The 56,290-nt window shown below is 70.7% G+C and carries 51 protein-coding genes, 1 tRNA gene and 1 riboswitch (2 of these 53 cut by a window edge); of the genes, 25 read left to right on the forward strand and 27 right to left on the reverse strand.

The annotated features are described in order from the left end of the window. The 8 genes from traB to ACGFW6_RS22150 all read left to right on the forward strand — a co-directional run. On the forward strand, positions 1–1,010 hold the 3' end of the coding sequence (traB, locus tag ACGFW6_RS22115; RefSeq protein WP_393512312.1) for a plasmid transfer protein TraB. 1,042 nt of this gene lie to the left of the window's left edge; the window shows 1,010 of its 2,052 coding nt (coding positions 1,043–2,052); its start codon lies beyond the left edge, outside the window; its stop codon occupies positions 1,008–1,010. Between the two features lie 169 nt (positions 1,011–1,179). Next, positions 1,180–1,488 (forward strand): hypothetical protein, encoded by a 309-nt coding sequence (locus tag ACGFW6_RS22120; protein WP_393512315.1) that lies wholly within the window; start codon positions 1,180–1,182, stop codon positions 1,486–1,488. A gap of 17 nt (positions 1,489–1,505) precedes the next feature. Continuing rightward, the gene (locus ACGFW6_RS22125; RefSeq protein ID WP_393512318.1) at positions 1,506–2,036 is read left to right on the forward strand and encodes a hypothetical protein; all 531 of its coding nucleotides are present in this window, start codon (positions 1,506–1,508) and stop codon (positions 2,034–2,036) included. An 87-nt stretch (positions 2,037–2,123) separates the two neighbouring features. Further along, a complete protein-coding gene (locus ACGFW6_RS22130; protein WP_393512321.1) occupies positions 2,124–3,332 on the forward strand; it encodes a DNA cytosine methyltransferase in 1,209 nt (402 codons plus the stop codon). 41 nt (positions 3,333–3,373) lie between these two features. Further along, positions 3,374–4,168 carry a DNA primase gene (locus ACGFW6_RS22135; protein WP_393512795.1) on the forward strand — a complete coding sequence of 265 codons (795 nt, stop codon included), beginning with the start codon at positions 3,374–3,376 and terminating at the stop codon, positions 4,166–4,168. A 2-nt stretch (positions 4,169–4,170) separates the two neighbouring features. Beyond that, positions 4,171–5,646: an ATP-binding protein gene (locus tag ACGFW6_RS22140; RefSeq protein ID WP_393512324.1), complete on the forward strand. Its 1,476-nt coding sequence runs from the start codon at positions 4,171–4,173 to the stop codon at positions 5,644–5,646. Positions 5,647–6,134: 488 nt separating this feature from the next. Next, positions 6,135–6,323 carry a helix-turn-helix transcriptional regulator gene (locus ACGFW6_RS22145; protein ID WP_393512327.1) on the forward strand — a complete coding sequence of 63 codons (189 nt, stop codon included), beginning with the start codon at positions 6,135–6,137 and terminating at the stop codon, positions 6,321–6,323. Positions 6,324–6,382: 59 nt separating this feature from the next. Next, positions 6,383–7,795, forward strand: coding sequence for a tyrosine-type recombinase/integrase (locus ACGFW6_RS22150; RefSeq protein WP_393512330.1), 1,413 nt, complete (start codon positions 6,383–6,385; stop codon positions 7,793–7,795). A gap of 134 nt (positions 7,796–7,929) precedes the next feature. On the opposite strand, the gene ACGFW6_RS22155 is transcribed toward ACGFW6_RS22150, so the two are convergent. Next, positions 7,930–8,011: transfer RNA gene (locus tag ACGFW6_RS22155), tRNA-Tyr, on the reverse strand. A gap of 225 nt (positions 8,012–8,236) precedes the next feature. Here ACGFW6_RS22155 and ACGFW6_RS22160 point away from each other — a divergent pair. Continuing rightward, positions 8,237–8,725 carry a YajQ family cyclic di-GMP-binding protein gene (locus tag ACGFW6_RS22160; protein ID WP_393512333.1) on the forward strand — a complete coding sequence of 163 codons (489 nt, stop codon included), beginning with the start codon at positions 8,237–8,239 and terminating at the stop codon, positions 8,723–8,725. A 241-nt stretch (positions 8,726–8,966) separates the two neighbouring features. Here ACGFW6_RS22160 and ACGFW6_RS22165 read toward each other — a convergent pair whose 3' ends face one another. Further along, positions 8,967–9,233 carry a GlsB/YeaQ/YmgE family stress response membrane protein gene (locus ACGFW6_RS22165; RefSeq protein WP_393512336.1) on the reverse strand — a complete coding sequence of 89 codons (267 nt, stop codon included), beginning with the start codon at positions 9,231–9,233 and terminating at the stop codon, positions 8,967–8,969. Positions 9,234–9,369: 136 nt separating this feature from the next. Here ACGFW6_RS22165 and ACGFW6_RS22170 point away from each other — a divergent pair, with 136 nt between their 5' ends. Next, on the forward strand, positions 9,370–10,641 hold the full coding sequence (locus tag ACGFW6_RS22170; protein ID WP_393512339.1) for an APC family permease: 1,272 nt from the start codon (positions 9,370–9,372) through the stop codon (positions 10,639–10,641). A 490-nt stretch (positions 10,642–11,131) separates the two neighbouring features. Here ACGFW6_RS22170 and ACGFW6_RS22175 read toward each other — a convergent pair whose 3' ends face one another. The 13 genes from ACGFW6_RS22175 to ACGFW6_RS22235 form a co-directional block, all read right to left on the reverse strand. Continuing rightward, positions 11,132–11,698 carry an SMI1/KNR4 family protein gene (locus tag ACGFW6_RS22175; RefSeq protein ID WP_393512342.1) on the reverse strand — a complete coding sequence of 189 codons (567 nt, stop codon included), beginning with the start codon at positions 11,696–11,698 and terminating at the stop codon, positions 11,132–11,134. Between the two features lie 130 nt (positions 11,699–11,828). Beyond that, positions 11,829–12,224 (reverse strand): YccF domain-containing protein, encoded by a 396-nt coding sequence (locus tag ACGFW6_RS22180; RefSeq protein WP_393512345.1) that lies wholly within the window; start codon positions 12,222–12,224, stop codon positions 11,829–11,831. After that, on the reverse strand, positions 12,221–13,081 hold the full coding sequence (htpX, locus tag ACGFW6_RS22185; RefSeq protein ID WP_393512348.1) for a zinc metalloprotease HtpX: 861 nt from the start codon (positions 13,079–13,081) through the stop codon (positions 12,221–12,223). The genes ACGFW6_RS22180 and htpX overlap by 4 nt, the downstream gene beginning before the upstream one ends. A 264-nt stretch (positions 13,082–13,345) precedes the next feature. After that, a complete protein-coding gene (locus tag ACGFW6_RS22190; protein WP_393512351.1) occupies positions 13,346–14,869 on the reverse strand; it encodes an NADH-quinone oxidoreductase subunit N in 1,524 nt (507 codons plus the stop codon). Further along, complete coding sequence (locus ACGFW6_RS22195) at positions 14,866–16,440, reverse strand: NuoM family protein (protein WP_393512354.1); 1,575 nt, start codon at positions 16,438–16,440, stop codon at positions 14,866–14,868. The genes ACGFW6_RS22190 and ACGFW6_RS22195 overlap by 4 nt, the downstream gene beginning before the upstream one ends. A gap of 6 nt (positions 16,441–16,446) precedes the next feature. Then, entirely contained in the window at positions 16,447–18,441 is a 1,995-nt protein-coding gene (locus ACGFW6_RS22200) for an NADH-quinone oxidoreductase subunit L (protein ID WP_393512357.1), read from the reverse strand. Further along, positions 18,438–18,827 carry an NADH-quinone oxidoreductase subunit NuoK gene (nuoK, locus tag ACGFW6_RS22205; RefSeq protein WP_030947598.1) on the reverse strand — a complete coding sequence of 130 codons (390 nt, stop codon included), beginning with the start codon at positions 18,825–18,827 and terminating at the stop codon, positions 18,438–18,440. Before nuoK ends, ACGFW6_RS22200 begins: the two co-directional genes overlap by 4 nt. After that, a complete protein-coding gene (locus ACGFW6_RS22210; RefSeq protein WP_393512360.1) occupies positions 18,827–19,447 on the reverse strand; it encodes an NADH-quinone oxidoreductase subunit J in 621 nt (206 codons plus the stop codon). The genes nuoK and ACGFW6_RS22210 overlap by 1 nt, the downstream gene beginning before the upstream one ends. Continuing rightward, the gene (locus ACGFW6_RS22215) at positions 19,444–19,995 is read right to left on the reverse strand and encodes a NuoI/complex I 23 kDa subunit family protein (protein WP_393512363.1); all 552 of its coding nucleotides are present in this window, start codon (positions 19,993–19,995) and stop codon (positions 19,444–19,446) included. The genes ACGFW6_RS22210 and ACGFW6_RS22215 overlap by 4 nt, the downstream gene beginning before the upstream one ends. 2 nt (positions 19,996–19,997) lie before the next feature. Next, a complete protein-coding gene (locus ACGFW6_RS22220) occupies positions 19,998–20,966 on the reverse strand; it encodes a complex I subunit 1 family protein (RefSeq protein WP_030947592.1) in 969 nt (322 codons plus the stop codon). Next, positions 20,963–22,501: an NADH-quinone oxidoreductase subunit C gene (locus ACGFW6_RS22225; protein ID WP_393512366.1), complete on the reverse strand. Its 1,539-nt coding sequence runs from the start codon at positions 22,499–22,501 to the stop codon at positions 20,963–20,965. The genes ACGFW6_RS22220 and ACGFW6_RS22225 overlap by 4 nt, the downstream gene beginning before the upstream one ends. After that, positions 22,498–23,223, reverse strand: coding sequence for an NADH-quinone oxidoreductase subunit B (locus ACGFW6_RS22230; RefSeq protein ID WP_393512369.1), 726 nt, complete (start codon positions 23,221–23,223; stop codon positions 22,498–22,500). The genes ACGFW6_RS22225 and ACGFW6_RS22230 overlap by 4 nt, the downstream gene beginning before the upstream one ends. Further along, positions 23,214–23,639, reverse strand: coding sequence for an NADH-quinone oxidoreductase subunit A (locus ACGFW6_RS22235; protein WP_393512372.1), 426 nt, complete (start codon positions 23,637–23,639; stop codon positions 23,214–23,216). The genes ACGFW6_RS22230 and ACGFW6_RS22235 overlap by 10 nt, the downstream gene beginning before the upstream one ends. Before the next feature lie 406 nt (positions 23,640–24,045). Here ACGFW6_RS22235 and ACGFW6_RS22240 point away from each other — a divergent pair, with 406 nt between their 5' ends. The 5 genes from ACGFW6_RS22240 (at position 24,046) to ACGFW6_RS22260 (ending at position 31,148) form a co-directional block, all read left to right on the forward strand. After that, positions 24,046–25,254, forward strand: coding sequence for a sensor histidine kinase (locus ACGFW6_RS22240; protein ID WP_393512375.1), 1,209 nt, complete (start codon positions 24,046–24,048; stop codon positions 25,252–25,254). A 122-nt stretch (positions 25,255–25,376) separates the two neighbouring features. Continuing rightward, entirely contained in the window at positions 25,377–26,747 is a 1,371-nt protein-coding gene (locus tag ACGFW6_RS22245) for a sensor histidine kinase (RefSeq protein ID WP_393512378.1), read from the forward strand. Between the two features lie 428 nt (positions 26,748–27,175). Next, positions 27,176–27,874, forward strand: a complete 699-nt coding sequence (locus ACGFW6_RS22250) for a LuxR C-terminal-related transcriptional regulator (protein WP_383420530.1) — start codon at positions 27,176–27,178, stop codon at positions 27,872–27,874. A gap of 273 nt (positions 27,875–28,147) precedes the next feature. After that, positions 28,148–30,076 carry a 2-oxoacid:acceptor oxidoreductase subunit alpha gene (locus ACGFW6_RS22255; RefSeq protein ID WP_393512383.1) on the forward strand — a complete coding sequence of 643 codons (1,929 nt, stop codon included), beginning with the start codon at positions 28,148–28,150 and terminating at the stop codon, positions 30,074–30,076. Continuing rightward, positions 30,069–31,148 carry a 2-oxoacid:ferredoxin oxidoreductase subunit beta gene (locus tag ACGFW6_RS22260; RefSeq protein ID WP_393512386.1) on the forward strand — a complete coding sequence of 360 codons (1,080 nt, stop codon included), beginning with the start codon at positions 30,069–30,071 and terminating at the stop codon, positions 31,146–31,148. The genes ACGFW6_RS22255 and ACGFW6_RS22260 overlap by 8 nt, the downstream gene beginning before the upstream one ends. Before the next feature lie 72 nt (positions 31,149–31,220). Here ACGFW6_RS22260 and ACGFW6_RS22265 read toward each other — a convergent pair whose 3' ends face one another. From ACGFW6_RS22265 to ACGFW6_RS22275, 3 genes are all read right to left on the reverse strand, one after another. Next, a complete protein-coding gene (locus ACGFW6_RS22265; protein ID WP_393512389.1) occupies positions 31,221–31,481 on the reverse strand; it encodes a hypothetical protein in 261 nt (86 codons plus the stop codon). Between the two features lie 174 nt (positions 31,482–31,655). After that, the gene (locus ACGFW6_RS22270; protein ID WP_393512391.1) at positions 31,656–32,204 is read right to left on the reverse strand and encodes a DUF6082 family protein; all 549 of its coding nucleotides are present in this window, start codon (positions 32,202–32,204) and stop codon (positions 31,656–31,658) included. A gap of 228 nt (positions 32,205–32,432) precedes the next feature. Next, on the reverse strand, positions 32,433–32,840 hold the full coding sequence (locus tag ACGFW6_RS22275) for a winged helix-turn-helix transcriptional regulator (RefSeq protein ID WP_393512394.1): 408 nt from the start codon (positions 32,838–32,840) through the stop codon (positions 32,433–32,435). Between the two features lie 89 nt (positions 32,841–32,929). On the opposite strand from ACGFW6_RS22275, the gene ACGFW6_RS22280 reads away from it, so the two are divergent. From ACGFW6_RS22280 to ACGFW6_RS22295, 4 genes are all read left to right on the forward strand, one after another. Continuing rightward, positions 32,930–33,784, forward strand: a complete 855-nt coding sequence (locus ACGFW6_RS22280; RefSeq protein ID WP_393512397.1) for an SDR family oxidoreductase — start codon at positions 32,930–32,932, stop codon at positions 33,782–33,784. A gap of 194 nt (positions 33,785–33,978) precedes the next feature. Beyond that, positions 33,979–34,956, forward strand: a complete 978-nt coding sequence (gene rarD, locus ACGFW6_RS22285) for an EamA family transporter RarD (RefSeq protein WP_393512400.1) — start codon at positions 33,979–33,981, stop codon at positions 34,954–34,956. Between the two features lie 107 nt (positions 34,957–35,063). Further along, positions 35,064–35,555 carry a VOC family protein gene (locus ACGFW6_RS22290; RefSeq protein ID WP_393512403.1) on the forward strand — a complete coding sequence of 164 codons (492 nt, stop codon included), beginning with the start codon at positions 35,064–35,066 and terminating at the stop codon, positions 35,553–35,555. A 271-nt stretch (positions 35,556–35,826) separates the two neighbouring features. Then, positions 35,827–36,774, forward strand: coding sequence for a M28 family metallopeptidase (locus ACGFW6_RS22295; RefSeq protein WP_393512406.1), 948 nt, complete (start codon positions 35,827–35,829; stop codon positions 36,772–36,774). Between the two features lie 133 nt (positions 36,775–36,907). Here the strand turns inward: ACGFW6_RS22295 and ACGFW6_RS22300 are convergent, their stop codons facing one another. Then, the gene (locus tag ACGFW6_RS22300) at positions 36,908–38,527 is read right to left on the reverse strand and encodes a tetratricopeptide repeat protein (RefSeq protein ID WP_393512409.1); all 1,620 of its coding nucleotides are present in this window, start codon (positions 38,525–38,527) and stop codon (positions 36,908–36,910) included. Between the two features lie 271 nt (positions 38,528–38,798). On the opposite strand from ACGFW6_RS22300, the gene ACGFW6_RS22305 reads away from it, so the two are divergent. The 3 genes from ACGFW6_RS22305 (at position 38,799) to ACGFW6_RS22315 (ending at position 41,535) form a co-directional block, all read left to right on the forward strand. After that, positions 38,799–39,308 (forward strand): DUF6668 family protein, encoded by a 510-nt coding sequence (locus ACGFW6_RS22305; RefSeq protein WP_393512412.1) that lies wholly within the window; start codon positions 38,799–38,801, stop codon positions 39,306–39,308. 294 nt (positions 39,309–39,602) lie between these two features. Next, a complete protein-coding gene (locus ACGFW6_RS22310) occupies positions 39,603–40,784 on the forward strand; it encodes an amidase (RefSeq protein WP_393512797.1) in 1,182 nt (393 codons plus the stop codon). 160 nt (positions 40,785–40,944) lie between these two features. Further along, on the forward strand, positions 40,945–41,535 hold the full coding sequence (locus ACGFW6_RS22315; protein WP_393512415.1) for a flavodoxin family protein: 591 nt from the start codon (positions 40,945–40,947) through the stop codon (positions 41,533–41,535). Between the two features lie 3 nt (positions 41,536–41,538). Here ACGFW6_RS22315 and ACGFW6_RS22320 read toward each other — a convergent pair whose 3' ends face one another. The 5 genes from ACGFW6_RS22320 to ACGFW6_RS22340 form a co-directional block, all read right to left on the reverse strand. Next, complete coding sequence (locus ACGFW6_RS22320) at positions 41,539–42,549, reverse strand: ABC transporter permease (protein ID WP_393512418.1); 1,011 nt, start codon at positions 42,547–42,549, stop codon at positions 41,539–41,541. After that, positions 42,536–43,720 carry an ABC transporter ATP-binding protein gene (locus tag ACGFW6_RS22325; protein ID WP_393512421.1) on the reverse strand — a complete coding sequence of 395 codons (1,185 nt, stop codon included), beginning with the start codon at positions 43,718–43,720 and terminating at the stop codon, positions 42,536–42,538. The genes ACGFW6_RS22320 and ACGFW6_RS22325 overlap by 14 nt, the downstream gene beginning before the upstream one ends. A 52-nt stretch (positions 43,721–43,772) precedes the next feature. Then, positions 43,773–45,041, reverse strand: coding sequence for an outer membrane lipoprotein carrier protein LolA (locus tag ACGFW6_RS22330; RefSeq protein ID WP_393512424.1), 1,269 nt, complete (start codon positions 45,039–45,041; stop codon positions 43,773–43,775). Positions 45,042–45,383: 342 nt separating this feature from the next. Further along, positions 45,384–46,421: a CHRD domain-containing protein gene (locus ACGFW6_RS22335; protein WP_393512426.1), complete on the reverse strand. Its 1,038-nt coding sequence runs from the start codon at positions 46,419–46,421 to the stop codon at positions 45,384–45,386. 191 nt (positions 46,422–46,612) lie between these two features. Continuing rightward, the gene (locus tag ACGFW6_RS22340) at positions 46,613–47,623 is read right to left on the reverse strand and encodes a polyprenyl synthetase family protein (RefSeq protein ID WP_393512429.1); all 1,011 of its coding nucleotides are present in this window, start codon (positions 47,621–47,623) and stop codon (positions 46,613–46,615) included. Positions 47,624–48,771: 1,148 nt separating this feature from the next. Then, a riboswitch (cyclic di-AMP (ydaO/yuaA leader) is annotated at positions 48,772–48,953 on the forward strand. 5 nt (positions 48,954–48,958) lie between these two features. On the opposite strand from ACGFW6_RS22340, the gene ACGFW6_RS22345 reads away from it, so the two are divergent. After that, entirely contained in the window at positions 48,959–49,687 is a 729-nt protein-coding gene (locus ACGFW6_RS22345) for a LysM peptidoglycan-binding domain-containing protein (protein ID WP_393512432.1), read from the forward strand. 34 nt (positions 49,688–49,721) lie between these two features. Here the strand turns inward: ACGFW6_RS22345 and ACGFW6_RS22350 are convergent, their stop codons facing one another. Then, positions 49,722–50,552, reverse strand: a complete 831-nt coding sequence (locus ACGFW6_RS22350) for an HAD family hydrolase (protein ID WP_393512435.1) — start codon at positions 50,550–50,552, stop codon at positions 49,722–49,724. 308 nt (positions 50,553–50,860) lie between these two features. Here ACGFW6_RS22350 and fahA point away from each other — a divergent pair, with 308 nt between their 5' ends. Together fahA and ACGFW6_RS22360 are read left to right on the forward strand one after the other, a co-directional pair. Further along, positions 50,861–52,081 (forward strand): fumarylacetoacetase, encoded by a 1,221-nt coding sequence (fahA, locus tag ACGFW6_RS22355; protein ID WP_393512438.1) that lies wholly within the window; start codon positions 50,861–50,863, stop codon positions 52,079–52,081. A gap of 276 nt (positions 52,082–52,357) precedes the next feature. Continuing rightward, positions 52,358–53,296 carry a M56 family metallopeptidase gene (locus ACGFW6_RS22360; RefSeq protein ID WP_393512441.1) on the forward strand — a complete coding sequence of 313 codons (939 nt, stop codon included), beginning with the start codon at positions 52,358–52,360 and terminating at the stop codon, positions 53,294–53,296. A gap of 87 nt (positions 53,297–53,383) precedes the next feature. Here the strand turns inward: ACGFW6_RS22360 and recQ are convergent, their stop codons facing one another. Further along, positions 53,384–55,393 (reverse strand): DNA helicase RecQ, encoded by a 2,010-nt coding sequence (gene recQ / locus ACGFW6_RS22365; protein ID WP_393512800.1) that lies wholly within the window; start codon positions 55,391–55,393, stop codon positions 53,384–53,386. 159 nt (positions 55,394–55,552) lie between these two features. After that, positions 55,553–56,290 carry the final stretch of an NADH-quinone oxidoreductase subunit NuoN gene (nuoN, locus tag ACGFW6_RS22370; RefSeq protein ID WP_393512444.1) on the reverse strand. Its footprint extends 912 nt past the window's final position, so only the last 738 of its 1,650 coding nucleotides appear in the window; the start codon falls outside the window, past its right edge; it ends in the stop codon at positions 55,553–55,555.

Here is a 56,290-nt window from a genome sequence, read left to right on the forward strand (position 1 = left end):
TCATCCCCGCCCGCACGCGCTGGCTGGGTGCCCACGGCTACCGGCAGTGGGTGCCCGCGGCAGCCGAGCAGCAGAACGACCCCGAGCACTCCTGCCACGCCGACGGCACGGCGTGCGGGTGTGAGGGGATGCCGTTCCTGGTCACCTGGTTCGAGGAGGCCGCCAACACCCTGCGCAACCTGGGCGATGACACGTTCACTGGGATCGCCCAGGAGGCCCGTTCGGCGGGTGTCTCGCTGATCGTGTCGCTTCAGCGGCCCTCCTACGACCAGATGTCCACCTCCACTCGCGCCTCTCTCCCGTCCGTGATCGCGCTGGGCTGCGACGCGCGCGATGAGGGGTTCTCGCTGCCGGATGAGGTGCTGGCACAGGGCGCCCACCCCGGGGCGTGGGGTAACCGGCGGCCCGGCTACTGCTACGTCGTCTCCCCTGGCATCCCCGAGGACCGCTACGCCTCCCCGGGCCGTACGTGGCGCTTCACCGGCCGGGCCGTGCCGGTCATGGAGCTGTTGGCCACGTGGGCACAGCGCAACGGCGCCGCCGCGGACCCGGTCACCGCTGGCGCCGCCTCCGGTGTCGCGGGCAACGCCTACACCGGCCGGACGGACTCCGGCGCCGACCCGCAGGCGACGGTGCTGCGGGCCGTCCCCGAGGAGGACGACATGGAACAGGGCCGTCTGCTCGTGGACCCGGAGGACCAGCACATCGACCCGGAGGCCGAACTGCCCGACGTTGAGGAAGGCGACGACGCCCCGATCTTCGGGCAGGAAGCCGGCCGCAAGCCCTCCCCGGAGGAAGCTCGGGAGCTGTTCGCCCAGGCGCTGGAGGAGTTCGAGGAAGCCGGACAGATGATCGTCGGTCCGAAGGACTTCCTGGACTGGTGCGACCACCACAGCCTCTCCCGCTCCTGGGTGTCCAAGCGGCTGAAGGAAGCGGCCATCGAGGGCCGCTTGGAGCAGACGAACACCACCGGCAGGTGGCGCATCGTCCCCGTCCTCACGGCTGCCTGACGCCCGTCACATGTGACGGGCGCGTCACACCCAAACCCCTAGGCAGGCGCGGGTGTGACGCGCCGGAACAGCGGCCCGTCACACCCCGCACACCTGCCTGACACTCACCCGCGCGGGCCCGCGTCACACCTCCGGCGCGGGCCCGCGCGGCTCACCCGAGGGAGCCCTGATGACCCACCGCGACCCGCCGGGGATCATCGCCCCGCACATCCCCGCCGACGCCTACCGCCGCGCCGAAACCACCGGCACCCCGGTCGTCATCGTCGTCCACACCGCCGAGTCGACCGGACGGCCGCTGAGGCACTACCTCATCCCGCTCGCCGTCGCCGGAGCAGGAGCCATCGGGATCTTCGCCACCGTGGCCGCGTTCCTCGCCCTGCTCGACTTCGCCGCCCACACCGCCATCGCCGTGGCCAGCGCCACGGGGCCGCTCAGTGTCGGCGGGATCAGCCTCAAGCTCTTCGGCTCCAAGCGCTGACAGGAGACCGCCCACCCATGTTCGAAATCCGCGTCATCTGCGACCCCGCTGAAACCGACCGCGTCCTGACCACACTCGGCACCGCCTTCACGGCCGGCATCGCACGCCACTACCCGGGCCGGGAAGGTCAGCACTGCCTCTACGTCCGGGCCGACCACAAGCACACGCCCGAGCCGGACGTCACGGACTGGCCCCATGCCACCCAGGCATACGCGACCGCACCCGAGCCAGGCGGGGAGCTGGTGTGGCTCAGCAACACCGAGGACCGGGGGCGTGAGTGGCTGCTGCGTCGTGCGGCCCTCATGGACCGCATGGCCAGTGGCCTCATCCCCGGCTACACGGCCAGCCGCAGCACCGCCCTCGACCTGGCATCCCGGCTGATGGGCCTGGACGGAGCCGTCGTGGGCTGCAACCCGCGCGCCTACGTCCGCCAGCAGTACGCCGCATGGCGGCACCAGCAGCAGGCCGCACTCAACGCCGACGGGCGTTGCCCGAACTGCCAGTGGCCGGAGCAGGACTGCAACTGCGCTGACCACCCCGACGCCTAGCTACGCCAAGGGCGGCCCCCGCATCTCGCCAAAGAACGGGGCCGCCCTTGTCACCCAGCACCCTCAACAGGACTGGAGACCTCCAGCATGACCGAACCGACCGACATCCGGCGAGCGCAGGTCGTGTCCCGACCCCTCAGGGTTGTGGACGCGTCGGCCAAGAGCCCGACCGGAGCAGGTTGCCGCGTGATCCCCAACGGCATCGTTGAACTGTTCCGCGGACCTGGTGGCTGGGCAGAGGGCCTGCGCATGCTCGGCCTGGCCGACATCGGCCTGGAGTGGGACACAGCGGCGTGCCAGACCGCGCACGCCGCCGGCCACTCGACTATCCAGGCCGACGTAGCCGCCTACCCGACCGCCCCGTTCAAAGACCGCATCACCGCGCTCATCGCGTCGCCGCCGTGCCAGGCCTGGTCCCGCGCCGGGAAACGCGGCGGACTCGCCGACCAGCCGCTCGTGCACCAGGCCGTTCACGACCTCGCCCATGGCCGCGACACCCGCGCCGAACTCCTCGCCCAGTGCAAGGACGAGCGGTCCCTGCTGGCTGCGGAGCCGATGCGCTGGCTGTACGACCTGCGCCCCGAGTGGGTGTGCCTGGAGGAAGTCCCCGACGTCCTCCCGCTGTTCCGGCAGATCGCCGCCGTGCTGCGGGAGTGGGGCTACAGCGTGTGGGCGGGCCTCGTGAACGCCGCCGACTACGGCGTCCCCCAGAGCCGGCGACGCGCGATCCTCATCGCATCCCGGGTCAGGTCCGTCACCGCGCCAACGCCGACGCACAGCGAGCACGGCGCCATCGGCCTGTTCGGCGACGACCTGCCCCGCTGGATCACGATGGCCGAAGCCCTCGGCTGGGGGGCCACCGACCGCCCCGCGCCCACCGTCACCGTCGGCGGCGGCAAGACCGGCGGCCCCGAGCCCTTCCCGACCCAGGCGCGCGCCGCGCTGCGCGCCGCCCAACAGCGCGGCGCCTGGGTCCTCCACACCAACCGCAACCAGCAGCCCGACGGCAGCCGGCAGACCGCCGACCCCTACGCCGGTCCCGCCCCCACCTTCACCGCCAAATCCGGCAGCCAGTGGATACTGCGCAGCGGCTCCCAGGAAGAGCCGGACACCGTCCGTCCTACGGTCTCCGAAGCCGCAGTACTCCAGTCCTTCCCAGCCGACTACCCGTTCCAGGGCACGAAGACGAAGCAGTTCGAGCAGATCGGCAACGCCGTGCCGCCGCTGCTCGCCGCCCACATCGTCTCCGTACCCACCGGCATCCCGGTCCGCCCGGCCCTAGGGGCGGCAGCGTGAGCGAGCATCTGCACACCGCTGTCCACCTCGCAGCCAGCGGCATGCCCGTCCTGCCGCTGCGTCAGGGGAAGGTGCCGTTCGGGAACTGCCCGGCATGCGCACAGAACGTGTGTGGTGGCCGGCAAAATATGAAGACCCCCGGCCCCTGCACCTGCCCGGCGCCCTGCCACGGCTGGGCCGCCGCCACCACCGACCCCCACGTCCTCAACTCGCCGACGTGGGCGCGGGCGTGGCGCAAGGCGGCAGCAGTGGCCTACCACCCCGGCGGCGCCGACCTGACGGTGGTCGACCTCGACAACCCGGCCGCGATCGCCTGGGCACAGCGGGCCCTGCCGTCCACCCGGACCGTGGCCACCACGCGCGGAGAGCATTGGATCTACCAGGGCGCCATGGGCTCCGTGAACGCCGTCCGGAACGGCGTCGACATCAAGTCCACGATGGCCTACGCCCGCTGGGTCGGTCCCGGCACCGGCACCATGACGGCGTTGCCGGACGTCGTGCGTGCGCTGGCCGTGAAGGAGCCCGCCATTGTCCGGGCGGTGCCGCAGGGGCTGAGCATGCCGGCGTTGGCCGGGGGCGGGGAGTGCCGCCATCGCACGCCCGTCTACCTGGACCGTGGCATCGCCATGGCGGAACAGCAGATCACGGAAGCGTCCAGTGCGGTCCACACCACGGTCTACCGGACGTTCCTCGCCGTGCTGTCCACGCATGGCCGGTGCGGCTGCCTGACCGACGCACATGTCGCGCGGCTGTTCGCCGCCGCTCAGGCCAAGGGCGAATCGGCGCGGCACTGCACCGACGCGTGGGCCAACGCCCGTACGAGGTTGGGACTGTAGCCATGTCCGACGACGACAAGACCCCCGCCCGCGAGGTCATCGCCGACTACGCGCAGCAGCACTTCCGGTACTTCCGCACGGCGGACGGGACCGTGTTCGCGCAGAGGAACGGCCACCCCGTGGCCCGCCCGATCCGCTCGCAGGGCACCTCGGGCAGCCACCGCCAGGAACTCATGGTCGGCCTCTTCAACGACGGGCACGGCGTGTTCAACGGGACCGCGCTCAAGGAGGCGTTGGACTTGATCGAAGCACTCGCGATGAGCCAGGACGTACAGCCCGTCCACATCCGCGTCGCGCCGGGATTCGACGGGGCGACGTGGCTGGACCTGGGCCGTAACGACGGACAGTCCGTCCGCATCCACCCCACCGGCTGGGACATCGTCACCCCCGACCCCGGCGAGGTGTGCTGGCGGCGCACTCAGCTCACCGGGGAACTCCCCCTGCCCGCCAAGGACACCGACGGCAAGGGCATCGACCTGCTGCTGAGGCTGTGCAACTTCGCCAACGCGGAGACCGAATGCCTGGCCGTGGCCTGGCTGATCGGCTGCCTCGGGCCGTCCGTGCCCGTCCCCGCCCCCTTCCTCACAGGCCCCCAGGGCGCAGGCAAGTCCACCGGCGGACGCATGCTCGTGCGCATCATCGAGGGCATGAGCGGCGACCTGCGCCGCGCCCCCAAGGACGAAGAGAACCTGATCGCGGCCGTGGCCGCCGGATGGGTCACCGCCCTGGACAACCTCTCCCACCTCGCCCCGGACCTGTCCGACCTCATGTGCTGCATCGTCACCGGAGCCGAAACCATCAAACGCGCCCTGTACACCGACGGCGACGTGGTCCGCGCCCGCTACCGCCGGCCCCTGCTGCTGACGGGTATCGACGTGGGCGTCATCCGTCCCGACCTCGCCGAGCGTCTCCTGCCGCTGCGCCTGGAACGCCCCCGCGTGAGGCGTACCGAGGCCGAACTGTGGGGGGAGTTCGAAGAGGTCCTGCCCGTCGTTCTCGGGTCTCTGCTCGATCTCACGGTCAAGGTCCGCGCGGCCGAGGCGGACATCCCCACCGACCTGCGCATGGCCGACTTCGCCCACCTGTGCGCACAACTCGATGCGGCGACCGGCCTCGGAGCGCTCAACGCCTACCGGACCAGCCTGGACGACCTCAACGACGATGTCATCGAGGGCGATCTCCTGGCACAGACCGTTTTGCAGCATGCCGCCGGCCTGGAAGCGGAGGCAGAGCAGCGGATGACGTCTGCCGAGTGGCTGCACTGCCTCACCCGGCTCTACTCCGGAGACGACTTCCGACCCCTGCCCAAGGGCTGGCCGACCACCGGCAAGGTCCTCTCCGACCGCCTCAAGCGGCTTCAGCCGACCCTCGCCGCCCGAGGCGTCCTCATCGACTGGGGTCGGACCAAAACGGCCCGCTACATCGAGATGACCCGACCGCCCGCCCCGCCCACACAGCAGCAGGAGCCGGCGTTCTGAGCGGCGGCGCCGCAGCCGTCCCGGACAAGCAAGAAGAGCACCACACGCCGGACGTGCTCCTCTTGCTGTCCGGCGCAACGCGCCGCCCAACGGTCGCGCCGCGAAGCGGCTCCTTTTTCACGCCTTAAGGCGCACCACACCACAACAGACACCACCCTTCTCTTGTCCAAAGAGAAGAGACGCTGCGTCACCCGCGTCACCCCGAGGGGCCAAATATCCCGTGACCTGCCGCAACACCGGTGACGCAGACGGACAGCGGCTGCGTCACCCCGCGTCACCCGCGTCACCCGCGTCACCGATGACGGATGGCCTGCGTCACCGATGACGCACCCCGGAGCTACTGCGTCACCCCAAAACGCAGGTCAGAGGCGTAAGTGACGCAGATGACGCGGTGATGCAGAAATCCGCACCTCGGACAGGCCCGGGCTGCCGACAAACCCAAGCCCGCCATTCCCCTCCAATGGTCGAAGCCTCGAAGGAGTCGCACCGTGGCACGCCCCAAGATGCTCAAGCTCCTGGAAGTTCTCGAAGAGATCGACATGAGCCGCGCCGCCTTCTACCGCATGCGCGCCCGGGGTAAGGCCCCGAAGCTCATCAAGCTCCCCAACGGTCAGATTCGCTGCCGCCGCGCCGACCTCGACGCGTGGTGGTCGTCCATCGAAGACACGGCTGCCTGACGCCCCCCCCCATCGAGCCCGCCCCACTTGGGGCGGGCTCTTTCACTGCCCGGAGAGCCATGCCCCTCACCTACGACGTTCGGATCTACAGCATCGAAACCCGCCGCGACCGCCCGAAGCCCTACCGCGTCCGGTGGCTTGTGGGAACCCAGAAGCATTCCAAGAGCTACACCGTCAAAGCCCAGGCTGACGGCCGTCGCTCGGAGCTGATGACCGCCCTACGCAAGGGCGAACAGTTCGACGTGGAGACGGGCCTCCCCGCCTCCGAACTCCGTGCGCTGAACGGCTCCGTGACCTGGTACGAGCACACGCGCGCCTACATCGACCGCAGATGGGACAAGCTCCCTGCCAAGTCGCGCCGCAACGACGCCGACGCCCTGGCCACCATCACCCCCGCACTCGTGAAGACAACCGTCGGGCAGCCCTCGTCCCGCGTACTCCGCACCGCCCTGTACGGCTGGGCGTACAACAAGAGCCGCTGGTCCCAAGAGCACCCCAGCGACGTCACGGACGCACTCCGCTGGCTGGAGAAGAACTCCCTGCCCGTGGCCGCTCTCGAAGACCCCGCCACGCTCCGTCTGGCTCTGGACGCCCTGTCGACACTGCTCAACGGCTCCTCCGCCGGCGCACGAACGGCGCGGCGCAAGAAGGCATGCCTCAGTGACGTCTTGGGGCTCGCGGTCGAGCGGCGCTACTTCAGCGTTCCGGTCAACCCACTGTCCACCGTGAAGTGGTCGGCTCCGAAGTCGACCGAAGAGGTTGACCCGGCGAGCGTCGCCAACCCTCGCCAGGTGCGGGCTCTGCTTGAGGGCGTACGCGTGCAGGGCGAGCGGGGTGCACACCTTGAGGCGTTCTTCGGGTGCCTGTACTACGCCGCCATGCGCCCGGCCGAAGCGGTTGGACTGACCGCGTCCCAGTGCCACTTGCCGAAGAGCGGGTGGGGCAAGCTCACCCTTCGCGGCGGGATCGTCCACGCCGGCCGCGACTGGACGGACGACGGTCGGGCCCACCAAGACCGTCACCTCAAGGCACGAGCACAACGAGACTCGCGCGTGGTGCCCATACCTCCCCACTTCGTCGCGATGCTCCGTTGGCACATCGAGCGCTACGGCACGGCTCCGGACGGCCGCCTGTTCCGCACGAACCGGGGCGGTGTGATTCAGGACACGGGGTACGGCGAGGTGTGGGCAAGCGCCCGAGGCGACGCACTGACGCCAGAGCAGGAGGCATCGCCGCTCGCCCGGCGACCGTACGACCTCCGGTGCGCCGGGGTCTCGTTCTGGCTCTACAGCGGAGTCGACCCGATGGAGGTGGCGCGTCGGGCCGGACACTCGGTCGCCGTGCTGCTGCGCGTCTACGCAAAGGTTCTGGCGCAGGCCCAGGAGCGAGCGAACCACCAAATCGAGGCTGGCCTGCGGGAATGGGACGGAGCTGGCCCCTCCCCCGGGGGACGCCTGGGGGACACGCGCTGATCAGGCTTGGGACTCACCCGAGACTAGGTGAGACAAGCCACCCATTTCGACCCTCGTTCGAATGGTGCTGTTCGAATACGAAAAGACCCCCTCCGCGCTGCGTTTCCGCAGTTCAGAGGGGGTCTTTCTCAGCGTGGCGGCGCCAGGATTCGAACCTGGGAAGGCTGAGCCGGCAGATTTACAGTCTGCTCCCTTTGGCCGCTCGGGCACACCGCCGGGGTTTGCTGCCCTTCGAACCGCTCTTGGGCGGTGCTCCCTGGCAACGACGTAAACAATACCCGATGCGGAGGGGTGCTTCGCCACCCGATTGATCGCCTCCCGGGGGACGTGGGGTGGCTAGGCTTGTCCGGATGCGGTCCGGGGCCTGCCCCGGGCTCGGCGGCCGCCCCCACGCCGCCGAGTCGCACCCCACACGCACCCCGATACAAGGAGCCACAGGACATGGCCGACTCCAGTTTCGACATCGTCTCGAAGGTCGAGCGGCAGGAGGTCGACAACGCCCTCAACCAGGCCGCCAAGGAGATCTCCCAGCGCTACGACTTCAAGGGCGTGGGTGCCTCGATCTCGTGGTCCGGGGAGAAGATCCTGATGGAGGCGAACTCCGAGGACCGGGTGAACGCCGTCCTCGACGTCTTCCAGTCCAAGCTGATCAAGCGGGGCATCTCCCTGAAGGCCCTGGACGCGGGCGAGCCCCAGCTCTCGGGCAAGGAGTACAAGATCTTCGCGACGATCCAGGAGGGCATCTCCCAGGAGAACGCGAAGAAGGTGGCGAAGATCATTCGCGACGAGGGTCCGAAGGGCGTGAAGGCCCAGGTCCAGGGCGACGAACTGCGAGTCAGCTCCAAGAGCCGGGACGACCTCCAGGCCATCATCGCCCTGCTGAAGGGCAAGGACTTCGACTTCGCGCTCCAGTTCGTGAACTACCGGTAGCCGGCCGACTCGGCCCCGTGCCAGCTCCACGAGGTCCAGGGGTCTACCGGTCTACGGGTCCATCGGGTCTGCGGGTCTGCGGGTCTGCGGGTCCACGGGTCCACGGGTCCACGGGTCCACGGGTCCACGGGTCCACGGGTCCGCGGGTCCACGGGAAAGGGTGGGCGCCCCGTTGGGGGATGCCCACCCTTCCTCGCCTGCTGGCTGCGGTCTGGAGGTGTCGCTCTGCGGCTGAGGCCGTTCAGCTGCGGGAATGGCCGAACAGGAGGCGGTAGGCGATCAGGAGCACGAGGGAGCCGCCGATCGCCGAGGCCCATGTCGCGCCGTCGTAGAAGTCCTGGGTGATCGGGTGGTCCAGCCAGCGGGCCGAGATCCAGCCGCCGATGAACGCGCCCGCGACGCCGATGAGCGTCGTGCCGATGAAGCCGCCCGGGTCGCGGCCCGGCAGCAGGAACTTGGCGATGGCCCCGGCCAACAGCCCCAGAATGATCCAGCTGATGATCGTCATGCCTTGAACCTGCCCCTCCGCGCTGTGCCTGCACTTTCACGGCACTGTGATCTCGGGCGCGCTTGTTCGTGCTCTGTTGATGGGCAGGACGCCACGGAGGCACCCCTCGGTTGCAGCGATCAGTAAGGTTCCGGCCATGACACAGCCCAGCTCCGCCTCCCCCGAGCTGCGGCGCACCCTGGGGGTCGGGGACGCCGTCATGATCGGGCTCGGCTCGATGATCGGGGCCGGGATCTTCGCCGCGCTGGGCCCCGCCGCGCACGCGGCCGGTACCGGACTGCTGCTCGGGCTGGCAGTCGCGGCCGTGGTCGCCTACTGCAACGCCACGTCGTCGGCACGCCTCGCAGCCCTGTATCCCGCCTCGGGTGGCACTTACGTCTACGGGCGCGAACGGCTCGGCCCGTTCTGGGGGTACCTCGCGGGCTGGTCCTTCGTCGTCGGCAAGACGGCCTCCTGCGCGGCGATGGCACTCACCGTCGGCGCCTACGTCTGGCCGGAGCAGGCGCACGCGGTGGCGGTCGCGGCCGTGGTGGCGCTGACCGCGGTGAACTACGGCGGTGTCCAGAAGTCCGCCTGGCTGACCCGCGCGATCGTGGCAGTGGTCCTCGCTGTCCTCGCTTGTGTGGTGGTCGTGTGCCTGGGGTCCGGGGAGTCCGATGCCGGACGGCTGGACATCGGGGCGTCGGGCGGCGTCGGCGGAGTGCTTCAGGCGGCCGGTCTGCTGTTCTTCGCGTTCGCCGGGTACGCGCGGATCGCGACCCTGGGCGAGGAGGTGCGGGACCCGGCGAAGACCATTCCCCGGGCGATTCCGCTGGCCCTGGGCATCGCGCTGGTGGTGTACGCGTGTGTGGCGGTGGCTGTCCTCTCCGTTCTGGGGTCCGAGGGTCTCGGTCAGGCGAGCGCGCCGCTGGCCGACGCGGTGCGGGCGGCCGGGGTCCCTGGGCTGACGCCCGTTGTGCGCGTGGGAGCCGCCGTCGCCGCGCTCGGCTCGCTGCTCGCCCTGATCCTGGGCGTCTCACGGACGACGCTGGCCATGGCCCGTGACCGGCATCTGCCCGGCGCCCTGGCGGCCGTGCATCCGCGGTTCCAGGTCCCCCACCGGGCCGAACTCGCCGTGGGCGCGGTGGTCGCGGTCCTGGCCGCCACGGTGGACGTGCGGGGCGCGATCGGGTTCTCCTCCTTCGGTGTGCTGGCGTACTACGCGGTGGCCAACGCGTCGGCCTGGACTCTCAGCTCCGCGCCGGCCGCTCGCGTCGTCCCCGCGGTGGGGCTCCTCGGGTGTGTGGTGCTGGCCTTCTCCCTTCCGGGGGTCTCCGTGGCCGTCGGTGCGGGGGTGCTGGCGGTGGGGGTGGCCGCGTACGGCGTACGGCGGTGGGTGGCGGCTCGGTCGGGTGCGCGGGGGCGTTAGCCGACGGGTGGTTGGGGTTGGGGGCGGACGCGGGTGGGTTGGGGGCGGACGCGGGAACCCGTGGGCGATACTCGGGCTGGCGGGCAGTGGGGTGCGGACGCGGAAACTCGGCCAGGCGGCCTGGAGCGCGGTCCGGCGGGCGATGGGGTGCGCGCGGGTACCGTCGCCGACGCGCCGGGGCCGGGTGCGGCAGGGGGGAAACCCCGGCCGACACGCAAGGCGGGAGCGCGTGCCGACCAGCGGTTGGATCCGGACGCCGGAACCACGGCCGACGCGCGGGGCGCGGTGTGGAAGGGGGGAAACCCCGGCCGACACGCAAGGCGGGAGCGCGGACCGACCGGCGGTTGGATCCGGACGCCGGAACCACGGCTGACGCGCGGGGCGCGGTGTTGGCCGACGAGCAGTGGGCGCAGCGGCGGAAGGGCCCGGGAGATCGGCGGCCGAGCCGGCCCGAATCGCCGGTTGGAGTCGAATCGCCGGGCCGGGTCGATCAGGGTCTGGGTGCCACCGCCGTGCGTATGCGGAAGTCGGCCCAAGGGGCCATTTCCAGTTCCTCGTTCATCTCCTCGTACCAGCCTGTGCCGTCGGCCCAGGCGCGCAGCCAGTGGGCGAGGCTCGGGGCGTCCACGTACCAGGCGTGGTCCGCGTCGTCGGCGTTCGGTTCGAAGAGCAGGACGGTGGATTCAGGGCTGCGGCAGTCGACGCAGGCGTACATCGCGCAGCCCCAGTGGGATATGGGCAGGACGCCTTCGGGCCAGGGCCAGTCGGGATCCTTGCGGGCGCTCTCGCGATTGGCGAGGTACTGCGTGACGGCGGCGGGCTCACCGGACGGAGGGCTGTCGAGCAGGGGCAACAGGCCGTACTCCGGGCCGAATCCGCCGTCCCCTATACGGAGGTAGAGGTCGGCGAGCAGCGGTGGCAGGCTGAAGCCGAGAGCGGCCTCGGCACGGGCCACGGTGGCCGCGTCCACGGGCTCGGGCAGTGAAGTCCAGCCCCACGGCCGGGTGTTGCGGGCCTTGTCCGCCACCCTCGTCAGCAACTGCTCGTTGTCGGTCATGCATTCATGATGCAAGCCGCCACTGACAATCGGGCCGGCCTGTGGACAACCTCCGAGTTGTGGAAAACCCTCGGCTGTCGCCCGGGTCCGGCGCGGCCCCTTCCCCGCTCGGTCAACGGCTCTGTCGGCTCTACCAGGTCGACGCGAACGGCCTGTCGGTCGAGACGATTTCGCGGCCCAGGGGGAACAGCGACACCGGGATCAGCTTGAAGTTGGCGATGCCGAACGGGATGCCGATGATCGTGACGCACAGCAGCAGGCCGGTGACGATGTGGCCGATGGCGAGCCACCAGCCCGCCAGGACCAGCCACAGGACGTTGCCCACGCACGAGGGGGCTCCGGCGTCGTGGCGCTCGATCGTCGTGTAACCGAAGGGCCACAGGGCGTAGACGCCGATGCGGAAGGCGGCGATACCGAACGGAATGCCGATGATGGTGATGCACAGCAGCAGGCCGGCGGCCAGGTAGGCGAGGAACAGCCAGAAGCCGCTGAGGACGAGCCAGATGACGTTCAGGATGGTTTTCACCGGGGACCAGCCATCCTCTCGAGCCGGGCGATGCGCTCCGCCATCGGCGGGTGGGTTGAGAACATCTTGGAGAACCCCTGACCTGGGCGGAATGGGTTGGCGATCATCATGTGGCTGGCGGTCTCGATGCGCGGCTCGGGCGGCAGCGGGAGCTGCTTGGTGCCGGCGTCGAGCTTGCGCAGCGCGCTGGCGAGGGCGAGGGGATCGCCGGTGAGCTGGGCGCCGGACGCGTCGGCCTCGTACTCTCTGGAGCGGCTGATCGCCAGCTGGATGAGCGAGGCGGCGAGCGGCCCGAGGATCATGATCAGCAGCAGGCCGAGGATGCCGGGGCCGTCGTCGTCATCTGAGCGGCCGATCGGGATCAGCCACGCGAAATTGACCAGGAACATGATCACCGAGGCCAGGGCCCCGGCGACCGATGAGATCAGGATGTCGCGGTTGTAGACGTGGCTCAACTCGTGGCCGATGACGCCGCGCAGTTCGCGCTCGTCGAGGATGCGCAGGATTCCCTCGGTGCAGCACACTGCGGCGTTGCGCGGGTTGCGGCCGGTCGCGAACGCGTTCGGGGCCTCCGTCGGCGAGATGTACAGGCGCGGCATGGGCTGGCGGGCCTGGGTGGAGAGATCGCGGACCATGCGGTAGAGCTGTGGGGCCTCGAATTCGCTGACCGGTCGGGCGCGCATCGCGCGTAGCGCCAGCTTGTCGCTGTTCCAGTACGCGTACGCGTTCGTGCCCAGCGCGATGACCACCGCGATGACGAGCCCCATGCGGCCGAAGAAACTGCCGATGACGATGATGAGTGCGGACAGTCCCCCGAGGAGGACTGCGGTCCTGAGCCCGTTGTGCCGGCGGTGCACGGTACGCCCTCCAAGTGGTGCGGCAGGGGAACCCTTTGCTGGTCGATCTGCGATGCCACTGGTGCCGTGGTGTCACGTCCAGTGGACCCTTCTGTACTGGTCAACGCCAGGCGAGGGCCACGGGTTCCCTTGTGCGTGTGGCGGCGGGCGTGCGCCGTACGGGTGAACGCGCCCGCGCGCGTGGGAGGGAGGGTCGGTCCCACGCGCGCGTACGGAACGGTCTTGGGTCTTCGGGCCTTCGCCCGGGTTTCCTTCGCCCCGGTTTCAGAAGAGTCCGGTGTCGGCGAACCGCAGGATCAGCTGGGGCGCTCCGGACAGGGCGATGCCGACGACGCCGGTGAGCGCCATCGCGGCCGTGACCGGTGCGGGAGCGAGGTACCGGACGGGCTCGCCCTCCGGGGCGCGGAACAGCAGGGCCGTCCACTGGAGGTAGTAGAACAGCGCGATCACGACGTTGACGGCCATGACCACGGCCAGCCAGCCGAGCCCGGCGTCGACGGCGGCGGAGAAGACGGTGACCTTGGCGAAGAGGCCGATGATGCCCGGCGGGAGCCCGGCGAGGCAGAGCAGGAAGAAGGCCAGGACGAGGGCGGACAGCGGGTTGCGCGCGTACAGGCCGCGGTAGTCGCTGATGCGGTTGAGGGTCTTCGTGCGGCCCACGAGTGCGGCCACCGCGAAGGCACCGAGGTTCACGGCGGCGTACATGAGGGCGTAGGCGACCGTGGAGCCGATGGAGCGCTCGGTGTCGTCGGAGTACGCGGCGGCGGCGATCGGCACCAGCAGGTAGCCGGCCTGGCCGACGGAGGACCAGGCGAGCAGGCGTACCGCGCTGTACGCGCGCGTGGCCTGCTGTCGCAGGGCGCCGACATTGCCGACGGTCATGGTGAGGGCGGCCAGCGCGGCCATGGCCGGGCCCCAGACGTCGGCGTACGACGGCAGGGCGATGACCGTGACGAGGATGAGGCCGGTGAAGCCGACCGCCTTGCCGACGACCGACAAGTAGGCGGCGACCGGCAGGGGCGCCCCGACGTAGGTGTCCGGCACCCAGAAGTGGAAGGGCACGGCGGCCGTCTTGAAGGCGAAGCCGATCAGTGTGAGGACGACTCCGGTCTGGACGAGGGTCTGGAGCTGTCCGTCGACGTCCTGGATCCGCTCGGCGATCTGCGTGAGGTAGAGGGTGCCCGTGGAGGCGTACACGAAGCTGATGCCCATGAGACTGACCGCGGTCGCGGTGACCGAGGACAGGAAGAACTTCAGTGCCGCTTCGGAGGACTTGCGGTCGCCGTGGCGCAGGCCGACGAGGGCGAAGGCGGGCAGTGAGGCGACTTCCAGGGCGACGATGAGGGTCGCGAGGTCCCGGGAGGCGGGCAGCAGGGCGGCGCCGGCCGCGGAGGAGAGCAGCAGGAACCAGAACTCCCCTTCGGGGAGTCCCTTGTTGGCGTCCTTCAGGGCGGTGACCGACAGCAGTGCCGCGAGGAGGGCGCCGCCGAGGACCAGGAACTGGATGACGAGGGTGAAGCGGTCGGCGGTGTAGCTGCACAGGGCGTCGTCGCCGGCCAGGCAGAACGTGGAGCGGTCCCCGTCCAGGAGGGGCAGCAGCAGAAGCGCGGAGGCGGCGAGGCCCGCCACGGACGTCCAGCCGAGCACCGCCTTCCTGTTCTCCGCGATGAACAGGTCGGCGACGAGCACCACGAGTGCGACGACCGCCGCGACGGTGGGCGGCGCGATGGCGAGCCAGTCGACGGACTGGACGAGGTTCGCGGCCAGTGGCTGGGCCAGGGAGCTCATCGGGTGCCTCCTGCGAGGAGCTGCTGCACGGCCGGGTCGGTCAGGCCGAGGAGGGTCTTCGGCCACAGTCCGGCGACGACGGTGAGGGCGACGAGCGGGGTCCAGGCCGCGAACTCGTAGCTCTGGACATCGGCGAGCTTCGGGGCGTCCTGCGGCGCCGCGCCCATGCAGACGCGGCGAACCACGACGAGGAGGTACGCGGCGGTGAGCAGGGTGCCGAAGGCGCCGATCGCCATGAAGGTGAGGAAGGCCGGGCGGCTGAGCTCGGGGGCGGGCTCGAACGCGCCGAACAGTGCGAGCATCTCGCCCCAGAACCCGGCGAGCCCGGGCAGCCCGAGCGAGGCGACCGCGGCGAAGGCGAGCAGGCCGCCCAGGCGCGGGGCCTTGCCGTACAGCGCGGCGCCGGTCTGCTCGGCGAGGGCGTCGAGGTCGGTGGTGCCCGTGCGGTCCTTCAGGGCGCCGACCAGGAAGAACAGCAGGCCGGTGATGAGGCCGTGGGCGATGTTGGCGAACAGGGCGCCGTTCACGCCGGTCGGGGTCATCGTGGCGATGCCGAGCAGGACGAAGCCCATGTGGCCGACGGAGGAGTAGGCGATGAGGCGCTTGAGGTCGCCCTTCGCCCCCTGTTTGGCGAGGGCCAGGCAGGCCAGGGATCCGTAGATGATCCCGACGACGGCGAAGGCGGCGAGATAGGGCGCGAAGTCGGCGAAGCCGTCGGGGGCGATCGGCAGCAGAATGCGCACGAACCCGTACGTGCCCATCTTCAGCAGCACACCGGCCAGCAGGACCGAGCCGACGGTCGGGGCGGCGGTGTGGGCGTCGGGCAGCCAGCTGTGCAGCGGCCACATCGGGGTCTTGACCGCGAGCCCGATCCCGATCGACAGAACGGCGATGACCTGCACGGATGTGGTCAGCGACCGGCCGTTGTCAGTGGCGAGTGCCACCATGTCGAATGTGCCGGTCTTGATCCCGATCAGGAGCAGGCCGAGCAGCATGACCACGGAGCCGAGCAGCGTGTAGAGGATGAACTTCCAGGCGGCCGCGGTCCTGCCCTCGCCGCCCCAGCGGGCGATGAGGAAGTACATCGGAATCAGGACCATCTCGAAGGCGAGGAAGAACAGCAGCAGGTCGAGGACGGCGAAGGTGGCGAGGGTGCCGGACTCCAGGACGAGCAGCAGTGCGACGAACGCCTTCGGGGTCGGGCCCGCGGGCATCTTGAAGTAGCTGTAGAGCGCGCAGAGGAAGGTCAGCAGCGCGGTCAGGACGACGAGGGGGAGTGAAATGCCGTCGACGCCGAGGTGGATGCGCACGTCGAGTGCGGGGATCCAGCTGATGTCCGTGCTCGCCTGCATCTTCGACGGCTGGTCGTGGTCGAAGCCGAGCGCCAGGACGATCGCCGCGATGAGCACGACGCCGGTGACGGTGACGCCGTGCCGGAGCACGGCCTGCTCGGGCGACTTCCCCTTCAGCCCGGGCGGGGCGGGCAGGAGAGCGGCGGCGGCGCCGAGAAGCGGGCCGACGACGACGAACGCCAGAAGGAACTGCATCACGGACTCGTTGATATCGATCACGCCTGCTCACGCTCCCGTGGCGACGAGGAGGGCGGCGACCGCAAGGACGACGGTGCCGGCGAGCAGCGCGCTCACATAGGTCTGCACATTGCCGGTCTGGGCGCGCCGTACGGCGATGCCGAGCCAGCGGGGTAGGGCGCCGGCGCCGCGTACGTAGGTGTCGACGACCTCGCGGTCGAGGAACCGGACGAGAGACGCGCCGGCCTGGACCGGGCGGACGAACAGCGCCTGGTACACGGCGTCGAGGTGGAAGCCGACGGCCGCGTGCCGGTGCAGGGGGCCGAGCAGCAGCCGGCCGGGGTCCGCCGGGTCCGGTGCGTAGGCCACTCCCCCGTACACGGGAGCGTGGCTGGCGATGGCCTCGGCCTCGACGAGTCCGGCGTCGCCCTCCGGGTGGGCCGCGACCGCGCCCAGCGGGAAGCGGGCCGCCACCGAGGTGGTGTGCCGCCACGCCGCGTACGTGACGATGCCGCCGACCAGAGCCACACCCGTGCCGAGGACGGAGGTGGTGAGGGTCGGGGTGAGGTCGCGGCCGTCGAACCAGTCGGGCAGCACGCGGTAGGCGAAGGCTCCGACGGCGAGGGAGGGCACGGCGAGCACCCACAGCACCACGGTCATCGTCAGCGGCTGCCTGCCGTGGTCCGGGGCCTCGGCACCGCGGCCGCGGAAGGCCAGCAGCCACAGGCGCATCGCGTACGCGGCGGTGAGCAGGGCCGTGACCAGGCCGGAGACGAGGACGAGCCAGCCGGTGGCGGCGGGGGCGTGCTCGGTGTGGCCGGTGGCGACGTGCTCGGCGGCGCCGAGGACGGACTCCTTGGAGAAGAAGCCGCTGAACGGCGGGATCGCGGCGAGCGCGAGGAGCGCCACGGTCATCGTCCAGAAGGCGTCCGGGACGCGGTCGCGCAGGTGGCTCATGCGGGACATGGCCGCCAGCGAGTTGGTACCGGAGGCGTGGATGATCACGCCGGCCGCGAGGAACAGCAGCGCCTTGAAGGCGCCGTGCGACAGGAGGTGGAAGACGGCGGCACCACGGTCGGCGACGGCCAGGGCGCCGGTCATGTAGCCGAGTTGGCCGATCGTCGAGTAGGCGAGGACGCGCTTGATGTCGTCCTGGGCGATCGCGGCGAGCCCGGAACCGATCATCGTGATGGCGGCCATCGCGGCGAGGACGATCATCGCGGCCTGGGAGGCCTCGAAGACCGGGAGGAGTCGGGCGACGAAGTAGACACCGGCGGCGACCATCGTCGCGGCGTGGATCAGCGCGGAGACGGGCGTCGGGCCCGCCATCGCGTCGGGGAGCCAGGTGTGCAGCGGGAACTGCGCCGACTTGCCGGCCACGCCCGCGAGCAGCAGCAGGGCGACCAGGGTCGGGTTGTCGAGTCCGCCGTCCGCGACGGTGTCGAGGATCGTCGTGATGCGGAAGGACCCGGCGTCGGTGGCCAGCGCGAACAGGCCGATGAGGAAGGGGACGTCACCGAGTTTGGTCACCAGGAAGGCCTTGATGGAGGCGGCGCGGGCCTCCGGGGTCTCCCAGTAGTGGCCGACCAGGAAGTACGAGCAGATGCCCATGATCTCCCAGCCGACCAGCAGCACCATCAGGTCGCCCGAGTAGACGACGAGCAGCATCGCGGAGGTGAACAGGGAGACGAGCGCGGCGTAGGAGGGGTAGCGCGGGTCGTCGCGCAGGTAGCCGGTCGAGTAGATCTGCACGCAGGTGGCGACGACGCCGACGAGTACGGCGACCAGGGCGGCGAAGCCGTCGATGTGCAGGGCGAGTTCGATCGGGACCGAGCCGGTGGGCGTGAGTTCGGTGGCCGAGTTGATCGCCTGACCGCCGCCCTGGCGCACGGCGACGACCGCCGCGAGTACGAGCGACGCGAGCGTGGGCAGGACGGCGAGCGGGCGGACGAAGCCGGGGGCGGTACGGCCCAGGAGCAGGCCGGCCGCGGCGCCGAGGAAGGGAAGGAGGGGGACGAGTACGGCGAGGGTGGTCGTGGTCACGCGGTGGCCTCAGCCTTCTCGGCCTGCCCGGCGGTGAGGGCGTCGTGGTCGGGGCCGTCGGGCTCGTGGCCTTCGGCGGTGTCGCGGAGCTTGTCGATGTCCGAGGTGCCGCGGTTGCGGTGGACGGCGAGCACGATCGCCAGGCCGATGCCGATCTCGGCGGCGGCGATGGTGATGGTGAACAGCGTCAGGGCCTGGCCGGAGTGCAGGGTCTCCTCGGCGGCCCTGCTGAGCCAGACGTCGAAGGCGACCAGGTTGAGGTTGACGGCGTTGAGCATCAGCTCGACCGACATCAGGACCAGGATCGCGTTGCGGCGGGCGAGGACGCCGTACAGGCCGGTGCAGAAGAGGAGGGCGGAGAGTACGGCGGGATAGGCGAGATGCATCAGCGCGTCTCCTTCTCGCTCGGGGCTCCGGGCGCGGGGGCGGTCTCCTTCGCCTTGCGGGACAGGACGATCGCGCCGACCAGGGCGGCGAGGAGGAGGACGGAGAGGGCCTCGAAGGGGAGGACCCAGTTCTGGAAGAGGCTTTCGCCGGTGGCCCGGGTGGAGCCGGCGGCGGGGCCGTCGAGGTCGATCCAGGTCGTGCGGAAGGCGTCGACGACCACCCAGACCAGGGTGGCCGCGGAGACGACGGCCACGGTGAGGGCGGCCCAGCGGTTGCCGGAGTCGGCGTCCGGGGAGCGGCCGATGGGGGCCTTGGTGAGCATCAGCCCGAAGAGAAGGAGGACGACCACGGAACCGACGTAGATGAGGACCTGCACCCAGGCGATGAACTCGGCGGTGAGCAGGAGGTACTCGACGGCGAGTCCACCGAGTGCGACGACCAGCCACAGGGCGGCGTGCACCAGCTGCCGGGTGGTGACGCTGACCACCGCGGCACCGAAGGTGACCAGGCCGACGAGGAGGAAGGTGATCTCCACGCCGGTCGGTGAGAGGAAGCCATGTGCTTCCGCTGCGGTGGTGGTCGTGGCATGCGCCGTCGCGGCGGCCGCGGCAAGGCTCACGACTCCCCCTCCTGCGGCTGTGCCTGGGCGGCCGCCAGCTTCTCGGCGGTCTTGCGGGCGGCGGCGATCTCCTTGGGCTCCTCGGCCGCGGGATCCAGTGCGGGCGGGGCCGGAACGGTCCACATCCACTCGCGGAGTTTGTCGCGCTCGTGGGTGAGTTCACGGATGTCGGTCTCGGCGTACTCGAACTCCGGGGACCAGAACAGCGCGTCGAAAGGACAGACCTCGATGCAGATACCGCAGTACATGCACAGGGAGAAGTCGATGGCGAAGCGGTCGAGGACGTTGCGGCTGCGCTCGCGGCCGCCCGGGGCCGCCGCCGGGACCGTCTCCTTGTGGGAGTCGATGTAGATGCACCAGTCCGGGCACTCGCGGGCGCACAGCATGCAGACCGTGCAGTTCTCCTCGAACAGGCCGATCACGCCGCGCGTGCGGGGCGGAAGGTCGGGCTGGGTGTCCGGGTACTGCGCGGTGACGGTCTTCTTCGTCATCGTGCGGAGGGTGACGGCCAGGCCCTTGGCCAGGCCGCTGCCAGGAATGGGGGCCATGGTTACTGGATCACCACCTTGACGACGCCGGTGAGGGCGATCTGGGCGAGGGAGAGGGGGACGAGGAGGGTCCAGGAGAGCTTCTGGAGCTGGTCCTCGCGCAGTCGGGGGTAGGTGACGCGGAGCCAGATCACGATGAAGGCGAGGACGGCCGTCTTCAGCAGCGTCCAGACCCAGCCGAGGCCGTCGGCGCCCCACGGTCCGTGCCAGCCGCCCAGGAACAGGACGGTGGTCAGGCCGCACAGGACGACGATTCCGGCGTACTCGGCGAGGAGGAAGAGAGCGAAGCGCAGCCCGGTGTACTCGGTGTACGCGCCGAAGATGATCTCCGAGTCGGCGACCGGCATGTCGAAGGGCGGGCGCTGGAGTTCGGCGAGTCCGGCGACGAAGAAGACGATCGCGCCGACGATCTGCCAGGGCAGCCACCACCACTCGAAGGCGTCGAGGATGCCGGGGAGCGAGACGGTGCCGGCCGCCATCGCCACGGAGGCGGCGGTGAGCAGCATCGGGAGTTCGTAGGCAAGCAGCTGGGCTGCGGTGCGCAGGCCGCCGAGGAGGGAGAACTTGTTGGCGGAGGCCCAGCCGGCCATGAGCGAGCCGAGGACTCCTACGCCCATCACTGCGAGGACGAAGAAGATGCCCGCGTCGATGACCTCGCCGACCGCGCCCTCGCTCGGGCCGATGGGGATGGCGAGCAGGACGAGCAGATAGGGGAGCAGCGCCACGGCGGGGGCGAGCTGGAAGATACGGCGGTCCGCGCCGGCCGGGACGACGTCCTCCTTCTGCGCGAACTTCACGCCGTCGGCGACCAGCTGGGCCCAGCCGTGGAAGCCACCGGCGTACATCGGGCCCAGCCGACCCTGCATGTGGGCCATCACCTTGTGCTCGGTCTGGCCGATGATCAGCGGGAACGTGAGGAAGACGACGAACACGATCAGGAGTCGCAGGGTGACGTCGAGCGCGTCGTTCACTGCGGGCCTCCTGTGGAGTCGTTGCGGTCTGCCGGGTCGTTTCGGTCTGCCGGGTCGTTTCGGTCTGCCCGGTCGTCGCGCTCTGCCCGGTCGTCGCGGTCTGCCGGGTCTGCTTCGGGGGCGGGCTCGGCGGTGGGCGCCTTCTCACCGCCGTCGGACGGCTCCTGTGCCGGCTCCGACTTTGGCGCCGCCTCAGATCGCGGCTCCGACTGCGGCACCGACTCCGACTGCGGCTCCGGATCGGACTCGGCCGGGCGCTCGGGCTCCGGCTCGGACGCGCGCTGCTCCGGCCCGGACGCACGCTGCTCCGGCTCGGACGCACGCTGCTCCGGCTCGTCGAAAGCCGGGCGCGCGTGGTGCCACGGGGCGTCCGAGCTGCGGGGCGCCTTGGGCGTGACCGTATCGGGGGCGGCCGTCTCGGGGGTAGCCGTCTCAGGGGCGGCCGTATCGGGCGCCGAGTCAGCTGCGGCAGGTGCGCCAGATTCGGCAGATTCGACAGATTCGGCAGATTTGGCAGGCTCGGGCGCCGACTTGTCGGAAGCGGCCACTTCAGGTGCCGCTGCCTCCGGCGCCGTCCTCTGACTCGCCGATCCCTGCGAGGCGCTGCGCGAGCGACGAGGGCCGGACGGGGCAACGGTTCCCTCGGGCGCTCCGGCTGCCGGTGCCGCCTGGCTCGCGGAACCGTCGGCCGCCGTACGAGCACGACGCGCGGGCGTGGTCGCAGACTCGGGCGTGGCAGCAGGCGCCGCCCCCTCCGGCGCTCCGACCTCCGCCGCCCCGGCCTCCGGCACCGCCTGGCTCGCCGAACCCTCCGCCGCCGTACGGGCGCGACGCACCGGTCGTTCGCCCGCTGCCCTCGCCGGCCGCTCCCCCGCCGCTCGGGCCGGCCGCTCCCCCGCCGCTCGGGCCGGGCGGTCTCCCGCTGCGCGGCCCGCGCCTCTGGCCGGGCGGGCCGGGGCAGGAGGGAGCTGGCCCTTCAGAGGGCCCCATTCGTTCGGGTCGGGGACGCCCGGTGGGAGCATCTGGCGGCGCTTGGGGCCGCCGTGTTCGGACTCGCCGGGCTCCTTGGCGCCGGGCCAGGCCTTGGCGACGCGGGCGGCGAGGACGAAGTCCTTGCGGAGGGGGTGGCCCTCGAAGTTGTCGGGGAGGAGCAGGTGGTCCAGGGCCGGGTGGTCGGTGAAGACCACGCCGAACATCTCGTGCGTCTCGCGCTCGTGCCAGGCCGCGCCCGCGAACACGCCGACCGCCGAGGGCAGCGTCGGCGCCTCGTGCGGGACGGTCGTACGGACCAGGAGACGCCGTACCGGAGTCAGGGCCGCGACATGGGCGGCGACGCGGAAGCCGGTGCCGGGCTCGTCGACGGCGCTCAGCCAGTCGAAATAGGTGCAGCCCAGTTCGTCGCGGGCGGCCTCCAAGGCGGTGATCCAGGAAGCCGGGGGTACGTCGACCGTCAGGACGTCGTACGACTCCTCGGCCGTGGCCTCCGGGCCGAAGAGGTCCTCGACGGGGGCCGGCAGCCAGCCGATCGTCGTCATCGGGAGCCCTCCCCCGCGCCACCGTCATCCGCGCCGCCGGAACCCAAGCCCCCAGCACCCGCACCCGCACTCGCACCCGCACCCGAGGCGCCGGCACCAGAGGCGCTGGAACCAGCACCGCCACCGGCAACCTCCGGCCCACGCACCAGCCCGCTCTGCAGTGCCGCCGTCGACGGCCGTGCCGACCCGCTGCCGTAGCGCTCCCCCAGCGACTCCCGCGCGATCTTCTCCTGCAGCTTCAGGATTCCCTGGAGCAGGGCCTCGGGGCGCGGCGGGCAGCCGGGGACGTAGACGTCGACGGGGATGATCTGGTCGACGCCCTTGGTGACGGAGTAGGAGTCCCAGTACGGGCCGCCGCAGTTCGAGCACGCCCCGAAGGAGATGACGTACTTCGGCTCGGGCATCTGCTCGTACAGGCGCTTGACGGCCGGGGCCATCTTGTCCGTCACCGTGCCGGAGACGACCATCAGGTCGGCCTGGCGCGGGCCCGGCGCGAAGGGGATCACGCCGAGGCGGATGAAGTCGTGGCGGGCCATCGACGCGGCGATGAACTCGATCGCGCAGCAGGCGAGGCCGAAGTTGAAGACCCAGAGGGAGTAGCGGCGTCCCCAGTTGAGGATCACCTTCATCGGTTCGGGCGCGAGGCGGGCCAGCGCGCCCAGTCGCTTCGGCTCCGGCAGCAGAACCGGCTGCTGCTTCTCGGTGGCTGGCGTCACGTCCATGCCAGGACGCCCTTCTTGTATGCGTAGAGCAGGCCCACGGCGAGGAAGCCGAGGAAGACGAACATCTCGACGAGGGTGGTCGCGCCGTAGCCCGGGGCGGCGAAGACCGTGGCCCAGGGGAACAGGAAGATCGAGTCGATGGCGAAGATCACGTACAGGAAGGCGTAGACGTAGTAGCGGACCTGGGTGTGTGCCCAGCCCTCGCCGACGGGGTCGACGCCGCACTCGTACGTCATGAGCTTCTCGGGTGTGGGGACCACGGGGCGCAGCAGGCGGCCCGCCCCGAAGGCGACGGCGACGAACAGCACGCCGACGACGGCGAGCAGCCCGACGACCGAGTAGGACTGGAAGTAGTCCGCCGAGACGACGACGTTGTTGTGCGCATCCGCCGCGACGACGACGGTCTGGTCCGACACGTCCGCCCCTCGCTCCCTGACCTCGTGACCGATGCCCCAGGAACAGGCCCTGGGACCAGTGTCCTGCGATAGGTGATCTCGCGTACACCACTGTTCGACGATCTGTACGCACGGGAGTCTAGGCCCTGCTAAAGAGAGCGTAAGCAGCCCGTCACACCTTGAGATCTCGTCGAGACGCGCGAGGCGACAAGGAGCGACGCGCCGGGAGTGCGCACGGTCGGGCTCGGGTGATGCTCGGGAGTGCGCACGGTCGGGCTCGGGGTCGGGCTCAGGGTGGTGCTCGCGTGGCGCTGGACGTGAGGCTCGAGGTGGCGCTCGACGTGGGGCTCGGGGTGGGGTTTTCCCCCGGAGATCGCGGCGGTCCGCTCCATGGCGCGGCGGCCCGCCGCGCGGCACGCTAGCCCATATGACCGAACGCCCCAGCCCCGCGCGGGACGCCTCCCGGCGGCCCGAACGCGAGCAGCAGCCGCTGCCACCGGCCCGTTTCGCCTACGACCGGCAGACCTGGAAGGAGATCGCCCACCTTCTGGCGAACCTTCCGCTGGCTCTGCTCGGCTTCACCTATGTCGCGGTGGTGCTGTTCACCGGCGCCCTGCTGACGTTGACGGTGATCGGCTTCCCGCTGCTCGCGGCGGGCCTGGTGGGCGCCCGGCAGCTGGGCAAGATGGAGCGCGCACGCGCGCGTGCGCTGCTGAACGTGGAGGTGGCCGAGCCCAGCCCGCTGCCGCTGCGCGGCGGCAAGGACGGCTTCTTCCCGCAGCTGTGGCTGGCGCTGAAGGACCCGGTCGGCTGGCGCACGATCCTGTACGACTTCATCCGCCTGCCCTGGGGCATCCTCACCTTCGTCATCACGCTGACCTCGCTGTTCGTGCTGTGGCCGGTGCTGCCGTTCATCGCGCGGGGTTTGGCGAACGCGGACCGGGCGATGGTGCGCGGACTGCTGTCGCCCTCCGACGAGCTGGAGCGCCGTATCGCCGAACTGGAGTCGGACCGGGGGGTCGTCGTGGACACGGCGGCCGCCGATCTGCGGCGTATCGAGCGCGATCTGCACGACGGGGCGCAGGCCCGACTGGTCAACCTCGCCATGGGCCTTGGCCTGGCCAAGGAGAAGCTGCTCGAGGACCCGGACGCCGCGGCCTCGATGGTCGAGGAGGCGCACGGCGAGGTGAAGCTCGCACTGCAGGAGCTGCGTGATCTGGCCCGCGGCATCCATCCGGCCGTCCTGACCGACCGGGGCCTGGACGCCGCCCTGTCGGCGGTGGCCTCGCGCTGCACGGTGCCGGTGAAGGTGACCGTCGATCTCCTGGCCAGACCGGTCGCGGCCATCGAGGGCATCGCCTATTTCACGGTCTCCGAGCTGCTGCAGAACGTCAGCAAGCACAGCATGGCGAAGTCGGCCTCGGTCGACGTGTGGCGGTCGGACGACCGGCTGCTCATCCAGGTCTGGGACGACGGTCGCGGCGGCGCGCGCCTGGACGGCGGTACCGGCATGCGCGGGCTCGCCGACCGGCTGGAGGCGGTGGACGGGCTGTTCGTCATCGAGTCGCCGCGCGGCGGACCCACGACCGTGACGGCCGAACTGCCCTGGCGGGACCGCACCCCCGGGCAGGGGTAGGGAAAACCCCCCGTTCAAGACGCCGACGGCCTCCATGTTCCGTGGACCTGCGGCCCAGGAGGGTGGAGGTACGACGGCACAGCCCCGGCGGGGCTGACGGTACGAGGAGAACGGACGAGCCGATGGCCACGGAGTACGGACAGGGTTACGGGCACGGGCACGGGCTCGGTCTGCCCGAGCGCGGCCTCCCCGAGCACGGCGGCGAGCGACGGCACCGGCTGCCGGCCGGACTGCGGGCGCCCTTCGAGGCACGCAGCTGGCGCGAGTTCGGCTATGTGCTGCTGAGCCTGCCGATCAGCATCCTGCTGTTCGTGTACGCCATCACGATGGTGTCGCTGGGCGCGGGCCTGCTGGTGACGTTCCTCGGCATCCCGGTGCTGGCGGCGGGCCTGGCGGGCTGCCGCGGCTTCGGGGCGCTGGAGCGGGTACGCGCGCGTGCGCTGCTCGGCCTGGAGGTGGCCGACCCCGAGCCGCTGCGGATGCGCCGGCGCGGCTTCATGGCGTGGATGGGCGCCGTACTGAAGAGCGGGACGTCCTGGCGGGCCCTCCTCTACTCGGTGCTGCACTTCCCGTGGGCGGTGTTCTCGTTCGTCGTCGCGCTGAACGTGTGGGTGTACGGCTGGGCGCTGCTGACGTACCCGCTGTGGTTCTGGGTCTTCCCGATGTGGGCCGGTCAGGACGGTCTGCAGATCTACGGCGACGAGACGCACCGCTTCTACCTCGACAACCCGTTCGAGATCACGGTCACCGCGCTGGTGGGCCTGCTGTTCACGCTGGCCACGCCGTGGATCGTGCGGGCGCTGACGACGGTGGACCGGCTGATGGTGCACGGCTTGCTCGGGCCGTCGAGGCTGGCCACGCGCGTGGTGGAGCTGGAGTCCGACCGCGGTGTCGTCGTCGATACGGCCGCTGCCGACCTGCGGCGCATCGAGCGCGACCTGCACGACGGTGCCCAGGCCCGGCTGGTGGCCCTGGCCATGGATCTGGGCCTCGCGAAGGAGAAGCTGGCTGAGGACCCGCAGGCGGCGGCACGCATGGTCGACGAGGCGCACGGCGAGGTGAAGACGGCGCTGCAGGAGCTGCGCGATCTGGCCCGCGGGATCCATCCGGCGGTCCTGACCGACCGCGGTCTGGACGCGGCCCTGTCGGCGGTGGCCTCGCGCTGCACGGTGCCGGTGGAGGTCCAGGTCGACCTGGAGGAGCGGCCGGTGCCGGCGATCGAGGGGATCGCGTACTTCACGGTGTCGGAGCTGCTGCAGAACATCAGCAAGCATGCGCGGGCCACGTGGGCGGCCGTGGATGTGTGGCGGGTGGAGAACCGGCTGATGCTGCAGGTCGTGGACAACGGGATAGGCGGCGCGGCCACCTCCGGCGGCTCGGGCCTGTCGGGACTGGCGGAACGGCTGGACGCGGTGGACGGGATCCTGGTCGTGGACTCGCCGGTCGGCGGGCCGACCCGGGTCACGGCGGAGCTGCCCTGGCGGACCGTGTAGTCCGGGCGGCGCCTGGCCGTACGGCACGAGTCGTTACGGCCGCTGTTACTGCTGTTGCTGTTGCTGTTGCTGTTGCTGTTGTTGCTGGGGGCGTGTCGTTGGATCGCGCGCCCGGTGAGGTGGGATCCGGCTCCGGTTGGTTCGGGGCCGGATTTCCGCGTGCCGGATTTCCGTCGGCAGAGTTTCCGGTGGCCGGAGTTCCGGTCGCCGGAGTTCCGGTCGCGGGCCTTCCGTTTACCGGCTTTCCTTTTGCCGGTTTTTTCGTTTGTTCGCAAGCAACTCCCGGAGCACGCGCCCCGAAGTCGCCCCCTTTGTGCCCACGCGATCCGAACTGTGTCGCGCAGGTTATCCACAGGCCCGGTACGCACGAGCCGATCGCGGGATACTGAGGTCGCTAGGGACGACAGGGCCGGGGCGCGCTCGGCCGAATGCCAAGGCTCGGGGGGCCGAGGATCGTGGAGGACAGGGTGCGGGTGGTCATCGCCGAGGATTCGGTGCTGCTCAGGGAGGGGCTGACCCGGCTGTTGACCGACCGTGGGCACGAGGTCGTGGCAGGGGTCGGAGACGGCGAGGCGCTGGTCAAGACCATCACGGAGCTGGACGGCCAGGGCGAGCTGCCGGACGTGGTGGTCGCGGACGTACGGATGCCGCCGACGCACACCGACGAGGGGGTGCGGGCGGCCGTGCTGCTGCGCAAGGCACACCCCGGTCTCGGGGTACTCGTGCTGTCGCAGTACGTGGAGGAGCGGTACGCCACGGAGCTGCTGGCAGGCTCCAGCCGGGGCGTCGGCTATCTGCTGAAGGACCGCGTGGCCGAGGTCAGGGAGTTCGTGGACGCGGTGGTGCGGGTCGCTCAGGGCGGTACGGCGCTCGACCCGGAGGTCGTCGCCCAGCTGCTGGGCCGCAGCCGTAAGCAGGACGTGCTCGCGGGGCTCACCCCTCGGGAGCGGGAGGTCCTGGGGCTGATGGCGGAGGGGCGGACGAACTCGGCCATCGCCCGGCAGCTGGTGGTGAGCGACGGCGCGGTCGAGAAGCACGTCAGCAACATCTTCCTCAAGCTCGGGCTGTCCCAGAGCGACGGGGACCACCGGCGCGTGCTCGCGGTCCTCACCTACCTGAACTCCTGACGTACCGATCCCGTGTCAGTGAAGTGGGCGACCGCTCCGCGGCGTCCACCGGACGGACGCAGACACGGCAACCGAACAAACAACAGGGAGCGTCTTCAAAAGCAGCGCCGGGGGGCGTGTAAATCATGACAAGTCAGGGTGGCGAGCAGGCTCAGATCCATGTCCGTCATGCGAATGGCCCAGGGAGGGCGACCTTTGCGGACGTAGGGTTGATCCTGGGAAGGCTTGCGGGAAGGCCAGCCCAGACAGCCGCCTCGAAGGAGGTCCAGTTCAGTGACCAGCCAGGTCAGTAGCCCATCGGAGCAGGCCGACGAAGCCGTCGTGGGAGAGCAGCGCAAACCGGCAGGGACGAAGGACGTCCGCCGGCTGGACCGAGTCATCATTCGATTCGCGGGGGACTCCGGCGACGGTATGCAGCTCACCGGCGACCGCTTCACCTCGGAAACGGCGACTTTCGGCAACGACCTGTCGACGCTGCCGAACTTCCCCGCCGAGATCCGTGCTCCGGCCGGAACCCTGCCGGGCGTCTCCTCGTTCCAGCTGCATTTCGCCGACCACGACATCCTGACCCCGGGCGACGCGCCGAATGTGCTGGTGGCGATGAATCCGGCGGCCCTGAAGGCCAACCTCGCCGATGTTCCGCGAGGCGCGGAGATCATCGTCAACACGGACGAGTTCACCAAACGGGCGATGCAGAAGGTGGGCTATGCCGCCTCTCCGCTGGAGGACGGCTCGCTCGACGGATACAGCCTTCACCCGGTGCCGCTGACGACGCTGACGGTCGAGGCGCTGAAGGAGTTCGACCTCACGCGCAAGGAGGCCGAGCGGAGCAAGAACATGTTCGCGCTGGGCCTGCTGAGCTGGATGTACCACCGTCCGACCGAGGGCACCGAGAAGTTCCTGAAGTCGAAGTTCGCCAAGAAGCCCGACATCGCGGCGGCCAACATCGCCGCCTTCCGCGCGGGCTGGAACTTCGGCGAGACGACGGAGGACTTCGCCGTCTCCTACGAGATCGCCCCGGCGACGAAGGCCTTCCCGGTCGGCACCTACCGGAACATCTCCGGGAACCTCGCGCTGTCCTACGGGCTGATCGCCGCGTCCCGCCAGGCGGACCTGCCGCTGTATCTGGGCTCGTATCCGATCACCCCGGCCTCGGACATCCTGCACGAGCTGAGCCGGCACAAGAACTTCGGCGTACGGACCTTCCAGGCCGAGGACGAGATCGCGGGCATCGGCGCGGCGCTGGGCGCGGCCTTCGGCGGCTCGCTCGCGGTGACGACGACGTCCGGCCCGGGTGTGGCGCTGAAGTCGGAGACCATCGGCCTCGCGGTCTCCCTGGAGCTGCCGCTGCTGGTGATCGACATCCAGCGCGGCGGGCCGTCCACCGGTCTGCCGACCAAGACCGAGCAGGCGGACCTGCTGCAGGCGATGTTCGGCCGCAACGGCGAGGCGCCGGTCCCGATCGTCGCCCCGTGCACGCCGGCCGACTGCTTCGACGCGGCGCTGGAGGCGGCGCGGATCGCGCTGACGTACCGCACTCCGGTGATGCTGCTGTCGGACGGCTACCTGGCCAACGGCTCCGAGCCGTGGCGGATCCCGGAGCCGGACGAGCTGCCGGATCTGACCGTGCAGTTCGCACAGGGTCCGAACCACACCCTGGACGACGGCAGCGAGGTCTTCTGGCCGTACAAACGCGACCCGCAGACCCTGGCCCGACCGTGGGCGATCCCGGGCACACCGGGTCTGGAGCACCGCATCGGCGGCATCGAGAAGGAAGACGGCACGGGCAACATCTCCTACGCCCCGGCCAACCACGACTTCATGGTCCGCACCCGTCAGGCCAAGATCGACGGCATCGAGGTGCCCGACCTGGAGGTCGACGACCCGCACGAGGCCAGGACGCTCGTGCTGGGCTGGGGGTCCACGTACGGACCGATCACCGCCGCCGTACGCCGTCTGCGCACCGCGGGTGAGTCGATCGCGCAGGCACATCTACGCCATCTGAATCCGTTCCCGCGCAACCTGGGCGCGGTACTCGGTCGCTACGAGAAGGTGGTGATCCCCGAGATGAACCTCGGTCAGCTCGCCACCCTGATCCGGGCGAAGTACCTGGTGGACGCCCACTCGTACAACCAGGTCAATGGCATGCCGTTCAAGGCGGAACAGCTTGCCAAGGCTCTCAAGGAGGCCATCGATGCCTGAGACGACCACGGAAGGCACGGGCACGATCGAGGCACTCTCGCTCATCCCCAAGGCCGAGGCCCGCCAGTCCATGAAGGACTTCAAGTCCGACCAGGAAGTGCGCTGGTGCCCCGGCTGCGGTGACTACGCGATCCTCGCGGCGGTCCAGGGGTTCATGCCGGAGCTGGGTCTGGCCAAGGAAAACATCGTCTTCGTCTCGGGCATCGGCTGTTCGTCGCGCTTCCCCTACTACATGAACACGTACGGGATGCACTCCATCCACGGCCGCGCGCCGGCGATCGCGACGGGGCTCGCGACCTCGCGCCGGGATCTGTCGGTGTGGGTGGTCACGGGTGACGGCGACGCGCTGTCGATCGGCGGCAACCACCTGATCCACGCCCTGCGCCGCAACGTCAACCTCAAGATCCTGCTGTTCAACAACCGGATCTACGGGCTGACGAAGGGCCAGTACTCCCCGACCTCCGAGGTCGGCAAGATCACCAAGTCGACGCCGATGGGTTCGCTGGACGCGCCCTTCAACCCGGTGTCCCTCGCGATCGGCGCGGAGGCGTCGTTCGTGGCCCGCACGGTCGACTCCGACCGCAAGCACCTCACCCAGGTCCTGCGCGAGGCGGCCGCCCACAAGGGCACGGCGCTGATCGAGATCTACCAGAACTGCAACATCTTCAACGACGGTGCCTTCGAGGTCCTCAAGGACAAGCAGCAGGCCGAGGAGGCGGTGATCCGGCTGGAGCACGGGCAGCCGATCCGCTTCGGCACCGACGGTTCGCGCGGTGTGGTCCGCGATGCGCAGACGGGTGACCTGCGCGTCGTGACGGTGACGCCGGAGAACGAGTCGCAGATCGTGATCCACGACGCCCACTCCGCGTCCCCGACCACGGCCTTCGCCCTGTCCCGCCTGGCCGACCCGGACACCCTGCACCACACCCCGATCGGCGTGTTCCGCTCGGTGGGACGCCCGGTGTACGACACCCAGATGGCCGACCAGCTGGACTCGGCGATCGAACAGAACGGCAAGGGGGACTTGGCGCAGTTGCTGGCGGGTGGGGACACCTGGACGGTGGTCGGCTGACAGCCGACCGATCACCGACATGACGAAGGGCCTGGACGCTGCGGCGCCCAGGCCCTGTCCGTCACGTCGATGTCATGCGTCGGGGATGTCTTTCTTGGCGCGGATGAGGGTGTCCCGTGTGATCACGACGATGCGCTCGTAGTCCGCTCGGGCCGCGTCCGGGGGGAGATGGGGGTCGAGGTCTACGGTGGCTTCGGTGCCAATGACGGCGAAATTACCGTCGGACAACTCAAAGAGATCCGGACAGGTTTCGCCGGAGTAGCTACCCCGCTTGCGAGGAGAGTCCCCGAGACGTCGGAGGATGCGGGCGGACTGGGTCTCGATGCGCGCCAAGTGCGGTCCCCTCTCGGGGCCGCCAGACCCCGGGTCAAAGGGGCAGCTACTAACGATCGCCACGCCCCGGGGTCACGGTGACCCCCGAGATGCATTGACAAGAGGGGCGCCGCGCACCCCATAAACCACTCTTTCGAGTGAACGTCACATCGAACCGTTCGGTCACCAGGACGCCTAATCGGTCACGGGCCCGACGATCCACCATTCATCCGGATCGTCCGCCAATTCGTCGATCATGGCATCGACCGCCTTGCCGACCCGCGCATCCAACGACTCCGCCGGCAGGCTCCGTCGGTGCTCGACCGTGCGCTCCCAGTACTCGGCGAAGACCTTGTTGCGGCACAGGACGCGCAGCGTCCCGAGCAGTTCGTCCCAGTCCACCGCGCCGACCCGGTGGGCGAGCAGCAGGATCCCCCATTCCCGATTGGCGTAGAGCATCGCCCGGCGCTTGCGTTCCGAGATATCGGTCAGCGTGCTGACGGCGGCGGCGAGAGTGGGGTCCTCGATTGCCCGGTCCAGCTGATCCACGACGAGCCGATAGTGCTGGATGAGATTCGCTCGGTGGATCTCCTCCGTCATGAGCGTGAGCTGGCGCAAGAGCTCGGCCATGAGGTCCTCCTGGCGCCGCCGGCGCTCCTCACGCGCGAACGGGGCCCGTAACACAGCGAGGCACGCCGCGACTGCAGAACCGATACTGCGCGCGGCCAGATTCTGTGTGGCCATGTCAAGCCGTCCCCCTGGATCCGGTGGCCGTGCACCGTGCGGTGACTCGCTGGGCAGTGCACGGTGGGCGTAGCACTCCGCCTCCACATTGCCCGTCAGTCAACGGCGGCGCGGGAGGCGGAGAGGGGGCGCATGGAAGGATGTGTCTCGCATGTCGACCAACGCCCTGACATATGTGTGCCCCCAGGCGCCGTACGCATTCCTGCCGGCGAAGCCCGGGGAGTCACATCACCCCTGATCAGAGCCGCCTTTTCGCGCGTCGTACACCTCCCGCGCCTTCTGCACCTCCGCCATCCGCTCCTCGGTCCACAGCGCGAGCCCCCGCACCCGTTCCGCCGCCTCGCGGCCCAGGTCGGTGAGGGAGTAGTCGACCCTCGGGGGGATCACCGGCTTGGCGTCGCGGTGGACGAAACCGTCGCGTTCCAGGGTCTGGAGGGTCTGGGTCAGCATCTTCTCGCTGACCCGGCCGATCGCCCGGCGCAGTTCGCTGAAGCGGTAGGGGCGGTCGAGAAGCTCGATCAGGACGAGGACACCCCAGCGGCTGGTGACGTGCTCCAGCACCAGCCGGTGCGGGCACATCTGCTCGCCGGTGTCGTATTTGCTCGCGGTCACACCCCGCACGTCACTTACTGCCATGTCAGTACCTTACTTCAAAGTGGGTACTTTCGCTGAGTTAGCGCACCTCCTAGGGTTAGTGCCACCGCACCCCACAAGGAGTTCTGATCATGAGCATCGTCGTCACCGGAGCCACCGGACATCTCGGCCGCCACGTCGTGGAGCAGTTGCTGCAGCAGGTCCCGGCCGACCAGGTGACCGCCGTCGTCCGCACCCCCGAGAAGGCCGCCGACCTCGCCGAACGCGGCGTACGTCTCGCCGTCGCCGACTACAACGCCCCCGAGACCTTCGACGGGCTGTTCGCGGCGGGCGACAAGGTGCTGCTCATCTCCGGCAGCGAGGTCGGCAACGACCGCGTCGGCCAGCACAAGGCGGTCATCGACGCCGCCAAGGCCGCCGGCGTCGCCCTGCTCGCCTACACCAGCGCCCCCGGCAGCCTCACCGCCGCCCTCGCCGACGACCACCGCGGCACCGAGGCGGCGCTGCTGGAGTCCGGGCTGCCGTACACCCTGCTGCGCAACGGCTGGTACCACGAGAACTACACCGAGAACCTCGCACCGGTCCTGGAGCACGGCGCCGTCACCCACGCCGCCGGCACGGGCCGCGTCTCCTCCGCGTCGCGCGCCGACTACGCGGCCGCCGCCGTCGCCGTACTGACCGGCGAGGGCCATGAGAACCAGACGTACGAGCTGGGCGGCGACACCGCCTGGAGCTTCGCCGAGTACGCCGCCGAGCTGAGCCGGCAGACGGGCCGGGAGATCGCCGAGCACCCCGTCTCCGTCGAGGCGTTCACCGGCATCCTGGCCGGCGCCGGACTTCCGGAGCCCCTGGCCGCGGTCCTAGCCGGCGTGGACGCCTCCGTGGCGAAGGGCGAACTGGTCGTCGACAGCGGGGACCTGTCCCGCCTGGCCGGCCGCCCGACGACGCCGGTCTCCGAGGCGATCGCCGCCGCACTGAAGGGCTGAGCCTCCGGGCTCGGCCGGGACTTCCCCCAGGCCAGCCCCACGAGGAGCCGACTCACCCCCGACCGCATCCGGGCACTCTCCCTCGCATGTCATGACCGTATGGCGATACGGGCATGACATGCGAGGGCTTTCGGCGTTACCTTCGTGCGGGCCGACGTAGGGACGCGGCCACATGAGGGCACGAAGGAGGGGCCGTGACCGGGAAGTCCAAGGGCGAGCGGCACATAGGTCTGCTGAACGGCTTCGCGGCGTACGGGATCTGGGGACTGTTCCCCCTGTTCTGGCCGCTGCTGGAACCCGCCGGATCGGTCGAGATCCTCGCCCACCGGATGGCCTGGTCCCTCGTCTTCGTGACGGCCGTCCTCCTCGTCGTACGGCGCTGGGCCTGGGCCGGTGAGCTGATCCGGCAGCCGCGGCGCCTCGCGCTGGTCGCCGTGGCCGCGGCCGTGATCACCGTCAACTGGGGCGTCTACATCTGGTCCGTGAACTCGGGCCATGTCGTCGAGGCCTCGCTCGGGTACTTCATCAATCCGCTCGTCACCATCGCCATGGGCGTGCTGCTCCTGAAGGAACGGCTGCGGCGCGTGCAGTGGGCGGCGGTCGGCGTCGGCCTCACCGCGGTGATCGTGCTGACCGTCGGGTACGGCCGACCGCCGTGGATCTCCCTGGTCCTCGCCTTCTCCTTCGCCACCTACGGGCTCGTGAAGAAGAAGGTCAATCTCGGTGGCGTGGAGTCGCTGGCCGCGGAGACCGCGATCCAGTTCCTGCCCGCGGTCGGATATCTGGCCTGGCTGACGGCACAGGGGAAGTCGACCTTCACCACCGAGGGGTTCGGGCACGCGGCGCTGCTCGCGGCCGCAGGCGCCGTCACCGCGCTGCCGCTGGTCTGCTTCGGCGCGGCGGCGATCCGGGTGCCGCTCTCGACACTGGGACTGCTGCAGTACCTGGCCCCGGTCTTCCAGTTCCTGATCGGCGTCGCGTACTTCCACGAGGCCATGCCGGCCGAGCGGTGGGCCGGGTTCGCGCTGGTCTGGCTGGCACTGACGCTGCTCACGGCGGACGCGTGGCGATCCGCGCGGCGGGCCAGGGTGGCCGCGATCAGTATCCCGCCCGTCGTTGTGCAGCCCAGCGGCGACCGGGAGAAGCCGACGTCGGCCGCGGTGGACGCCTGACCCGCGAACACCGGCCGGCGGGCCCGCGCACACCGGTCGGCGGCCCCGCGCCGCCGACCGGCGATTCCCGTTGCGGCCCCGCTCCCCCACCCCCTATGAGTGGTCGCATGACTCAGGAACCCGCGACCTCACGACCCGCGACCGCTCCGGCGCCCCTGCACTGGAAGCTCGTCGTCGACTGCGCCGACCCCCAGTCCCAGGCCGACTTCTGGGCCGCCGTGCTGCACTACGAGGTCGAGGACAACAACGCCCTGATCGAACGGCTGCTGGAGCTCGGCGCGCTGCCGCGCGAGGCCGTTGTCGAGTTCCACGCCCGGCTCGCCTTCCGGGACCTCGTGGCCGTACGGCATCCCGACGACCCCTACGACAAGGACAGCGGCACCGGGCTGGGGCGGCGGCTGCTGTTCCAGCGCGTTCCGGAGGAGAAGACCGTCAAGAACCGGCTCCACCTCGATGTGCACACGGCGGCCGGGGAACGCGACGGCGAGGTCCAGCGGCTGGAAGGGCTGGGAGCCGGCGTGCTGCGGCGGGTCCGGGAGCCGTCGGGAGAGTGGGTGGTGATGGCGGACCCGGAGGGGAACGAGTTCTGCGTGCAGTGACGCGGGGGCTGACGTGTGCGGTGATCGCGGGGGCGACGCGTGGCGTGATCGCGAGGGGGGCGGCGCGTGGCGTGAGCGCGGGGGCCGACGTGCGCAGTGATCGCTTGCGCTGACGCACGCGCTTACGCGCCGGTGCCCCCAGGGTTTTCCCTATACGAACATCCCGTCCGAATAGCGCTCTTGACGGACAGTCAGACTCACCCTCACCATCCAGGCACCCCATTCACTGAGGAATCCCCGTGATTCCCCAAGGAATTCGGAGCCCCCCACCATGAAGCTCTCCGTCTCCTGGCGGGCGTCGGCGGCAGCCGCCGTCGCGACCGCCACACTCCTGACCGGCGGATCCATAGCCGACGCGGCGCCCAGAGCCGAGGCCCTGGCCGCCGCGCCCGACATCCCCGTGGCCGGCGTCAAGGCCCACCTCACCCAGCTCCAGTCCATAGCCACAGCCAACGGCGGCAACCGTGCCCATGGCCGCCCCGGCTACAAGGCGTCCCTCGACTACGTGAAGGCCAAGCTGGACGCCGCCGGATACACGACGTCCATCCAGCAGTTCACGTCCTCCGGCCGCACCGGATACAACCTGATCGCCGACTGGCCCGGCGGCGACACCAACCAGGTCGTCATGGCCGGATCCCACCTCGACAGCGTCTCCTCCGGCCCCGGCATCAACGACAACGGCTCCGGCTCGGCGGCCGTCCTGGAGACCGCGCTCGCCGTGTCGCGGGCCGGCTACCACCCCACCAAGCATCTGCGGTTCGCCTGGTGGGGCGCGGAGGAGCTGGGGCTCGTCGGCTCCCGCTACTACGTCAACAACCTCTCCTCCACCAACCGCGCGAAGATCAGCGGCTATCTGAACTTCGACATGATCGGCTCGCCCAACCCCGGCTACTTCGTCTACGACGACGACCCCGCGATCGAGAAGACCTTCAAGGACTACTACGCCGGCCTCGGCGTCGCGACCGAGATCGAGACCGAGGGCGACGGCCGTTCCGACCACGCGCCGTTCAAGAGCGCCGGGGTCCCGGTGGGCGGCCTGTTCACGGGAGCCAGCCGCACGAAGACCGCCGCCCAGGTGGCCAAGTGGGGCGGTACGGCCGGGCAGTCCTTCGACCGCTGCTACCACTCGTCCTGCGACACGACGTCCAACATCAACGACACCGCCCTCGACCGCAACAGCGACGCCGTCGCGTACGCGGTGTGGGAGCTGTCGGAGTAGGACAGGCAGGACACCGCATCGCCGGCCCCGGAGCCACCGGTGCAGAACGGAGCCACAGGAGCCACCGGAGCTACCGGAGCTACCGGAGCTACCGGAGCTACCGGAGCTACCGGAGCTACCGGAGGGTGAACGATCAGTTGTTGGGCGGTTCGGCCGATTTGGCGGCTCGGGCGGCGAGACGGTCCATGCGGGCGTGGGCCGACTCCAGCTCCTCGACGTCGTCGGCGGCCGGACCGCCCTCGGCCGTGAGCTCGTCCCACAGCCCGAGCAGGTCCCGGCCCAGGCGCAGCCCCTGTGCCGGGTCCCGCACGGCGCGCCAGGCCGTGGCCGCGCCGTGCAGACTGCCGTACGCCGCCTCCGCGTCGCCGGCGCTGTGGTGCCGGCGTGCCACGTCGAGGGCGAGGGCGAAGGCCCGCTCCGGGTCGCCCCCCAAGTAGGCGATGTACGCGCCGAGTTCCCGGATCCGCAGCACCTCGGGGTGCTGCGGGCCGAGCACCGCCGACGCCTCCGCCACGGTCCGCTCCGCGAGCCTCGCCGCCTCCGCCGTGCGCCCCGCCGTCACGGCGTCGTTGATCCGCCCCATCGGTTCGGCGAACGGGGACACATCGGCGGTGACGTCGGACGGCGGGTCCCCGAGAACGGCCTCGGCGATGGCGTCGAATCCGCGGGGCGGGGCCGGCTTGGGGTCGGGGTCCAAGGCGGGGTCGGGATGAGCGTGGATACGGGAGTGGGCGTGCGGGTCCGAGGCCGGGGCCGGCTTGGCGGCGGGCGTCGGGACCGGCAAGGGGGTCGGATCCGAGACGGGGATGCGGGTGGAGGGCGGGGGCGCGTCCGCGGGTTCCGGGGTCGGGTCCGGTAGCGCGTCCAAGGGTTCTGGGGTCAGGTCCTGTAGCGCGTCGGTGGCTTCCGGGTTCAGGCCCTGTAGCGCGTCCATGGCTTCCGGGTTCAGGCCCTGAGTCGCGTGCGCGGGTTTCGGATTCGGGGCCGGGGGGCCTGCGATCTGCCCGGCTGCGAGTGCACCCACGGAGGTGTCCGCGGGGGTGTCCACGGAGGTGTCCATGCGTACGTCCAGCGGGGTTTCCGTGGGTGCTTCCCCGGGAGTTTCCGTGTGTGCGTCCACAGGGGCGGCCGTGAATGCGTCCACGAGGGCGTCGCCGCGCGCGTCCGTGGGTTGGCCCATCAGTGGCGGCGGGCCGAACTCCCCCAACGGCGGCGCGACCGTGCCGGGCGGCGTGTCCCCCACCGGCTCCGGAAACGCGCGCAGCCGGAAGGTGGGCGAGGCATCCTGTGCCGGGCTCGACATCGGCCGTAGGACGTGGGTGGCCTTGTCCGGGTGCGGTTCGGCGTTCGGCGCGGGGTCGGCGCTTGCCGGGGGGCCGGGAAGCCCTGGGTCGGCGCTCGCCGGTGTGGTCTGTGCCGTCGGTGTCGCGGGCGGGCCGGTGCGTACGGGGTCGGCGGTGAAGCGGCTGGAGCCGTCCGTCTCGACCAGCAGTGGGACGACGTAGCCGATGCGCTCGTCGTGGACGGTGGCGTGCACGGGGCGGCCGCCCGCGAGGGCGATGCGCTGGAGGTGGGCCAGGACGACGTGCTGGATCTCCTCGCCCGGGGCCGCCGTGACAGGGACGCCGCCGACGGACGCGCCGCCGGCCCCCGGACCGACGACGGGGACGTGCACGTCGATCGGCGCGGCCACGTGGGCCGCGTCGGCGGCGTGCTTGTGTTCCCGCTTCTTGGCGCGGCTCAGTCGAGGCATCGCTTCCCTCACTCGCATCCGTCGGGGAGTGCGCGGACGGCGCGTTCGGGTTCCATGGTGCTCCCTCTCGCCCCTCGGGTTCCGCATCCCCGGCGTCCAGGTCCGGTTGTACAGGTCGGACACGTCGTACACGTAATCTCGAGTCTCTCCGGCCGCGCACGGTGCGGACGTCACCGTGACGTCACAGACTCGTTCCAGGAGCTTGTGCCACGTCACAGCGTTCTCATGCCCGGCGCGAAGATCAACGGCGTGACGAGGGAGGAGTGCGGGCATGCGCGTACAGCAGGGCGGGCCACAGCCGGGGCCGGAGATCTGGCTCCGCGGGCCGGTGCCCCTGCCGGAGGAACCTCCGCCCGCGCCCGGCGCCCTCCGGCCCCGGCGTTTCTCCTGGGTCGGTGTGTGCGGCGGAGCGGGTACCTCCACACTCGCCTCGGTCTACGGCGGCCACGACTGCGGGCGCGTCTGGCCCGGGCCGGCGGATCCGCCGTCGGTACTGCTCGTGGCCCGCACCCACGCGTCCGGGCTGACCGCCGCGCTGAACGCACTTGAGGTCTTCCGTCGTGGGCAAGCCCCGCGCGGGCTCGACCTCGACGCCGTGGTCCTGGTCGCGGACGCGCCGGGACGCCTTCCCCGACCGCTCGCCGACCGCGTGAAGGTCATCGAGTCGGTGATCGACGTGTACCGGGTGCCGTGGGTACCGGCCTGGCGCCTCGGCGATCTGACCGGCCGGCCACCGAAAGAGGCGGACGCCCTGGCGCGGCTGACGGGGCGGTCTTGGTGAACGCCGGGACGTCGGTGGTGGTTGACGAGGCGGTCTTGGTGAACGCCGGGACGTCGGCGGTTGACGAGGCGATCTTGGCGAACGCCGGGACGTCGGCGGTGGTCGGCCGGTGCTGGTGCCGGTGCCGGTGGGCTGAGGCGCGGGCGGACTGACCTCGTGGATTCGGTGAGGTCGGGGAGCGTGGGATGTGATCCGCCGCGTGCCGGGGATCCGGTTCGGCGGGGCTGACGCTGCGGGTGTCGCCCGGACAATCAATGTATGACGCACACTCCCGGCCACCCCGGCACCGGGCCCATGCCCGCACCTCATCCCGACGCCCTCTCGGCCGAGGAGATCGCCTCCGCCGTGCGCTCCCGGTCCCTGCGCGCGGTCGATGTCGTCGCGGAGGCACTCGACCGTATCGAGCGGGCCGACCCGGTCCTGTCCGCCTTCATCGAGGTGTGGGGCGAGGAGGCGCTTCGGCGGGCCGGCGAGGTGGACGCGAGGGTCGGTGCGGGTGAGCGGCTGCCGTTGGCCGGCGTACCGATCGGGGTCAAGGGGCGGCGTGGGCTCGGGGCGGCGCGCCCGTTGCTGGAAGCGGGGTGCGTGGCGGTGGGGGCGACGTCCGTGCCGGGGCCGGGCACCGTGTGGCAGACCTGGGGACTCGGCCGGCACGGCCCTACGGTCAATCCCTGGCGCCACGACCGCACACCGGGCGGTTCCTCGGCCGGTTCGGCGGTGGCTGTGGCGGCGGGTCTGGTGCCGCTCGCGACGGGGAACGACGGGGCCGGATCGGTACGGATCCCGGCGGCCTGGTGCGGGGTCGTCGGGCTGAAGGTCGGCAACGGACGGCTGCCGTCGAGCGACCGCACCGGCCTCATGGTGCCGGGAGTGCTCGCGCGGCGGGTGGGAGATGCGGCCGCGTACTGGCGGGTGATGTCCCGGGCGACTGCGACATGCCCGGTAGCCACCCCCCACTCCGCCCCCGCCTCGGACGCCCACCCGACCGCCGTATGGTCCCCCGACCTGGGCTTCGACTCCCCCGACCCGGACATCGTCGCCGTCGCCCGGGCCGCCGCCGTCCGCCTCGCTGAGGCAGGTGTGCTGCGGCTGACGCACCCGCACCCCGCGTTCCGGCTGCACGACCCGGCCCCGGCATGGCTCGCCCTACGGACGCCGGGCCTGGGGCCCACCCCCGAGGTCCACCGCATCCGGGCCGCGAACGACAGCCTGCTGGCCGCCCTCTTCGCCGACGCCGGGCTGCTGCTGACGCCGACGGCCCCCACCCCGCCGCACGGCCACGACGGCCCCGGCGAGCGCTACTCCACCGCTCTCACCTGGGCGTTCAACCTGAGCGGGCACCCGGCGATCAGTATTCCGGCGGGCTTCGGGCCGGACGGTTGCCCGGTCGGACTGCAGTTGGTGGCGGCGCACGGCAAGGAGGCGCTGCTGCTGGAAGTCGCGAGCGCGGCAGAGCGTGTCCTCGGGCCCTGGTGAACCCGACCGGCGTCCATGCCGCGGCCGGCTCATGACCCCGACCCTCTCGCCCTCCACCCCTCACCCCTGGACAGCTACATGCGTACGCATATAATGCAGAGGCGATTAATTGTCGTACGCCGACCATCCGGCCCGTGAAGGCCGACTGTTTGGGGGAACCATGACCCGCCGCTTCCTGTTCGTCCTCGGCAGCAGCCGCTCCGACGGCAACACCGAGCTCCTGGCCCGACGGGCCGCCGAGCAACTGCGGGAGGATGTCGAGCAGCAGTGGATCGATCTGGCCACGCATCCGCTGCCCGACTTCGAGGACCTGCGGCACGACAGCGACCATGCCCGACCGACCCGGGGCAACCTGGCGCTGCTCTTCGACGCCACGCTCGCGGCGACGGACATCGTGATCGTCTCGCCGCTGTACTGGTACTCGGTGTCCGCCCACGTCAAGCGCTACCTCGACTACTGGTCGGGGTGGCTGCGCACCCCCGGTGCCGACTTCAAGGCGACCATGGCCGGCCGCACCCTGTGGGGCGTCACCGCGCTCGCGCACGAGGAGCAGGAGGTCGCCGACCCGCTGGTCGGGACGCTCAGCAACTCCGCCGCGTACATGAAGATGCGCTTCGGCGGAGTGCTGCTCGGCAACGGCAGCAAGCCCGGTGACGTGCTCGCCGACGCCGAGGCCCTGGCCAGGGCGAAGACGTTCTTCGCCCAGGACGCACCGCTCGCACGCTTCCCGTACGAGAACGAGACCGACTGAGCTCTACGCCGTGATGTCCTTCGCCGTGAACCTCGCCCACGCCGCCGATCCGAACACCGCGGCGTACAGGCCCTGGAGACCCAGGTTCTTGACGAGGTCGTCCCAGTAGACGGGTTCGCGCATGAGGTCGGCGAAGGACAGCCAGTAGTGGGAGAAGAAGTACGGCTGGAGCGCGTGGAGCTGAGGGATCTGGTCGAGGATCTGCACGGTGATGAGCAGACCGACCGTCGTCGCCATCGCCGCGATGCCGCTGTTGGTCAGCGTCGAGACGAACAGGCCGAGCGCCGCCACGCCGATGAGTGACACGGCGACGACCAGGGCGATCAGCAGGGCTCTGGCCAGGCCCTCGCCGAAGCTGATCCGGGTGCCGGAGATGGTCGTCAGGTCGCCGAGCGGGAAGAGCAACGCCCCGACCGTGAGCGCCGAGACCGCCACCACCAGGGTGGCCACCAGGCAGAACGTCATCGTGGTCGCGTACTTGGTGAGCAGCAGGCGGGTGCGGCCCGCGGGGGCGACGAGGAGATAGCGCAGGGTGCCGGCGTTCGCCTCGCCCGCGATCGCGTCGCCCGCGATGACGCCGATCGCCATCGGCAGGAAGAACGGGAGCGTGGCGGCGAGTGCGGTGAAGACCAGGAACAGGCCGTTGTTGGTGATCTGCGAGATGAACGCCGGACCACCGCCGCCCTCGGGTCCACCACCGCCCGCCGACGAACCGTCGCCGGTCTCGATCTTCACGGCGATGCCGACCAGGATCGGCACGGCCGCCAGGACGGCGAGCAGCGCGAGGGTGCGCCAGCGCCGGAAGGTCGTGAGGAGTTCGCTGCGGAAGAGGCCGAAGGTCCACAGGGGGTTGGGCTTCCGGTCCCCTTCGCCCACGCCGCCCCCGATCACACCGCCTGCGCCCACCCGGCTTCCGATCGCACCGCCTTCGCCCACGCCGCTCCCGATCACACCGCTTTCACTCGCGCCGTTTTCGATGGTGCCGCCCTGTCCGACGACGTCAGCCCGCGACATCGAACCCCTCCCCCGTGAGTGCCACGAACGCGTCCTCCAGGGAGGCCCGCTCGACCCCGAAGCCTCGGACGCGGACTCCTGCCCTCACCAACGCCGCGTTCAGGTCGGCGAGATCGCGGTCCGGAGGCTCGGCCGTCACCCGGTCGTCGGTGACGACGACATCACCTGCGCCCTGTTCCTTCAGCACCCTGGCCGCGTCGCCGGTGTCGGGTGTGGTCACGACGAGACGGCCACGCGTCCCGGCCGCCAGCTCCGCCACCGCCCCCTGGGTGATCAGCCGACCCTGGGCCATCACGGCGGCGTGGGTACAGACCTGCTCGATCTCGTCGAGGAGGTGGGAGGAGAGGAAGACGGTCGTGCCGTCGGAGGCCAGCTCCCGGATCAGCGAGCGTATTTCGCGCATGCCCTGCGGGTCGAGGCCGTTGGTCGGCTCGTCGAGGACGAGGAGCCGGCGCGGCTGGAGCAGCGCGGCGGCGAGCCCGAGCCGCTGCTTCATGCCGAGCGAGTACGCCTTGGCCTTCTTGCCCCCGGCGGCCGTCAGCCCCACCCGGTCCAGGGCGGCGGCGACACGGGTACGCCGGGTGCGCGGGTCGGCGGTGGGGTCGGCGGCGTCGTACCGCAGGAGGTTGTCGCGGCCGGAGAGGAAGCCGTACAGGGCGGGGCCCTCGATGAGCGCGCCGACGTGCGGCAGTACGGCGCGCGCGCCCCGGGGCATGGGCTGCCCGAGCACGCGCGCGGTACCGGAGGTCGGCTCGATGAGCCCCATCAGCATGCGGATGGTGGTGGTCTTGCCCGAACCGTTCGGGCCGAGGAAGCCGAAGACGCTGCCCGCCGGGACGGCCAGATCGAGACCGTCCACGGCGAGCTGCCCACCGCGGTAGCGCTTGGTGAGGCCGTGAGTGGCGATCACGGCACCGCCGTCGCCGGGCCCCGCGAGCCGACCGGCGTCGCCGGATCCCACAGGCGGCCCGGCGTGCGTCGCGGCTTCGCCGCTCTGCGCACTCCGGTCGGCCCGGGGCACCTCGTCTGCCCGAGACGCCTCGCCGGGCCGGTCGGTCTCCCCGGGCCGGCCGGGCCGGTCAGTCTCACCGGGCCCGTCGGTCTCGTCGCTCCGAGCCGGCGCGTCGGCCCGCGCGGTCTCGTCGGTCTCCCCGGCGGGCGGTTCCTCCATCGGCGCCTCGGGCTCCTCGGTTCGTGGTGCGGGTGGGGCGGACGAGGACGGGCTACTTGCCCGAGTCGGCCGCCTTCACGAGCGCGTCCTTGGTGACCGCGCCGACGTAGACCTTGCCGTCGTCCGTGACGAGGGCGTTGATCAGACGCGTCTTGAAGACCGTGCCCGAGCCGAACTTACCGGTGACCTTGTCGCCCAGGGAGTCCAGGAAGCCACCCATCTCGCCGCCGACCTCGCTGCCGGACGGGACGCCCTCGCCGCCGGTGTCGAAGACGGCCACGGAGTTCCAGCCCTCGCCGATGACCTCGGGGCCGCCCTCGGCGCCCTCGCCCAGCGCGCCGCCGGTCAGCGGGCCGCCGAACTCCTTCTCGAAGTCCTTGCCCAGCCCGTCCTCGGACTTCGTGCCGCCGTGCTCCCGGGCCGCCTTGTCCAGCTCGCCCTCCTCGGTGACCGTCGCGCCCTTGGGCGGGGTGAAGTCGAAGGTGGAGGCGGCCGGCTTGGCGAAGCTGACCTGGGTGAAGCCCGCGTCGATCACGGCCGCGCCGCCGCTGGACGGGGTCAGCGTGAACTTCAGCGGCATGCCGGTCTTGGCGTCCACGGCGACGGTGATCGCACCGACCGTGCTTCCGGACTGCTTCGGCTTGATGAGCAGCCGGTAGGCGTCCCGGCCCGCGACCTGCGCGGTGCCGTCGACGGTGACGGACGTGGTGTCGTCGACCGCCTTCAGGGCCTCCTCGGTGAACTCCTTGGGCGTGGCGGGCACCTCTTCGGGCTTGCCCTTGTCCGCCTGCGCCTCGTCGGCGGTGCCGTGGAAGACCTCGTTGGACTTGCTGTCGTAGCCCCAGATGTCCTTGCCGTTGTGGATGAGGCTGTACTCGGAGGCGTTCTCCAGCAGGGAGAGCTTCTGTTTGTCGTCGCCGTCCACGGCGAGCCGCAGCGTGTGCGTGCCGGACGCCAGCTCGGCGAGCTTGGCCGAGGGGTCGGCGGACGAGCCGTCACCCGAACCGGACGCCATGGCGCCGGAGGCGAAGCCGGCCCCCAGCCCGCCGAGGTCGGGCAGGCCCAGGTCAGTGGTGATCTTGAAGGTGCCGGACAGCTGCTCGACGTCCGACTTCGCGATCCTCTCGATGAGTTGCTGCGCGGTGATCTCCGGCAGGTCGGGGTCGCCGGAGCTGGCGATCGCCGGGACGAGCCCGATGGTCGCCGCCGCGATACCCACGACCGCGACCGGAACGACGTACCGCGCGGCCTTGCGACGACCCGCGCGCAGGTCGTCGGCCTCCCCTGCGGTCGTGCTGTCCTCGGATTCGTACGGTGCCATGTGTGCCCTACCTCCGTCGTCGGCGGCGGCTGTCCGTCTCAATTCCTCGCCCGCGAGTCCTAAGACCCCGCATTCGCCCACCCCGTAGCCGCCATTCTCACCCGAATCGGTGAGGAGTGGTGTTTTCCGTGGTCTCCATCTGACCAAATCGGCCAGGAAGATTCGTCAGCCTGCGGAGCCAACTCCGTGTACACCTGCGGTATGACACACGGAGGCGGCGCCTCCCCCGACCCGTAGGGGTCGGTGCGGGAAGACGCCGCCTGTGCGCGCCGGACCTGGGCGGTGCCGCGCCACCCGGCCGGCCGAGGAGCGGCCAGGGATCAGCCGGGGATCAACCGTGCATCAGCCGTTGAGGAACACGTAGTCGGCCTGGTACGGCACACCGACGATCGCGCCGGGTGTGCAGGAGCCGGTGGGGGCCACGCCGCCGACGGTGTTCAGGCGCAGGATCTCGGCGGTGTCGGCGAGCAGGCCGTGGTGCTTCCCGGACTGCGTGGCCCTCAGGTCGAGCTCGGGGATGTTCTTGTCGCCGTTCGGCGTCTTGGAGATGACCGCCCCGGTCACCGCGCTGCCGTCCCGCGCGATCCACTGCGGCGTACCGGAGTTGGGTGCCACGAACGAGTGCGCGATACGGCCGCCGAGCACGGCGCTGACGTCCCGTTGGGCGAACGCGTACCCGCCGCCCTCGGCCGGCTTGCACTCGTAGATCTGCTTGCCCTTGACGACGGACGCCTGGAAGTTGTCGAGCGCGTCGCGGAAGTCGAACCCGGCGACGGTGACCTTGTGGAGCTGCCCCCGCACCGCCCCGCCCGGGAACTCGGCCGTGTGGAGGTTGGCGTAGAACGAACTCGGGTCGGTCTTGAGAGCGTTGAGCACGGCGGGGTCCTTCACCCGTACGGTGCCGGTGAGGCTGTGGCCCCTGCTCTTGCCGAGCAGACCGCCGAAGTCGACCTTGATGCCGCCGTTGGTGCCCTTGGCGCCCTGGTGGATGTGGAGGGCGGTCGGCCTGCCGGTGCCGCGCCAGGTGACGGCGACGGACACCTTGTCGCCCTTGACCTTCACGAACTCCAGGGCGGCACCGTCCTTGTCCCCGACTGCGGGGCCGCCCGCTACGGGCACCTCGTTGGCCCCGCGAAGACTGGCCGCGAGGATCGTGCCCCCGCTGCCACCGATGCCGCCGCTGCCCTCGCTGCCCGCTCCGGCGGCTCCGCTCTGGCTCACGATCCCCTGCGCGTCGCTTCCGGCGTGGCCCGCGTGGTCGGCGCGGTTTCCTCCGGCGGCGAAGGCGGGAATCACCGCGGCGGCGACACCACCGGCGGCGGCCACCGCGACGGCGGTGACGATCAGGCTCTTACGGCGCTTCGAGAACGTCGTCTTCATGCCCATGATTCTGTTTTCTCCCCGTAATGCAGCTGACGCCCCCTGCGTCAGCTTCTGGGCATTCATACGGAGGGGATCTTAGTTTGGACTCAGTCCAGACTTGTGACCTGCATCACATGCTCGAACGGGGGAGGCGGGGATGGCGGCTCCTCAGCCGCCCCCCGGATACACACCGTCGCGTCGGCCGGCCCTCAGCCCGCCCGGTGCACCACGGCGTCGCACAGCTCCATCAGCGCGGCCTTCGCGTACATGTCCGGCAGCGGCGCGAGCGCGGCCCGCGCTTCCTCCGCGTACCGCACCGTGTCGCGGCGCGCCTGCTCCAGCGCCGGGTGCTCACGGAGTCCGGCCACCGCCTCCGCCAGCCGCGCGTCGTCGCTCAGGTCGGAGTCCAGCAGCTCGCACAGCGCGATGTCCTCGGCCAGCCCCAGCCGCGCGGCCCGCTCCCGCAGCCGCAGCACCGTCAGGGTCGGAACGCCCTCGCGCAGATCCGTACCCGGCGTCTTGCCGGACTCGTGCGAGTCGCTCGCGATGTCCAGGACGTCGTCCGCCAGCTGGAAGGCGACACCCAGCCGCTCGCCGTACTGCGTCAGCACGTCGACCACCGCCTCGTCGGCGCCCGACATCATCGCCCCGAACCGGCACGACACGGCCACGAGCGACCCGGTCTTCCCGCTGAGCACGTCCAGGTAGTGGTCCACGGGGTCGCGCCCGTCCTGCGGGCCCGCCGTCTCCAGGATCTGTCCGGTGACCAGCCGCTCGAACGCCTCGGCCTGCACCCGCACCGCCTCGGGCCCGAGGTCGGCGAGGATGTGCGAGGCACGCGCGAAGAGGAAGTCGCCGGTCAGTACGGCGACCGAGTTGCCCCAGCGGGCGTTCGCGCTGTCGACACCGCGCCGTACCGCCGCCTCGTCCATCACGTCGTCGTGGTACAGCGTCGCCAGATGGGTGAGCTCGACCACGACGGCCGACGGGACGACCCCCGGCGCGTACGGGTCCCCGAACTGGGACGTGAGCATCACCAGCAGCGGCCGGAACCGCTTCCCACCCGCTCGCACCAGGTGCTGGGCGGCCTCGGTGATGAAGGGGACCTCACTCTTGGTGGCTTCGAGCAATCCCTCCTCGACAGCCGCCAATCCGGCCTGGACATCGGCTTCCAGAGCCTGGTCCCGCACGCTCAGCCCGAACGGCCCGACGACGGTCACGAGGGGTCTCCTGTCTGCTGGTGTCCACTGCCGGTTACACGGTTTGTCGATAGGTCGCTGCCATCACTCAAGTCAGCGTATCCGGTCGCGTTTCGATCACCGATGCCGCCCACCCGTCCACCACGGGCGGTATCGGATCACGGCCGGAATATTTTTGATCACCTGATAAGGACGGATATCGATCGACTTATAGGGAAGTAGCGCCCCGTACCCCGAACCGAGGTCGACGCCGAAGCCGACACCGGCACCGCCACCGGGTCCGGGAGTACCCCTTCCGTCCTCGCCCACGCCTCCCTCGATCGGCCCAGGACCTCCCCACCCCGGCCCACGGCGACATGGACATGCCGAGTCGCGACGCGCGACGCGCGACCCGCCCGCCGCACCGGCCGAACGGAACCCCGCTCACGCGTATCCGTATGCCCCTCTTCCGCGAGACGACGCACCACGACCCCTTCCCCCTGCCGGACGCCACGGTCCACCCGCCGGACGACTGCCATGACAACGACTGGCACCACAGGGGAGGTTCCACAGCCTCGCCGCCGTCCCGCCATCCGAGGGCCGCACTGATGGAACCGGAGGGCGCACGCTCGGCGCACTTCGAGCCCGCAGGAACTCCCGGTACGCGCAAGCCCGTTGGTCCGCCCCTGAGAACCCGAGCGCCCCAGCGCCCCAGCGCATGAGGACCTGGGCACCCGAGCGCCCGGGTTGCCGCGAAGAGGCCCTGGGAACGCCGACGACCGACGAGGCGGATCCGCTACGAGACCAGCGGCGACCGGGACCATTTCGTGACTTTTGGCTAGGCCGTCCGCCCCGGGGGCGAAGAGGCGCTTTTCGGTCCGACATGGGAAAAACGGACTCCACGGACAGCCACTTATAGGCGAGTTGGAGCCATTGCCCGATTTGCCATGCTTGCGCATACCAGTGAGTTGGGTCACTCGGACCGGTCGCGCACCCGGCCGGGAAGACCCCCTTCCCTCCTTGCCGCGAAAGCAAGTTGAGGATTGGCAACCGCAAAGGATCAAGCGCCCCATACGCACCAGACCATGGTCAAACTGCACGAGAGGTGACCTCGGCACTTGTTCCGGGCATGTGCTCTCGCATACGTTCCCGCTCGTCGGGCGGACGCCTAATCCTGCCGCTGCCCGAGTCATCCACCCACGCAACTCACACACGCACGGCAGGAGCGGGGGACCCAGGTAAGCCGCCGGACCGGACGCCTTGATGGCGGACCGGACCGGCTAGGGGTGAAGTCGCGCTGCCGCACGGTGGCCCGGCCGGGCATCTCCCGCCCGAACCCGACAGCTCACCTCGCAGGCGTCGGAGAGGAACAGCGCCATGCCCCGAGGCAAGCACCGCCGCCCCCGCACCAACCCGCTCACCCGTCGTGCCGTCATCGCCGGAACCGGTACCGCCGCTCTCGCCCTCCCCCTCCTGAGCGCGACCACCGCGAGCGCCGCCGAGCCCGCCACGGCCAAGGTCGGGTCCGTCGCGTACACCACCAAGAAGGGCGACACCCTCTACGGCATCGCCGACCGGTACGACGCCCAGGGCGGCTGGAAGCAGCTCTACAAGGACAACCGCAAGGCCATCGGCGACAACCCCCGGCTGATCCACCCCGGCACCGACCTGAAGGTCCGGGCGACCAAGAAGGTCAGCACGTCGGACAAGACGGCCTCCAAGGCCGCCGCGCCCGTCAAGAAGTCCTCCGTCGCGCAGGCCACCCAGTCCTCCGTGAAGACGTTCCCGGACAACCTCGACGGCTGGATCCGCAACGCCCTGGACATCATGGAGCAGAACGGAATTCCCGGGTCGTACGAGGGCATTCACCGCAACATCATGCGTGAGTCGTCCGGCAACCCGCTGGCCATCAACAACTGGGACTCCAACGCGGTGGCCGGCACCCCGTCGAAGGGCCTCCTCCAGGTCATCGACCCCACCTTCGCGGCCTACCACGTGCCGGGGACCGTCTACGACCCCTACAACCCGGTGGCGAACATCGTGGCCGCGTGCAACTACGCGGCCGACCGCTACGGCTCGATCGACAACGTGAACGGCCCCTACTAGGAGCCGCGAGCCACCCATCGGCGCATATAGCCCCTTACCGGGCGATATGTGCCAGGGTGTCCGCGAAGAGTCTCTCGAGGACGACGGCGATGCCGTCGTCCTCGTTCGACTCCGTGATCTCGTCGGCGACCGCCTTCAGTTCGGGATGCGCGTTGGCCATCGCGACCCCTCGGGCGGCCCAGTCGAACATGGGGATGTCGTTGGGCATGTCCCCGAACGCGATGGTCTCGCGCGGACCGAGGCCGAGGTGTTCGGCGGCCAGCGCCAGACCGGTCGCCTTGGTGATGCCGCATGGCTGGAGTTCGACGGTGCCGGGCCCCGACATGGTGACCGTCGCCAGCGAACCGACCACCGAACGCGCCGTCGCCGCCAACTCGTCGTCCGACAGCGTCGGATGGCGCAGCAGCACCTTGCTGATCGGCTCGCACCACAGGTCGTCACGGCGCCTGACGCGTACCGCGGGCAGCGTGGGGTGCGGCATCAGATAGCCGGGCTCGATGAGCGTGAGCCCGTCCACGCCGTCCTGGTCGACGGCCGCGTACACCTGGCCCACCTCGGCCTCGATCTTGCCGAGCGCGGTCTCCGCCAGCTCCCGGTCCAGCGTCACGGACCACAGCAGACGATCCGCGCCGGCGTCGTACAGCTGCGCGCCCTGTCCGCACACCGCGAGCCCCGTACTGCCCAGGATGTCCAGCAGCGGCCGCACTCTGGGCGCCGGCCGCCCGGTGACGACGAGGTGCTGGGCACCGGCCGCCGCCACCCGCGCGAGCGCGTCGAGGGTCCGGTCCGAGAGCGTGTCGTCACCTCGGAGCAGCGTCCCGTCCAGGTCAGTGGCGATGAGTGAATATGCGATGGGTGGGGCCATGATCAGAGAATACGGACAGGAGGCCCCATCGACTCGACCTGAACCGGACGGCTGCTGTGTTCACATGTGTTGACACCTGTTCCGGTTCCATTTCTGCTAATGGACGCGCAACTGCCGTCCGCCCGCCGCGATTTCACTCCCCCGTGGCCACGTCGTGCGCGCGATACCCCGCCGAGGGTGACGACCTGCTGTTTCACCGGCCCCGGCGACGCGGGTTCTCGCACTGCCCAAGGCAGGCGGCTCACCCGTAACGTGTGGCCCGACCGACCACATGGCATACGGAGCGTATGAGAGTGAGGCAGCACCCCATGCCCCCCTTCGATCTCCCCGAGGGCGACCCCTTCGGCACGCACAACCTTCCGTACGGCGTCTTCTCCCTTCCCGGTTCGGACTCCGCGCGACGGGTCGGCGTCCGGCTCGGCGACCACGTCCTCGACGCGGGCAGGGCAGCCCACGCCCTCGGTTCGCCCTACGCCCCGCTGCTCGCACAGGACTCCCTGAACCCGCTCCTCGCCGCCGGCCGCACCACCTGGTCCGACGTGCGGCGCGCGCTGACGGCCTGGGTGACGGTGCCGGCGCACCAGGACGCCATCCGCGACCTCTTCCACCCCCTGTCCTCGGTGACCCTGCACCTGCCCTTCCAGGTCGCCGACTACGTCGACTTCTACGCCTCCGAGAACCACGCCCGGAACGTCGGCCAGATCTTCCGCCCCGACGCCGCGGACTCCCTGACCCCGAACTGGAAGCACCTGCCGATCGGCTACCACGGCCGCTCCGGCACGGTCGTGGTGTCCGGCACGGAGGTCGTGCGCCCGTCGGGGCAGCGCAAGGCCCCCACCGATCCGGCGCCGGTCTTCGGCCCCTCGATCCGCCTCGACATCGAGGCCGAGGTCGGTTTCGTGGTCGGTACGCCGTCGCGCATGGGCGAGCCGGTCGCGCTGGGCGACTACCGGGAGCACGTCTTCGGCCTGTGCCTGCTCAACGACTGGTCGGCACGCGACATCCAGGCCTGGGAGTACGTCCCGCTCGGCCCCTTCCTCGGCAAGTCCTTCACCACGTCGGTGTCGGCGTGGATCACCCCGCTGGACGCCCTGGACGACGCGCGGGTGGCACCGCCGCAGCGCACGCACCCCCTGCTGCCGTACCTGGACGACTCCGGCTCCGAGACCGAACCCGGCGGCTACGACCTGCGTGTCTCGGTGGCCGTCAACGGCCATGTGATCTCGGAGCCGCCCTTCTCCACCATGTACTGGACGGCCGCCCAGCAACTCGCCCATATGACCGTGAACGGCGCCTCGCTGCGCACCGGCGACCTGTACGGCTCCGGCACGATCAGCGGCCCGACCGAGCGCGAGCGCGGCTCACTGCTGGAACTGACGTGGAACGGCCGCGACCCGCTCGAACTCCCCGACGGCAAGCGGACGTTCCTGGAGGACGGCGACGTGGTGACGCTGTCCGCCTGGGCGCCGGGGCCGGGAGGGGTCCGGGTGGGACTGGGTGAGGTCACGGGGCGCATCGCGGCGGGGTGACGTGGAGGCCGGAAGCGGGGCCAGGGTCGAGGGCGCGGCCAACTCGCCCATGCCGCAGGACGTTTCGTGTCCTCGGCCAGGCTGGCGGCGCCGGGGCCGGACGGTTGCGCGGTCGGCGGCCCCGACCGCGCATTCGACGCGTCTTTCCCCCTGACTCCGTCGACCGTCACCGTCATACTGACTGGCGGTGGGACGCGCGCCGTATCCGGTGTGGGCGGCCCGCCGGCCCGCACGGCCGCCCCCGCATGTTCCTGTCCAGGATCCGGAGACCCAGGCATGACCGTCTGCATGCTCCTGTTGAGCATCGTCGCCCTGGCGGCCGCCGTACCCGTCCCCCGGGCGCTGACCCGGGCCACCTGGCCGGAACGGGAACCCGTGGTCGCGCTCTGGGTGTGGCAGTGCCTGGTCGCCACCGTCCTGCTGTGCTGCCTGACGGCCCTGTCCCTGGGCGCGGCCGCCGTCTTCGGCACGGTGCGCACCCAGCTCTTCGCCCCGGCCCCGCCGTCCGTGGCGGAGGCGTACGACCTCTCGGCCGCGCCGGTCTGGGCGGCCGTGCTCACCGTACTGCTGGCCTCGGGTGCGGCCTGGACGACCGCGATGCTGGCCCGCGAGGCCGTCGAGGCCCGCCGGCGACGCGGGGTGGCCAGGGCCCACCTGCGAGAACGCGCCCCCGACCTGCCCGCGGGCCTGGGTTCTGCGCGCGGCCCGCTGCTGGTGCTGGAGGACGAGTACCCGGACGCCTGGTGGATGCCCGGCAGTCCGGCCCAGCTGATCGTCACCACCGGTGCCCTGCACCGCCTGACCGACCACCAGCTCGACGCGGTCCTCACCCACGAACGCGGCCATGCCCGCGCCCACCACGACTGGCTGCTGCACCTGTCCACCGCGCTCGCCACCGGATTCCCCCGCATCCCGTTGTTCGCCCACTTCTGCGACCAGACCCACCGCCTGGTCGAACTGGCCGCCGACGACACCGCGTCCCGTCGCTGCGGTCATCTGACGACGGCCCTGGCCCTGATCGAGCTCAACCAGCACCGAGGCGTCCTGTCGTGCGCTTCCACCCACCGGCTGCTGGGCGAGCGCGTCGACCGCCTCCTCCAGCCCCCGCCCCGCCTGGGCCGCCGCGACCGCGCGCTCACGACGACGCTGGCGACACTGGTCCCGCTTCTTCCGCTGCTCATCACGTTCGCCCCGGGGCTGACGGCACTGACGTGATCGGCGTGCCGGGCCGTCGGGACTGCGGCAGCCGAGGTCGCCGGGCAGTGCCGGACAGCTGACGCTCTTGGGTCGGCGGGGCCCTCCCTAGGCCCAGTCCTCCGGCTCCGGCTCCCTCTCCATCTCGGGCCAGTCGTCCATCCCGTGACCTGCCGCGGGAGCCGCGTCCACCGGCCCTGAACCGGCTCCGGACTCACCCCGCGCCGAGACCAGCACCTCGATGACTCCCTCGCCGTACGTGGCCAGCTTCTTCTCGCCGACCCCGCTGACGCTCCCGAGCTCCCGTACCGACCCGGGCCACACGGTCACGATCTCCCGCAGCGTCGCGTCGTGGAAGATCACATACGCCGGGACCCCCTGCTCCCGAGCCTGCTCGGCGCGCCAGGCCCGCAGCGCCTCGAAGGCCGGCACCAACGCTTCGGGCAGCTCGGCCGCCGCGGCCTTCGCCTTCTTCTCCCCGCGCGCGCCGGACCCCGAGCCCGACCGCGAGGTCGCCGGCTTCTTCGGTTCCTTCCGCAGCGGCACCTCCCGCTCACGCCGCAGCACCGACCCGCTGGCCTCCGTCAGCACCAGCGTCCCGTACTCCCCCTCGACCGCGAGCAGCCCCTGCGCCAGCAACTGCCGTACGACGCCCCGCCATTCGCCCTCGCCGAGGTCCTCGCCGATGCCGAACACGGACAGCTGGTCGTGATCGAACTGGATCACCTTGCCGGTGCGCCGCCCCAGCAGGATGTCGACGATCTGCACCGCCCCGAACTTCTGCCCCCGTTCGCGCTGCAACCGCACCACCGTCGACAGCACCTTCTGGGCCGCGATCGTGCCGTCCCAGGTCTCCGGCGGCGTGACACAGGTGTCGCAGTTGCCGCAGCCCACCGGCTCGGGGTCCTGGCCGAAGTAGGCGAGCAGCTGGCTGCGCCGGCACTGGGCCGTCTCGCACAGCGCCAGCATCGCGTCGAGGTGGGAGGCGGCACGGCGCCGGAACGCCTCGTCACCCTCGCCCGAGTTGATCAGCTTGCGCTGCTGGATGACGTCGTTGAGGCCGTACGCCATCCATGCCGTGGAGGGGAGGCCGTCGCGGCCCGCGCGGCCGGTCTCCTGGTAGTAGCCCTCGACCGACTTCGGCAGGTCGAGGTGGGCGACGAAGCGGACGTCCGGTTTGTCGATGCCCATGCCGAAGGCGATGGTCGCGACCACGACCAGGCCGTCCTCCCGCAGGAAGCGGGACTGGTGCGCCGCGCGCGTGCCCGCGTCCAGTCCCGCGTGGTACGGCACCGCCTCGACGCCGTTGCGGGACAGGAACTCGGCCGTGGCCTCCACGGACTTCCGGGACAGGCAGTACACGATGCCCGCGTCGCCCGCGTGCTCGTCCTTGAGGAAGCTCAGCAGCTGCTTCTTCGGGTCGGCCTTCGGCACGATCCGGTACTGGATGTTCGGCCGGTCGAAGCTCGCCACGAAGTGCCGGGCCGTCGGCATGTTCAGGCGCTGGGTGATCTCCTGATGGGTGGCCCGGGTGGCCGTCGCGGTGAGAGCGACCCTCGGGACGTCCGGCCAGCGCTCGCCGAGCAGCGACAGAGACAGATAGTCGGGCCGGAAGTCGTGGCCCCACTGGGAGACGCAGTGCGCCTCGTCGATGGCGAACACCGAGATCTTGCCGCGGGAGAGCAGTTCCAGCGTCGTGTCGAGCCGCAGCCGCTCCGGTGCGAGGTAGAGCAGGTCGAGCTCGCCCGCGAGGAACTCCGCCTCGACGACTCGCCGCTCGTCGAAGTCCAGCGTGGAGTTGATGAACCCGGCGCGCACACCCAGCGCCCGCAGCGCGTCCACCTGGTCCTGCATCAGGGCGATCAGCGGGGAGACGACCACGCCTGTACCGGGTCTGACCAGGGACGGGATCTGGTAGCAGAGAGACTTGCCGCCACCGGTCGGCATGAGCACGACCGCGTCGCCGCCCGCCACCACATGCTCGATGACGGCTTCCTGCTCGCCGCGGAAGGCTTCGTATCCGAAGACCCGGTGCAGCGCGGCCAGCGCCTCGCTGCCGCCGGTCTGCGCCGTCTCGGTCACCCCTGGCATCTCCCTGATCCCGCCCGTCGCACCCATCGCCGTGTCCCCCGTACGTCGTCCCTCGACCACTGCCTCCACGATAGGGGTCAGGACCGACAGCGCCGGAGTTATCCACAGGCTCGCACCGAGGCAAGGCGGCGGCCCGGCACCCCTCGGAAGGGATGCCGGGCCGCCGTCGTGAACGAGGGTGCCGCCTCAGCGCACGAATACTCCCGCCTGGTTCGCCAGGTCCAGGAAGTACTGCGGCGCCACGCCCAGCACCAGCGTGACCGCGACACCGACGCCGATCGCCGTCATCGTCAGCGGCGACGGAACGGCGACCGTCGGGCCCTCGGGCCGGGGCTCGCTGAAGAACATCAGGACGATCACGCGGATGTAGAAGAACGCGGCGATCGCGGACGAGATCACACCGACGACGACCAGCGCTCCCGCCCCGCCCTCCGCGGCCGCCTTGAACACGGCGAACTTGCCCGCGAAGCCGGAGGTCAGCGGAATGCCGGCGAAGGCCAGCAGGAACACCGCGAACACGGCCGCGACCAGCGGCGAACGGCGGCCCAGACCGGCCCAGTTGGACAGGTGCGTCGCCTCACCTCCGGCGTCGCGCACCAGCGTGACCACGGCGAACGCCCCGATCGTCACGAAGGAGTACGCGGCCAGGTAGAAGAGGACGGACGACACCCCGTCGGGCGTGGTCGCGATGACACCCGCGAGGATGAATCCCGCGTGCGCGATCGACGAGTACGCCAGGAGCCGCTTGATGTCGGTCTGCGTGATCGCGATGATCGCGCCGCCCAGCATGGTGACGATCGCGACGCCCCACATGACCGGCCGCCAGTCCCAGCGCAGGCCCGGCAGCACGACGTACAGGATCCGCAGCAGCGCGCCGAACGCGGCCACCTTCGTCGCCGCCGCCATGAACCCGGTCAGCGGCGT

Origin of the sequence: Streptomyces sp. Y7 (assembly GCF_043195415.1) — a bacterium.
GTDB lineage: Bacteria > Actinomycetota > Actinomycetes > Streptomycetales > Streptomycetaceae > Streptomyces.

What these genes read in the sequence shown, in the direction of transcription:
- ACGFW6_RS22320 (WP_393512418.1), bottom strand. Translation starts at nt 42,549, where the DNA reads ATGTCGCGGGCTGACGTCGTCGGACAGGGCGGCACCATCGAAAACGGC.
- ACGFW6_RS22260 (WP_393512386.1), top strand. Translation starts at nt 30,069, where the DNA reads ATGCCTGAGACGACCACGGAAGGCACGGGCACGATCGAGGCACTCTCG.
- ACGFW6_RS22270 (WP_393512391.1), bottom strand. Translation starts at nt 32,204, where the DNA reads ATGGCCACACAGAATCTGGCCGCGCGCAGTATCGGTTCTGCAGTCGCG.
- ACGFW6_RS22230 (WP_393512369.1), bottom strand. Translation starts at nt 23,223, where the DNA reads ATGGACGTGACGCCAGCCACCGAGAAGCAGCAGCCGGTTCTGCTGCCG.
- ACGFW6_RS22140 (WP_393512324.1), top strand. Translation starts at nt 4,171, where the DNA reads ATGTCCGACGACGACAAGACCCCCGCCCGCGAGGTCATCGCCGACTAC.
- ACGFW6_RS22325 (WP_393512421.1), bottom strand. Translation starts at nt 43,720, where the DNA reads ATGGAGGAACCGCCCGCCGGGGAGACCGACGAGACCGCGCGGGCCGAC.
- ACGFW6_RS22300 (WP_393512409.1), bottom strand. Translation starts at nt 38,527, where the DNA reads ATGCCTCGACTGAGCCGCGCCAAGAAGCGGGAACACAAGCACGCCGCC.
- nuoK (WP_030947598.1), bottom strand. Translation starts at nt 18,827, where the DNA reads ATGCATCTCGCCTATCCCGCCGTACTCTCCGCCCTCCTCTTCTGCACC.
- ACGFW6_RS22175 (WP_393512342.1), bottom strand. Translation starts at nt 11,698, where the DNA reads ATGACCGACAACGAGCAGTTGCTGACGAGGGTGGCGGACAAGGCCCGC.
- recQ (WP_393512800.1), bottom strand. Translation starts at nt 55,393, where the DNA reads ATGGGTGCGACGGGCGGGATCAGGGAGATGCCAGGGGTGACCGAGACG.
- ACGFW6_RS22275 (WP_393512394.1), bottom strand. Translation starts at nt 32,840, where the DNA reads ATGGCAGTAAGTGACGTGCGGGGTGTGACCGCGAGCAAATACGACACC.
- ACGFW6_RS22315 (WP_393512415.1), top strand. Translation starts at nt 40,945, where the DNA reads ATGACCCGCCGCTTCCTGTTCGTCCTCGGCAGCAGCCGCTCCGACGGC.
- ACGFW6_RS22350 (WP_393512435.1), bottom strand. Translation starts at nt 50,552, where the DNA reads ATGGCCCCACCCATCGCATATTCACTCATCGCCACTGACCTGGACGGG.
- ACGFW6_RS22165 (WP_393512336.1), bottom strand. Translation starts at nt 9,233, where the DNA reads ATGACGATCATCAGCTGGATCATTCTGGGGCTGTTGGCCGGGGCCATC.
- ACGFW6_RS22215 (WP_393512363.1), bottom strand. Translation starts at nt 19,995, where the DNA reads ATGGCCCCCATTCCTGGCAGCGGCCTGGCCAAGGGCCTGGCCGTCACC.
- ACGFW6_RS22330 (WP_393512424.1), bottom strand. Translation starts at nt 45,041, where the DNA reads ATGGCACCGTACGAATCCGAGGACAGCACGACCGCAGGGGAGGCCGAC.
- ACGFW6_RS22125 (WP_393512318.1), top strand. Translation starts at nt 1,506, where the DNA reads ATGTTCGAAATCCGCGTCATCTGCGACCCCGCTGAAACCGACCGCGTC.
- ACGFW6_RS22335 (WP_393512426.1), bottom strand. Translation starts at nt 46,421, where the DNA reads ATGAAGACGACGTTCTCGAAGCGCCGTAAGAGCCTGATCGTCACCGCC.
- ACGFW6_RS22360 (WP_393512441.1), top strand. Translation starts at nt 52,358, where the DNA reads ATGACCGTCTGCATGCTCCTGTTGAGCATCGTCGCCCTGGCGGCCGCC.
- ACGFW6_RS22240 (WP_393512375.1), top strand. Translation starts at nt 24,046, where the DNA reads ATGACCGAACGCCCCAGCCCCGCGCGGGACGCCTCCCGGCGGCCCGAA.
- ACGFW6_RS22245 (WP_393512378.1), top strand. Translation starts at nt 25,377, where the DNA reads ATGGCCACGGAGTACGGACAGGGTTACGGGCACGGGCACGGGCTCGGT.
- ACGFW6_RS22305 (WP_393512412.1), top strand. Translation starts at nt 38,799, where the DNA reads ATGCGCGTACAGCAGGGCGGGCCACAGCCGGGGCCGGAGATCTGGCTC.
- fahA (WP_393512438.1), top strand. Translation starts at nt 50,861, where the DNA reads ATGCCCCCCTTCGATCTCCCCGAGGGCGACCCCTTCGGCACGCACAAC.
- ACGFW6_RS22310 (WP_393512797.1), top strand. Translation starts at nt 39,603, where the DNA reads ATGCCCGCACCTCATCCCGACGCCCTCTCGGCCGAGGAGATCGCCTCC.
- ACGFW6_RS22135 (WP_393512795.1), top strand. Translation starts at nt 3,374, where the DNA reads ATGCCCGTCCTGCCGCTGCGTCAGGGGAAGGTGCCGTTCGGGAACTGC.
- ACGFW6_RS22345 (WP_393512432.1), top strand. Translation starts at nt 48,959, where the DNA reads ATGCCCCGAGGCAAGCACCGCCGCCCCCGCACCAACCCGCTCACCCGT.
- ACGFW6_RS22120 (WP_393512315.1), top strand. Translation starts at nt 1,180, where the DNA reads ATGACCCACCGCGACCCGCCGGGGATCATCGCCCCGCACATCCCCGCC.
- ACGFW6_RS22225 (WP_393512366.1), bottom strand. Translation starts at nt 22,501, where the DNA reads ATGACGACGATCGGCTGGCTGCCGGCCCCCGTCGAGGACCTCTTCGGC.
- ACGFW6_RS22190 (WP_393512351.1), bottom strand. Translation starts at nt 14,869, where the DNA reads ATGAGCTCCCTGGCCCAGCCACTGGCCGCGAACCTCGTCCAGTCCGTC.
- ACGFW6_RS22250 (WP_383420530.1), top strand. Translation starts at nt 27,176, where the DNA reads ATGCCAAGGCTCGGGGGGCCGAGGATCGTGGAGGACAGGGTGCGGGTG.
- ACGFW6_RS22290 (WP_393512403.1), top strand. Translation starts at nt 35,064, where the DNA reads ATGACTCAGGAACCCGCGACCTCACGACCCGCGACCGCTCCGGCGCCC.
- ACGFW6_RS22170 (WP_393512339.1), top strand. Translation starts at nt 9,370, where the DNA reads ATGACACAGCCCAGCTCCGCCTCCCCCGAGCTGCGGCGCACCCTGGGG.
- ACGFW6_RS22295 (WP_393512406.1), top strand. Translation starts at nt 35,827, where the DNA reads ATGAAGCTCTCCGTCTCCTGGCGGGCGTCGGCGGCAGCCGCCGTCGCG.
- ACGFW6_RS22150 (WP_393512330.1), top strand. Translation starts at nt 6,383, where the DNA reads ATGCCCCTCACCTACGACGTTCGGATCTACAGCATCGAAACCCGCCGC.
- ACGFW6_RS22130 (WP_393512321.1), top strand. Translation starts at nt 2,124, where the DNA reads ATGACCGAACCGACCGACATCCGGCGAGCGCAGGTCGTGTCCCGACCC.
- ACGFW6_RS22160 (WP_393512333.1), top strand. Translation starts at nt 8,237, where the DNA reads ATGGCCGACTCCAGTTTCGACATCGTCTCGAAGGTCGAGCGGCAGGAG.
- ACGFW6_RS22280 (WP_393512397.1), top strand. Translation starts at nt 32,930, where the DNA reads ATGAGCATCGTCGTCACCGGAGCCACCGGACATCTCGGCCGCCACGTC.